41 protein-coding genes and 1 riboswitch (2 of these 42 running past the window's edge) are annotated in these 57,671 nt (G+C 47.5%); of the genes, 22 read left to right on the plus strand and 19 right to left on the minus strand.

Going from position 1 to position 57,671, the window contains the following annotated elements:
• On the plus strand, positions 1-1,786 hold the 3' portion of the coding sequence (locus L6475_RS00650; protein ID WP_237821505.1) for a HAMP domain-containing sensor histidine kinase. 221 nt of this gene lie to the left of the window's left edge; the window shows 1,786 of its 2,007 coding nt (coding positions 222-2,007); its start codon lies off the left edge, out of view; the stop codon is at positions 1,784-1,786.
• Between the two features lie 85 nt (positions 1,787-1,871).
• Here the strand turns inward: L6475_RS00650 and dusB are convergent, their stop codons facing one another.
• Positions 1,872-2,831, minus strand: coding sequence for a tRNA dihydrouridine synthase DusB (dusB, locus tag L6475_RS00655; protein WP_237821507.1), 960 nt, complete (start codon positions 2,829-2,831; stop codon positions 1,872-1,874).
• A gap of 64 nt (positions 2,832-2,895) precedes the next feature.
• Positions 2,896-3,741, minus strand: coding sequence for a bifunctional hydroxymethylpyrimidine kinase/phosphomethylpyrimidine kinase (locus tag L6475_RS00660; RefSeq protein WP_237821509.1), 846 nt, complete (start codon positions 3,739-3,741; stop codon positions 2,896-2,898).
• A 655-nt stretch (positions 3,742-4,396) separates the two neighbouring features.
• On the opposite strand from L6475_RS00660, the gene coaD reads away from it, so the two are divergent.
• Both coaD and ybeY read left to right on the plus strand, forming a co-directional pair.
• A complete protein-coding gene (gene coaD, locus L6475_RS00665; RefSeq protein WP_237821511.1) occupies positions 4,397-4,843 on the plus strand; it encodes a pantetheine-phosphate adenylyltransferase in 447 nt (148 codons plus the stop codon).
• A 40-nt stretch (positions 4,844-4,883) separates the two neighbouring features.
• Positions 4,884-5,300 (plus strand): rRNA maturation RNase YbeY, encoded by a 417-nt coding sequence (gene ybeY, locus L6475_RS00670; RefSeq protein WP_237821513.1) that lies wholly within the window; start codon positions 4,884-4,886, stop codon positions 5,298-5,300.
• A gap of 158 nt (positions 5,301-5,458) precedes the next feature.
• Here the strand turns inward: ybeY and L6475_RS00675 are convergent, their stop codons facing one another.
• Positions 5,459-7,033: a S41 family peptidase gene (locus L6475_RS00675; RefSeq protein ID WP_237821515.1), complete on the minus strand. Its 1,575-nt coding sequence runs from the start codon at positions 7,031-7,033 to the stop codon at positions 5,459-5,461.
• Positions 7,034-7,206: 173 nt separating this feature from the next.
• Between L6475_RS00675 and L6475_RS00680 the strand changes: the two genes are divergently transcribed.
• Positions 7,207-7,854, plus strand: a complete 648-nt coding sequence (locus L6475_RS00680; protein WP_237821517.1) for a hypothetical protein — start codon at positions 7,207-7,209, stop codon at positions 7,852-7,854.
• 106 nt (positions 7,855-7,960) lie between these two features.
• Here L6475_RS00680 and L6475_RS00685 read toward each other — a convergent pair whose 3' ends face one another.
• From L6475_RS00685 to L6475_RS00700, 4 genes are all read right to left on the minus strand, one after another.
• Positions 7,961-10,006: a DNA topoisomerase IV subunit B gene (locus L6475_RS00685; RefSeq protein ID WP_237821519.1), complete on the minus strand. Its 2,046-nt coding sequence runs from the start codon at positions 10,004-10,006 to the stop codon at positions 7,961-7,963.
• A 44-nt stretch (positions 10,007-10,050) separates the two neighbouring features.
• Entirely contained in the window at positions 10,051-11,217 is a 1,167-nt protein-coding gene (locus L6475_RS00690; RefSeq protein WP_237824189.1) for an N-acetyltransferase, read from the minus strand.
• A 105-nt stretch (positions 11,218-11,322) separates the two neighbouring features.
• Complete coding sequence (locus L6475_RS00695) at positions 11,323-12,516, minus strand: SAM-dependent methyltransferase (protein ID WP_237821521.1); 1,194 nt, start codon at positions 12,514-12,516, stop codon at positions 11,323-11,325.
• Between the two features lie 31 nt (positions 12,517-12,547).
• Complete coding sequence (locus L6475_RS00700) at positions 12,548-14,197, minus strand: endonuclease (protein WP_237821523.1); 1,650 nt, start codon at positions 14,195-14,197, stop codon at positions 12,548-12,550.
• Positions 14,198-14,281: 84 nt separating this feature from the next.
• Here L6475_RS00700 and L6475_RS00705 point away from each other — a divergent pair, with 84 nt between their 5' ends.
• On the plus strand, positions 14,282-15,544 hold the full coding sequence (locus L6475_RS00705) for a pitrilysin family protein (protein ID WP_237821525.1): 1,263 nt from the start codon (positions 14,282-14,284) through the stop codon (positions 15,542-15,544).
• 84 nt (positions 15,545-15,628) lie between these two features.
• Here L6475_RS00705 and dprA read toward each other — a convergent pair whose 3' ends face one another.
• The 7 genes from dprA to L6475_RS00740 form a co-directional block, all read right to left on the minus strand.
• The gene (gene dprA, locus L6475_RS00710) at positions 15,629-16,756 is read right to left on the minus strand and encodes a DNA-processing protein DprA (RefSeq protein ID WP_237821527.1); all 1,128 of its coding nucleotides are present in this window, start codon (positions 16,754-16,756) and stop codon (positions 15,629-15,631) included.
• Positions 16,753-17,154 (minus strand): thioesterase family protein, encoded by a 402-nt coding sequence (locus tag L6475_RS00715; protein WP_237821529.1) that lies wholly within the window; start codon positions 17,152-17,154, stop codon positions 16,753-16,755. The genes dprA and L6475_RS00715 overlap by 4 nt, the downstream gene beginning before the upstream one ends.
• Positions 17,151-18,455 carry a DUF2851 family protein gene (locus tag L6475_RS00720; protein ID WP_237821531.1) on the minus strand — a complete coding sequence of 435 codons (1,305 nt, stop codon included), beginning with the start codon at positions 18,453-18,455 and terminating at the stop codon, positions 17,151-17,153. The genes L6475_RS00715 and L6475_RS00720 overlap by 4 nt, the downstream gene beginning before the upstream one ends.
• 33 nt (positions 18,456-18,488) lie before the next feature.
• Complete coding sequence (locus L6475_RS00725) at positions 18,489-19,505, minus strand: iron ABC transporter permease (protein ID WP_237821534.1); 1,017 nt, start codon at positions 19,503-19,505, stop codon at positions 18,489-18,491.
• On the minus strand, positions 19,495-21,606 hold the full coding sequence (locus L6475_RS00730) for a S46 family peptidase (RefSeq protein WP_237821536.1): 2,112 nt from the start codon (positions 21,604-21,606) through the stop codon (positions 19,495-19,497). Before L6475_RS00730 ends, L6475_RS00725 begins: the two co-directional genes overlap by 11 nt.
• A gap of 84 nt (positions 21,607-21,690) precedes the next feature.
• On the minus strand, positions 21,691-23,139 hold the full coding sequence (locus L6475_RS00735; protein ID WP_237821539.1) for a lipopolysaccharide biosynthesis protein: 1,449 nt from the start codon (positions 23,137-23,139) through the stop codon (positions 21,691-21,693).
• A 9-nt stretch (positions 23,140-23,148) separates the two neighbouring features.
• The gene (locus tag L6475_RS00740; protein ID WP_237821541.1) at positions 23,149-24,381 is read right to left on the minus strand and encodes a nucleoside recognition domain-containing protein; all 1,233 of its coding nucleotides are present in this window, start codon (positions 24,379-24,381) and stop codon (positions 23,149-23,151) included.
• A 226-nt stretch (positions 24,382-24,607) separates the two neighbouring features.
• Between L6475_RS00740 and L6475_RS00745 the strand changes: the two genes are divergently transcribed.
• From L6475_RS00745 to dinB, 3 genes are all read left to right on the plus strand, one after another.
• Entirely contained in the window at positions 24,608-25,816 is a 1,209-nt protein-coding gene (locus tag L6475_RS00745; RefSeq protein ID WP_237821544.1) for an LruC domain-containing protein, read from the plus strand.
• Positions 25,817-25,883: 67 nt separating this feature from the next.
• On the plus strand, positions 25,884-26,846 hold the full coding sequence (locus L6475_RS00750; RefSeq protein ID WP_237821546.1) for a family 43 glycosylhydrolase: 963 nt from the start codon (positions 25,884-25,886) through the stop codon (positions 26,844-26,846).
• Between the two features lie 40 nt (positions 26,847-26,886).
• The gene (gene dinB, locus L6475_RS00755) at positions 26,887-28,056 is read left to right on the plus strand and encodes a DNA polymerase IV (RefSeq protein ID WP_237821548.1); all 1,170 of its coding nucleotides are present in this window, start codon (positions 26,887-26,889) and stop codon (positions 28,054-28,056) included.
• Positions 28,057-28,366: 310 nt separating this feature from the next.
• Here the strand turns inward: dinB and L6475_RS00760 are convergent, their stop codons facing one another.
• From L6475_RS00760 to L6475_RS00770, 3 genes are all read right to left on the minus strand, one after another.
• Positions 28,367-30,883: an alpha-L-arabinofuranosidase C-terminal domain-containing protein gene (locus L6475_RS00760; protein ID WP_237821550.1), complete on the minus strand. Its 2,517-nt coding sequence runs from the start codon at positions 30,881-30,883 to the stop codon at positions 28,367-28,369.
• Between the two features lie 88 nt (positions 30,884-30,971).
• Complete coding sequence (gene buk, locus L6475_RS00765; RefSeq protein ID WP_237821552.1) at positions 30,972-32,039, minus strand: butyrate kinase; 1,068 nt, start codon at positions 32,037-32,039, stop codon at positions 30,972-30,974.
• 18 nt (positions 32,040-32,057) lie between these two features.
• On the minus strand, positions 32,058-32,918 hold the full coding sequence (locus tag L6475_RS00770) for a phosphate acyltransferase (RefSeq protein ID WP_237821554.1): 861 nt from the start codon (positions 32,916-32,918) through the stop codon (positions 32,058-32,060).
• Between the two features lie 173 nt (positions 32,919-33,091).
• Positions 33,092-33,277: riboswitch (cobalamin riboswitch) on the plus strand.
• A 187-nt stretch (positions 33,278-33,464) separates the two neighbouring features.
• Here L6475_RS00770 and L6475_RS00775 point away from each other — a divergent pair.
• The 5 genes from L6475_RS00775 (at position 33,465) to L6475_RS00795 (ending at position 40,654) form a co-directional block, all read left to right on the plus strand.
• Complete coding sequence (locus tag L6475_RS00775; RefSeq protein WP_370641669.1) at positions 33,465-35,384, plus strand: TonB-dependent receptor; 1,920 nt, start codon at positions 33,465-33,467, stop codon at positions 35,382-35,384.
• Positions 35,385-35,431: 47 nt separating this feature from the next.
• Positions 35,432-37,405, plus strand: coding sequence for a YncE family protein (locus L6475_RS00780; protein ID WP_237821557.1), 1,974 nt, complete (start codon positions 35,432-35,434; stop codon positions 37,403-37,405).
• An 84-nt stretch (positions 37,406-37,489) separates the two neighbouring features.
• The gene (locus L6475_RS00785) at positions 37,490-38,299 is read left to right on the plus strand and encodes a DUF4465 domain-containing protein (RefSeq protein ID WP_237821559.1); all 810 of its coding nucleotides are present in this window, start codon (positions 37,490-37,492) and stop codon (positions 38,297-38,299) included.
• Positions 38,300-39,421 carry an ABC transporter substrate-binding protein gene (locus tag L6475_RS00790; protein WP_237821561.1) on the plus strand — a complete coding sequence of 374 codons (1,122 nt, stop codon included), beginning with the start codon at positions 38,300-38,302 and terminating at the stop codon, positions 39,419-39,421.
• A gap of 54 nt (positions 39,422-39,475) precedes the next feature.
• Positions 39,476-40,654: an aspartyl protease family protein gene (locus L6475_RS00795; protein ID WP_237821562.1), complete on the plus strand. Its 1,179-nt coding sequence runs from the start codon at positions 39,476-39,478 to the stop codon at positions 40,652-40,654.
• Positions 40,655-40,741: 87 nt separating this feature from the next.
• Here the strand turns inward: L6475_RS00795 and L6475_RS00800 are convergent, their stop codons facing one another.
• Positions 40,742-43,024: a hypothetical protein gene (locus L6475_RS00800; RefSeq protein ID WP_237821564.1), complete on the minus strand. Its 2,283-nt coding sequence runs from the start codon at positions 43,022-43,024 to the stop codon at positions 40,742-40,744.
• 209 nt (positions 43,025-43,233) lie between these two features.
• On the minus strand, positions 43,234-43,419 hold the full coding sequence (locus L6475_RS00805; RefSeq protein ID WP_237821566.1) for a hypothetical protein: 186 nt from the start codon (positions 43,417-43,419) through the stop codon (positions 43,234-43,236).
• A 198-nt stretch (positions 43,420-43,617) separates the two neighbouring features.
• Here L6475_RS00805 and L6475_RS00810 point away from each other — a divergent pair, with 198 nt between their 5' ends.
• From L6475_RS00810 to L6475_RS00850, 9 genes are all read left to right on the plus strand, one after another.
• A complete protein-coding gene (locus tag L6475_RS00810) occupies positions 43,618-44,865 on the plus strand; it encodes an ATP-binding protein (protein WP_237821568.1) in 1,248 nt (415 codons plus the stop codon).
• 705 nt (positions 44,866-45,570) lie between these two features.
• Positions 45,571-47,376: a class I SAM-dependent DNA methyltransferase gene (locus tag L6475_RS00815; protein WP_237821570.1), complete on the plus strand. Its 1,806-nt coding sequence runs from the start codon at positions 45,571-45,573 to the stop codon at positions 47,374-47,376.
• Positions 47,373-48,491 (plus strand): YhcG family protein, encoded by a 1,119-nt coding sequence (locus L6475_RS00820; RefSeq protein ID WP_237821572.1) that lies wholly within the window; start codon positions 47,373-47,375, stop codon positions 48,489-48,491. The genes L6475_RS00815 and L6475_RS00820 overlap by 4 nt, the downstream gene beginning before the upstream one ends.
• Positions 48,488-49,717, plus strand: a complete 1,230-nt coding sequence (locus tag L6475_RS00825; protein WP_237821574.1) for a restriction endonuclease subunit S — start codon at positions 48,488-48,490, stop codon at positions 49,715-49,717. Before L6475_RS00820 ends, L6475_RS00825 begins: the two co-directional genes overlap by 4 nt.
• 2 nt (positions 49,718-49,719) lie before the next feature.
• Positions 49,720-51,828 (plus strand): McrB family protein, encoded by a 2,109-nt coding sequence (locus tag L6475_RS00830; RefSeq protein WP_370641621.1) that lies wholly within the window; start codon positions 49,720-49,722, stop codon positions 51,826-51,828.
• Positions 51,829-51,933: 105 nt separating this feature from the next.
• A complete protein-coding gene (locus L6475_RS00835) occupies positions 51,934-53,088 on the plus strand; it encodes an McrC family protein (protein WP_237821577.1) in 1,155 nt (384 codons plus the stop codon).
• A gap of 4 nt (positions 53,089-53,092) precedes the next feature.
• On the plus strand, positions 53,093-56,242 hold the full coding sequence (locus L6475_RS00840; protein ID WP_237821579.1) for a type I restriction endonuclease subunit R: 3,150 nt from the start codon (positions 53,093-53,095) through the stop codon (positions 56,240-56,242).
• Positions 56,243-56,256: 14 nt separating this feature from the next.
• Positions 56,257-56,499: a helix-turn-helix domain-containing protein gene (locus tag L6475_RS00845; protein ID WP_237821581.1), complete on the plus strand. Its 243-nt coding sequence runs from the start codon at positions 56,257-56,259 to the stop codon at positions 56,497-56,499.
• 161 nt (positions 56,500-56,660) lie between these two features.
• Positions 56,661-57,671 carry the 5' portion of an ATP-binding protein gene (locus L6475_RS00850; RefSeq protein WP_237821583.1) on the plus strand. The gene runs 432 nt beyond the window's last position, so the window shows 1,011 of its 1,443 coding nt (coding positions 1-1,011); the start codon lies at positions 56,661-56,663; its stop codon lies beyond the right edge, outside the window.

Genomic DNA, 57,671 nt, shown 5'->3' on the forward strand with positions numbered 1-57,671 from the left:
GCGTGGCTATTCCTATTCGCGTCAGCACATGATGCGACTGTCTGAGAAATACTGGAAGGAAGCCATCAACACTGAAATCACTAATCATGAGGGATTGGTTTATTATGCTAAATCGGCCAACCGTCTGGCTGGTGTGCTGATGGTCAAAGGTGAATATGAGACAACGATGAAAGTGGCTGTTACTGCCATCGAGAAATTGAACAAAGCCGATTATAGGTATAATAGTGACTATGCCTATCTGCAGGCTGCCATCGGCTGCTGTCAGTTGAAGTTTGGTAATCTGAACGAAGCAAAATCAAGTTTCCGTAAGGCTTACAACCAGTTTCATGCCATTGTAGAAATAGAACCAACCCGTCCTAACTATACTACAGCCATTGCAGCTGTGATTACTATTACAGAAAACTATCTTCAGGAGAATTTATATCAGGAAGCTCATGACTGGACCATGAAATTGCGCGAACTGCTCGACTACTATGAGAGCAAACCTCATGCCGAGGCCGATTTCCTTGACAAGCAGAGAGCCCGGCAGAATCTCTACTATGCCAGTTCTCTTGAAGGCTTAGGCAATTCTGTTGAGGCCCGGCGCGCATATAATGAAGCCTTGAAGTCGAAGTATATCCAGACAAACGAAGGAAAAGTTGAGGCTATCAATTATCTTATATCAGCAAAACGATGGACTGAGGCTGCCGACAACTTTGAAGTTCTTGACAAGCAATTTCAGCAGTATGGAATCACAGAGCCTTCTGTCGATATCATACAACAGTATTTGCTGCCCAAATACCGCGCTAATATAGGAGCCCATCGTGATAAGGAGGCCAATGAAGTGAGCAGGAAAATCTGTAACCTGTTGGATTCGGCTATTAATCTTGCACAGCGTGATGCTGCGATGGAACTGGCTGCCATCTACAACACCCAGCAGAAAGAGAAGGAGATTGCGGCACAGCATACCGATATGGTGCGCCAGCGCTATATGGCTACTGTCGTCACTCTGCTGTTGGTCATTATCTGTTTTGTTCTCATCATCTATTTCCGTCATCAGTCTTCCATCCGTCTGGAAAAGGCCTATAGCAAACTGGAAATAGCCAACGAGCGCATCAAGGAGTCATCGCGCATGAAGACCTCGTTCATTCGCCAGATGTCTCATGAAATACGTACGCCGCTGAACATTCTCTCTGGTTTTACTCAGATTATCACATCGCCCGGCATTGAACTGAATGATGAGACAAAGCGCGACCTGAACAAGAAAATCATCGAGAATACCGACCGCATCACTGAACTGGTGAACAAGATGTTGGAGATGAGTGATGTGAGCAGTCAGACGGTGCTCGATCGTAATGACAAAATCAAGGCGGTGCAGATTGCCTTAAAGGCCGTAGCCGACATTTCAGCGAATCCGAAATGTCATATTCCTGTTGATTTGCAGATGGAAAAGGGTATTGAAGAGTTGGAATTGCTGACCAACGAGAATGCCGCCACTCGTGCGCTCCTCCTGTTGCTTGACAATGCTGAACAATTTACCAAAGAAGGTACCGTAATATTGAAAGTGAACAGAATAAATAATATGGTACAGTTTGTTGTCGAAGATACTGGCGTTGGTATTCCTGCCGATGAGGCTGAACATATATTTGAGGAGTTCGTTCAGCTGGACGAATATGAAGAGGGTACCGGCATAGGACTGACCGTTGCCCGCAGCATCTGCCGTCGTTTAGGTGGTGATCTGGTTTTGGATACCAGCTATACCCATGGCGCACGCTTTGTAATGACCCTCGCGGGCCTAATTGCATAGAAACAAGTTCACCGTTTTCAGTTAGGGGGCAAGGAATATTTTCTTTGTCCCTTTCTTTGTCTTTATAAGGTATCCTCCCTTGGGTCTAAGGTTTTTCCTCTCCGAGTAATGCTCGCGTGCTCTCCAGAATGTCGGTGAGCTCGCTGACGGTGGTGGCGCGTAGCATGGCAATACGTGTCTGACGGAAATTCGGGATTGACTTGAAGATGGGGGTGGCAGCCAAATGTCGGCGTGTATGGAGTATGCCGCGGGGCTCGTCAATCATCTCGACATTGATGCGCAATTGTTCCAGAAGAATATCAAGTTTCTGATTGAAAGTAAGTTGTTCATGACTGAACAGCCAGGGACAACCAAAAGTGGCACGGCCTATCATCACTGCGTCAACACCATAACGGTCGAAAGCCTGGTCGGCCTCGTCGATGGAGTGAATATCGCCATTGCCGATGATGGGGATATGAATGCGAGGGTTGTTCTTTACCTCGCCTATAAGCGTCCAGTCGGCCTCGCCGGTGTACATCTGACTGCGTGTGCGGCCATGAATGGTCAGCGCCTGAATACCGCAGTCCTGCAGTTGTTCGGCCAGAGTAGTGATAATCAGTTGCTCGTGGTTCCATCCAAGTCGAGTCTTTGCTGTGACAGGAAGTTTCACCGCATTGACCACCTTGGCAGTGATATCCAGCATTTTGGGGATGTTCTGCAGCATTCCGGCACCGGCACCTTTTCCGGCAACCTTCTTCACCGGACAACCGAAGTTCAGGTCGATAACGTCTGGTCCGGCCTGTTCCACAATCTTTGCAGCCTCTACCATGGCGTCGGTGTCGCGTCCGTATATCTGTATGCCAACGGGGCGCTCATCGTCGCTTATCTGCAGTTTCTTTATGGTTGATTTCACATCGCGCACCAAGGCCTCTGCCGATACAAACTCTGTATAGACCATCTTGGCTCCAAACCGCTTGCACAAACGACGGAAACCAATATCTGTCACATCCTCCATCGGAGCGAGGAACAGTGGACGCTCACCAAAATCAATTGTACCTATCTTCATCTCAACTCTCAGTTCTTAATTCAGTAGCAAGTCTAATCATACCTCTCATCTCTCACCTCTCACCTCACAACAAGTCCAGGCATTGCTCAATGGGAATACCGCGGCATTTGTCGGGCAGATCACGATTGCGCTCAATAAGTCGGCTCACCACGGTCATGGCCGTCTGTGTGCTCTCCTTGAGCGGTTCGCCTTTCATCAGATGACCAATGAGTACTGCCGAGAAAATATCGCCAGTTCCATGAAACAGTACAGGAATCTCCTCGTAGTCGAGGCGGAAATAGAGACCGTCGCTGAGGTCCTGCTGAAAACCAGACAGTGGCTCATTGCTGCGGCGTCCCACTACACAACTGTGTCCATCGATGCGGGCACTGGTGATGACAACCGACTTGGCGCCCAGTTCTACCAACCGGTCGAGCATCTGGCACGCCTCTTCCCAGGTCATGCCATCGGCGCTGTAGGGGGTGTCTGTCAAGTAACAGGCCTCGGTATAGTTAGGAAAAGTGAGATCGGCCACCGAAACCATGTCGCGCATCAGTTCCACTTGTCGTTCTGTCATACCGTTGTAGAGTCGGCCGGCATCGCCCATGATGGGATCTACAAAGATGGTCGTTCCCTCGGCATGCAGTTGCTTGCAGTAGTCGGCCACCAAACAGGCCTGTTCCTCACTGAACATCAGGCCTGTGCACACGGCATCGAAATGAAAGCCCAGCTGGTGCCAAACGGGAAGGGCGCCTCGCATGTACTCAGTCGTTTCCAATACGTTGAACTTACCATAGTCTAAGGTGTTGGAAACCAGTGCAGTGGGCAGGTTGTAAGTAGGGTGTCCGAGGTAGGTGAGGATGGGCAGCATGGCTACCATTCCCACGTGGCTATAGCCCACTACGTCGTTAATCAGCAGAATTTGTTTCATATATGTCTGATCGCGATATGATAGAATTGGCGTGCAAAGTTAGTAATTATTATTGAAAAGCCTATTATTAACAGTTGTTAAATTTATATCTATTCAAAAAAAATGATACATAGTTTATATTTAGGTTTGTCGCTTTTTTCATAATTTTGCAAAAAATAGGATATTTCAGTTGATGAAAAATCCATTGAGAATTTATTTATCCATATCAAAACAAAAAAGCTAGACAAGAATGCACGTCGGACAAAGAATCAAGGAAGTTATGGAGCAGCGTAAGCGTTCTGTAATTTGGATTTCGCAACAAATTGCATGCGAGCGCACAAATGTGTATAATATTTTTGCCCGCGAGGATATAAATACCAATTTGCTGCGTAAGTTGAGTATCATTTTGGAATATGATTTCTTCAAGGAACTTTCTAAAGATACATTCGGTAAGAAATAGTTTTTCTTATCTTACATTTATCTTAACGCTCGTAACTTTTCAGCCCAATGGCTAAGTTACGAGCGTTAAGTGTTAGAATAAGCAAGTTTTGTTTTGCATTTCGCTCGACTTTTCGTAACTTTGGCTGACGCCGGAGTCACTTCGTCTCGGAAATGAAAAGAAAAGCAAGCATTTCTTTTGCACTTCTCTCGACTTTTCGTAACTTTGCCCACAGATATGAAGAAAGGTGTTTTTGTGGGTAGTTTTAATCCCTTTACTATTGGTCACGATTCGATAGTGCGTCGTGCCTTGCCACTGTTCGACAAACTGGTGATCGGTGTGGTTGGCGATAATGTGCAGAAACCGTCGCTGTCGCCGGCCGAAGACCGCATTGGAACTATCCGCCAATTGTATGCCGCCGAACCTCGCATTGAAGTGAAACCCTATTACGGACTGGCAGTTGACTTTGCCCGCGAACAGCAGGCCCATTATATAATAAAAGGTGTGCGTTCGGTCAAAGATTTTGAATATGAGCGTGAACAGGCTGATATCAACCGTCAGATAACGAATGGAGAGGTGGAAACGTTGCTGCTTTTTGCCGAACCGCATCTGTCGAGCATCTCTTCTTCTATGGTGCGCGAACTGCAGCACTTCGGGCTGGACGTCAGTCAGTTCCTTCCATGATTTTTTTTAGTGAACAGTGATTAGTGAATAGTTTATAGATATGATTAGTTATAGCACTGAGAATGTAAAAATGCCTGCCATCAAAAAGCGCGACACCACAGCATGGATTCGTCGGGTGGCTGCTACCTACAATAAAAAGGTGGGCGAGGTAGGCTATCTGTTTTGTGACGACGAGCATATACTTGAGGTAAATCGCGAATATCTGGGGCATGATTACTACACCGACATCATCACTTTCGATTATTGCGAGGATGATGTGCTGAACGGCGACTTGGTTATCTCGCTCGACACCGTGCGCACCAATGCCGAACTGTTCCACAAAACCTACGATGAGGAGTTGCACCGCGTCATCATCCATGGTATTCTGCATCTTTGCGGTATCAACGACAAAGGTCCAGGTGAGCGCGAAATCATGGAAGCTGCCGAGAACAAAGCTCTTGCTTTGCTCAAGCAGTAGTGCACTGTCCTGCAGTATAACAACTCTTGCGCTGGAGTATAATAGTTATTGCCCGGTTGAACAATAACTATTGCTTGTTAAGAGAAAAACAATTAAAAAAAATTATAGCTATAATTTCCGCAATTATAGCTATAATTTTTTGAATTTTAGCTATAATTCTATTCCGCCAATATTTCAAGAGCCTTCTTTACAATGTCACTTTCCTCGTTAAAGACGCTAAAATACTCGCTCATATCCCACAAATCGCGGGCTATGAGTGCTTTCAGTTGTAGTTTGAGGTAGGGGATGGTTTTCTGCAGTTCGTCGTCATCCTTCGGCAGGATGTTCTGTTTCTTGCCCTCTTCCATGATGGTGTCGATGTACGACTGTGGAATTTCATAATTGGCCTTGAACTGTTGGAAATCGGGATATTGCTTTTTCAGTTGCTTGCGATTCTTGTCCATGAAGCGCAGATTCTGATTGATAATCACGCTCTTGGCAGCCAGTTCGCGGTGGAACTTGGTGTATTGAAGTGTGTCCAGAGGCACGAAATGGTCGGGCATAATACCGCCCCCGCCGTAAACCACTCGTTTATGGTTTAGTGTGTAGAATTTCAGTGAGTCGGCAAAGTGAATAGAGTCCTTATTGGTCAGTTCACCGTGCTTCAGTCGGTTTACCACATCCATGGCATAGTCTTTCTGCTTTCCCTTTTCGTAGGGCTTCTGTATGCAGCGTCCTGATGGGGTGTAGTAGTGGGCAATGGTGAGTCTGATCATCGAACCGTCGGGCAGGTCGATGGGGCGCTGTACCAGTCCCTTGCCAAATGTGCGGCGGCCTACCACCAAGCCACGGTCCTGGTCTTGTATGGCGCCAGTCACAATTTCGGATGCTGAGGCAGTATATTCATCCACCAGAACCACGATGCGGCCTTCGCGGAAGTTTCCGCTGGCCTGAGCAGTATAGTCACGACGGGGCACTCGGCGACCTTCGGTATATACAATCATGTCGCCCTGTTTCAGGAATTCCGATGACACATCGACAGCCGCCTGCAGATATCCGCCTCCGTTGCCCTGAAGGTCGAGTATCAGATCTTTCATGCCCTGCGCTTTCAGTCCTTTCAGGGCGTCCATAAACTCCTGATAGGTGGTGGCTCCGAAACTGCCTATGCGGATGAGGCCTATTCCCGGACGTACGATATAGGCGGCATCGACCGATTTGACGGGAATCTTGTCTCTTACCACTTTGAATAACAGGGTGTCCTTAATGCCCTGGCGCACAATCTTCAGTCGGGCCACGGTGCCTTTCGGACCGCGCAGACGGCGCATGATTTCCTCACGACTCATCTTTACGCCCGCAATAGCCGTGTCGTTCACCCCTACAATGCGGTCGCCGGCTATGATACCCACCTTCTCGGAAGGTCCTTTTGTGGTGGGCTGAATCACTACGAGGGTGTCCTCCATCATGTTGAACTGCACACCAATGCCTTCAAAAGATCCCTGCAAAGGTTCGTTCATCTGTTTCACCTCCTTGGGCGTAGAATAACTGCTGTGAGGATCCAGTTTTTCGAGCATGCCGCGAATGGCATCCTCTACAAGTTTCTGCTCATCGACAGAGTCCACATAGAGGTTGGCCACCGACATTTCGGCTATAGAAAGTTTACGAAGTGCATTTTCGCTGTTTTTGCTTGAGAAAAACTGTGCTTGTGTGGCAAGCGTGATTATGAGCGTAGTAGCTACTGTGAGAAAACGTTTCATCAAGTGTATGAATTGAATATTTATAGAACGCAAAATTACTATTTTTCTTCCGAAAAGAGTGCCTTTTTCTTTATATTTTGAATGGATTGATAAAAATAAGTAGAAAATAGTATTGCAATTCAAAAAAAATGTATAAATTTGCCAACAAATATTCTACTAATTATAAATTTATTATGAAAAAGAACTATTTAAAAACGATTGCTACTTTTGCAATGATGGCTTTTGCCGCAGTGTCTATGGTTTCATGTGGAAGTGATGATGACAACGATTCAGGTAAGGACTCTGGCGGTGGTGATCAGGGAGTCACTATTACAGCCTATGAGTTCGATGTCAGCTTCGAGAACCAGGGAGTAGAGACGAATGATTACGGAATTTCTTTCCCACTGATGTTGGCATATTATGATGCCGAAGGAAAGATGAATACCGAGCGCGTTGAGCCTGGTAAGACAGTGAGGAAGACCATTGTCTATGATAGAAAGAATAATTTTGGCATGTGTCTGGTTCGTCTCGTTAAGCCCGAGAATCCTCAGGCCATACAGAATGTTCCTGATGATGTAGAATTTGTAGTAGGTATGGCTGTTTCAGGAAAGGTTACCACTAAGTATAGCGACAACACGAGTGAGGTTGCTGATGCTAAAACGATTTTCGGCGGAACTCCTATATCGAAAATCTCTGGCGAAAAGCTGAAGAAATCATTTGCCTCAAGAAACTATCTCGGCTACTACTGCTATTATGCTAATGACGAGACTGCCGGTTCTGCTTTCCTTTTCAACGAGGACTTTGTGAAGGCATTGGGCATTGAATATGCTAAGGACAAGTAATCGTCTGAACAGAGGTTGAGAAGTTAGGGACTTCTTACAGATAAGACAAAAAAAGAATCTCACACAAGTTGTGGCTACTCCATCCAACTGTGTGAGATTCTTTTTTCTATTCTTCAATTTCTTCCTCTTCAGGCCGGTCTTCCTCAATCACCAGATTGTCGATGATAAAGTTCTGACGCTCCATGGTGTTCTTGCCCATGTAGTATTCCAGCAGTTTCTGAACCTGGTCGGTCTTGTGCAGGGTGACCTGTTCCAAACGGATGTCAGGACCTATAAAACCGGCAAACTCATCGGGCGAAATTTCTCCAAGTCCTTTAAATCGGGTGATTTCAGGGTCAGGACCAAGGTCGTGGATAGCCTGCATGCGCTCTTCTTCTGAATAGCAGTAGCGTGTGATGAAGTCTGACTTTGCGGGTGCTTTGCTATTGGGCGCCTGCGCTTTTTGGCGTGCCAGCTTTTCATCCTCATCGGCCAGCACCTGCTTGTTCTTGATTTTGGTGCGGCGGTTGCGTACGCGGAACAATGGGGTCTGCAGCACATAGACATGGCCTTTGCGAATCAGTTCGGGGAAGAACTGGAGGAAGAAGGTGATGATCAGCAGGCGGATGTGCATACCGTCCACATCGGCATCGGTGGCCACAATCACTTTGTTATAGCGCAGCGTGTCGAGTCCTTCCTCAATATCGAGTGCAGCCTGCAGCAGGTTGAACTCTTCGTTCTCATACACCACTTTCTTGGTAAGACCGAACGAGTTCAGCGGTTTTCCGCGCAGTGAGAATACAGCCTGTGTGTTCACATCGCGGCTCTTGGTGATACTTCCGCTAGCCGAATCACCCTCGGTGATGAAGATTGACGATTCTTCCTTACGGTCGTTCTTCACGTCGCTATAGTGAATGCGGCAGTCGCGCAGTTTGCGGTTGTGCAAGTTGGCTTTCTTTGCACGCTCACGGGCCAGTTTTGTTACGCCGGCCATGGCCTTTCGCTCTTTCTCGCTCTCCTGAATCTTCTGCATCATCACCTCGGCAGTGTCGGGGTTCTTATGCAGGTAGTTGTCAACCTCAGTCTTGATAAAGTCGCCAACATATTTATTGATAGAGGGGGGCATGGGATGGTCGGCATCTACTGTTGTGGGAACGGGAGCCATGGTGAGCGAACCCAGTTTGATCTTTGTTTGACTCTCAAACATCGGTTCTTCCACGTTCAGGGCAATGGCAGCCACAATACCGTTGCGTATATCGCCATACTCGAAATTCTTCTGGAAGAACTCCTTGATGGTTTTGGCGATATGCTCCTTGAAGGCACTCTGATGGGTACCGCCCTGGGTGGTGTGCTGACCGTTCACGAACGAGTAGTATTCCTCGCCATACTGGTTGGCATGGGTGAAGGCTATCTCGATGTCTTCGCCTTGCAGGTGGATGATGGGATAGAGGGCATCGGCACTCATGCGGTCTTTCAGCAGGTCTTCCAGTCCGCGGCGCGAAAGGATGCGTCGGCCGTTATACATGATGGCCAGTCCGATGTTCAGGTAGGTATAGTTGCGCAGCATGTTTTCCACAATGTCATCGTGGAAACTGTAGTGCTGGAACAGTGTGTCGTCGGGTTCGAAATAGATGTAAGTGCCGTTCTCGTCTTGTGTATCCTCGGTAGTGTCGCTCACCAGTTTGCCTTTCTCAAAAGTGGCGCGTCTCACCTTTCCGTCGCGGAACGAGGCCACTTCAAAATGAGAGCTGAGCGCATTGACGGCCTTCACACCCACACCGTTCAATCCGATAGACTTCTTGAACGCTTTCGAGTCGTACTTACCGCCGGTGTTCAGTACGCTGACGGCCTCAATCATCTTGCCTTGAGGAATACCACGGCCGTAGTCGCGTACGGAGACGCGCAGATTGTCGTCAACATTAATCTCGATTCGGTCGCCGGCTTTCATCTTGAACTCATCGATAGAGTTATCGATCACCTCTTTCAGCAACACGTAGATACCATCTTCGGCCAGTGAGCCATCGCCCAGTCGGCCTATATACATACCCGGACGCAAGCGGATATGCTCCGTTCCGGAAAGAGTGCGGATATTGTCATCGGTGTAAAGACTCGCCTCTGGTCCTTCTGTAGCAGGGAGGGGAGCGTTTATATTTTCAAATTGGTTTTCTTCCATTCCTTTTCTCTGTTTACTGCCTCGCAAATAGGGAGGGGGTGGGACTATTCAAGTACTTTCTTATAGCATCTTCTACGCTTATGCTGCTCGTGCTCGTAGTACATCCACTGGTTCTGAACCTTACCGTTGGTTTCCATCTCAACATGGGTCTCACCCCATTCGAAACCGAACTTCTGGTAACGGGGAATCAGGTCGTAGAACAACAGTGAGTTGGCACCCTTTGAACGGTATTCGGGCAGCACACCGATGAGCAGACAGTCAACGATATTGGTCTTCTTGAACTTCAGTGCACGCAGCAGATACCACCATCCGAAGGGGAAGAGGCGTCCGTTCTTACATTTCTGCAGGGCTTTTGAGAGTGAAGGATAGCTGATGCCTACACCAATGCACTTGTGGTCGGGTGTGTTCCAGTCTTCAATAACAGTCACCAGACTCAGGTCCAGGAAACGGAAATACATGTTCACGTACTGGTCCATCTGTTTCTTTGACAGTTCAGAATAGCCGTAGAGATGGCTGAAGGTGCCGTTGATCACATCAAACACTTTGTGTCCATACTGCTCAGGACCGAAGATGTCCTTCTTGGTCAGTTTTCTGATGTGCAGATTGTAACGTTCCATGGTCAGTTCGGCCACACGGCGGAACTTGGCGGGCACACCGTCTTTGGGCACAAAGACCTTGTATTCCACATAGTCGTTGTCTTTCTCATATCCCTCCATCTGTTCCATGTGACGGGGGTAGTACTCGTAGTTGTAGCCGGTGGCCATGCAGCTCAACTGGTCGAAACCGTAGGTGAGCATGCCTTCTTGGTCCATATCGGTGAATCCCAACGGACCGATAATCTCTTTCATTCCCTCACGGCGACCAAAGTCTTCTACTGCCTTCAGCAGTGCCTGCGACACTTCCTGATCATCAATGAATTCAAGCCAGCCGAAACGCACGCAGGGACGGTTCCACTGCTCGTTGTAACGGCGGTTGATGATAGCGGCTACACGTCCGGCTATCTTGCCATTCTTATAGGCCAGATAGTATTCTACATCACAAAAATCAAAAGCTGCATTGGGATTCTTGCTCCAGGGATTCAGTGTGAACATCTCGTCACTATATAAGTTGGGAGCATCGTATTTATTGCCACGGTACAGGTCATAGCGGAATTGAATAAATTTTTCCAAATCGCGCTTGTTGGCAACTTTCTTTATCTCTACGGACATGATTTAAAATAGTTTTTGGAATTAAAAAACGTACAAAGATACTGTTTTTTTGTCATAAAAGTGTACAAAAACATGTTTTTTTAAGAAAAAACACGAATATTGGGACAGCTAAAATAGCTGCTGACAAACAATCAATACATGATTTCCATCTGCAAGGGTGGTGGCGAAAATGTAGTGTTCTCCTCCATCGCTCAGTTTCAGTCGCTTGCGCAATTCGGCCACCGTCTGGGGAAAGTTGCGTACGGCTATATTTGCTTTGCCGAGAAGCAGTACTTTTTCTTTCAGTTCTTTTTTGTTAAGGCTTGAAATGGCCTTGATATGAAAGCGACGGCCGGGGAAGTCTTCAATAAGGCGGTCGCTGACGAATAGGTGACTGTTGGATGCTATCTGGGAAACCGACAGTCGTGAGGCTAACTCGTCAAAGCAACCTGCTTTCATGATAGAGGCATTGGGCTCGTAGAGGTATTGGGAAGGGAGAGGTGAGAGGTGAGAGGTGAAATGTGAGAGGTGAGAGGTGAGAGTTGAGACCTCAAAAACGTGATCGTCGTTGACGCAGAAGAGATGAGGAGAACTGATAGGTGATAGGTGGGAGGTGAGAACCACCAACAGTTCCTTACATTCATTCTGTACCGACACGATGTGCACCTCCTTTACCCATTGCACGCCCAGGTCGTTGACGGCTTTACGCCAGTCGAGCATGGGCGAGAGTTTCAGTATTACGAAATCGGCTTTCTTCAGCAACTGGTCGCGCAGGCTCAGCACATCGGGGGTGCAGTCGCTGATGTCGTAGGTGCGCCCTCCGTGCTCATTGCGACGGGCCGGATCAAGGAAAATTACAGTACTCTTAGACATTTGCTTCAGGTAGTCGGTGCTATTGGCGCAAACCACCTCGCTGTTGAGTCCCAAAACGTTGAAATTGTGGCGAGCCAGTTGGCAGAGATGTTCCTGCTGTTCAACGTAGGTGGATTTTTGAAAGAGGGGGGCAAGGAACGAGAAATCAACACCGAAACCGCCAGTGAGGTCGGTGAGGGTTTCGGGCTTTTCTGTCAGGGCTTGGCATACAGACTGTTTGTAACGGGCGGTCTGCTCGCTGCTGCACTGCTCCATCGACAGGTGAGGGGGATAAAGAATCTCCTCATGCTCTGCCCAGGAAGGAAGTTTCTTGCCTGCGGTCTGTCGTCCGGCTATCTGCTGGAGTGCCTGTTGCAAGTCAACTTCGGGCGTCTTGCAGCCACGAAGCGCCAGTTGCCGAACGTCGTCGTTGGCATGCTGGCGCACGTATTGAAGGGTTGCCTCGTTCATCAAGTCTTATAGAAGGTGTCCTTATCCGTGATTATCTTATCAGAACTTTCTTGCCGTTACAGATGTAAATGCCTGCTTTCATCGGCCGCTTTTCGATGTGCTGTCCGGAGAGTGTGTAGAAGGCATCCTCGTCCTGCTTGCCGATGGCGGTACTATGAATACCAGTCTCGGATGAGTGAAGAGTCACCTTTACGCCCGACAACTGCATGTTGCCACTACCGTCATTGACATTGAACACCACACTGGTGGCATTGCCAGTCCATGTGAGGTCTGTGACACTGCCTGTTGAGGCCTGCAACTTCTTACTGGTATCTTTGGCCAGTTGGAATTCCAGTTCCACAAGGCTGCCGTCGCTGGTGCTGATGGTCAGCGTATTCTTCTGGTAGAGGCGAATCTGTTCGTTGTTGATAAACTGGTTGGTTCCGTCACCCTTTGCATAGACAACGGTGATGTCGCCTTCTGTTCCTGAGAAGGTACCAAGATTATTCCCTGATATCGAACCGTCGAAATTAGTGTTGAACAAATCGTTTCCGAAAGCTATCATGCCCTCAACAGGCTTCGGATCGCCTCCATCGTTGGTGATGGTATAGGTGGCAGTGGTCTGGAAACTGGAGGTTCCATCTTTCACGGCAATGGCCTTCAGTGTGGTGGTCTCGGTGAGGGTGATAGGTTCGGTATATACCTTGCTTCCCGTAGTGGCATTGGTATTGTTGGTGGTATAGTAGATGACGGCTCCCTCGGTAGCGCAGCTCATGCTGACCACCACCTGGTCTTTGTAGCTTCCACCCTCTGGGGTGAATACAGGCTGAGCCACGTAGTCCACATCAGTTCCGGTGCCTTCATAGTTGTCATAGCTGAAAGCCTGCTCTTTCTTGCTGCCCCACACATATTCCTCCAGTCCGGGGTAGTCAACGAACGGGTTGCGATTGCCCTGCACATCATTGCCGGCCACGGCATTGTTGCGTGCCAGTTCCACCTCGTCAATGGGGTCTTGCTTTGACCAGCGGAAGAGCATGTCCAAATACCACTGTTGCAGTCCTGGGTAGGCATCATTCGTAAACACCTTTTTCGCCTCGCCCTTGGACCAGTTATTCAGTTTGTCCTGATAGCAGGTAGCCATATAGAAATAGATGCGTGCAATATCACCTTTTATCTCGTCGTTAGGTTCAAATACCGTACCGCTGTAGCCTGGCGTCTTGCACGAGCCCAGAATGCTGTAGTTGTTGGCCGATGCCTTTGAGATGTTTCCCACCTCGGCGATGACGTACGCTGAGCGCATATTGTTGATCTTGGCGTCAGTAGGCACCACGTGGATGATGTCGCTTTTCATCGGACTAGCCTCGTTAAACCAGCTCTGTGGCACGGTGTGTTCCTTGTTCCATCCACTGCCTTCACTTTTGTTGCCATGCTGGTTCCAGTCGTAGTTGGTAATGTTAGAGTACCAGTCGCGCACATGACCGTCTGGTCGCATGTCGGTCTTCTTGTAGTAATCCTCCAACGACGAATAGCTGAGCGTCGTGTGGTTCTTGATGATGCTATATAAAGCTGTCTTCAGGGATTCGCCTTTCTTTCCGTCAGCGTTTTGATAATAGTTACCACTATTGTTCGGCCCCTGTGCCAGAGCACTTGCCGCTATGATAATAAGCGTTGTAACAAGGGCAAAAAACTTTCTGTTCATCATAGTTTGTATTATTTTTGATGGCAAAGATACGAAAAATATTAATACATATCGCATGAATCACTAAAAAGTATTACCTTTGGCGCCATGTTTTATCAAACCCATACATGCGCCAATGGTTTGCGCATCATTCATTTACCTTCGTCATCGGCAGTTGTTTACTGCGGATTGGCAGTAAAAGCCGGCACACGACACGAACAGCCAGGTGAGGAAGGACTGGCCCATTTCTGTGAACATCTGATGTTTAAAGGCACCCGTAGGCGCACGGCAGTGCAGATTATCAATGCACTGGAAGGCGTGGGAGGCGAACTGAATGCTTTCACCAACAAAGAGGATACCGTTTACTATGCTGCCACTACGCGCAATCATTTCCGTCAGGCTGTCGATGTGTTGTGCGATATTGTTTTCAATAGTCAGTTTCCTGATTTGGAAGTTGAGAAAGAGCGTGAAGTGGTGTGCGACGAGATTGAGAGCTATGAGGACTCGCCGGCCGAACTGATTTTCGATGAGTTCGAGAACCTGATATTCAAAAATCACCCTCTGGGGCATAATATCTTAGGTACCAGCAGTCAGGTGCGTGGCTATACATCTGAGCATGCACGTCGGTTCACTGAGCGCTACTATCGTCCCAACAACTGCATCTTTTTTGTCAGTGGCGATATTGACTTCAAGCTTTTGGTGAAGACATTGGAGAAGAAGTGTTCTGAGTATTCTGAGTGTTCTGAGTGTTCTGAATATTCTGATTATTCTGATTCTTCTGAAAACTCTGATTCTTCTGAAAGCTCTGATTCTTCTGAATTCTCTGGCACCATTGTTCGCCATCGCGGCACTCATCAGGCTCATGTGATGATAGGTGGCCGGGCTTTTGCAGCCGAAGATCCCCGTAGGTGGGCGCTCTTCCTGTTGAACAATATCCTGGGCGGTCCGGCCATGAACTCACGACTGAGCTTGTCGCTCCGCGAGCGCAATGGACTTGTATATACTGTTGAGAGTACGATGGTGAGCTATAGTGATACAGGAGCATGGTCGGTCTATTTCGGTTGCGACCCGCACGATGTGAAACGCTGTTGCCGACTGGTGCGTCGCGAACTGGATAAGTTTCGCCAGCAACCGCTCAGCGAATCGCAGTTGCGGAAAGCGAAACAGCAGATACGAGGACAGTTGGCCATTGCTGCCGACAATCGTGAACAGTTTGCACTCGATTTTGCCAAAAACTTCCTGCATCAAGGAAAGGAACGCAACCTGGAAGAAATCCTGGCACACGTTGATTCGTTAGAAGCCGTCCATTTGCAGCAAGTAGCTGAAGAATTGTTCGCCGAAGAGCGCACTATGACACTCATCTATGAATAGTACTGAAATAAATTTTGGCCATTATTTTTTGAATTTTGGCCAAAATTTGAAAAATAATGGCCAAAATTCTTTTTAGGATATCAATTAGTAGAGCATGTGATAATTGCCGCCGGCCAGCGGTTTAACAACTCCTTTCATCTCAAGACTAAAGAGTAATGCCGTAAGTTGTCCGATGGGAATATTGCTCTTTACTGAGAGCATGTTCAATTGCAGGTCGCCCGTTTTCGAAAGCACATCGACCACTTGCTGCTCTTCGGCCGTGAGGTCAGGAAACAGCGACCGCTCTATACCCGCCTGTTTAGCCTGTCGCAGTTGCAAGTCGGTCTGCCATCCCATCGCTTCGATCATATCGGCAGCCGAGGTGATGAGCTGTGCCCCGTTGTTGCGTATCAACTGGTTGCATCCCTCGCTATAGGGAGCTCCTACTGCTCCGGGGAAGGCAAACACCGAACGGTTGTAGTCTTGTGCTATTCCGCAAGTGATGAGGCCTCCGCCTTTTGAGGCGCTCTCTACGAGGATGGTGGCATCGGACATGCCGGCCACGATGCGGTTGCGTCGCACGAAGTTGATCTTGTCGGCACGTGTTTCCGACATATACTCAGTGAGTAGTCCACCGTGAGTAACCATCTGTTTGGCGGTGTCGCGGTGACGGGCAGGATAGAGGTCGTCCAGTCCATGTGCCAGCACTCCCACGGTTTCCATTCCCTGTTCAAGGGCTTCGCGATGGGCACAGATATCTACGCCATAGGCCAGTCCGCTGACAACGAGTGGTTGCACTCCCATCTGCTTCAGATCGCTCACCAGATGACGTATCAGGTCTTGTCCGTATGGGGTGATGTGGCGTGTGCCAATGATATTGATGACGCGCTTTTGGTTCAGTTCTGCCGAGCCCAGGTAGTAAAGTATGATGGGTGCGTCTTCACACTCGCAGAGTCGTTGCGGGTAGCGTTCATCGCCCAGCAGCAACGGCCGAATACGGTGTTTGATGATGAACTCCATCTCCTGAGCAGCACGTGCTAAAGGGAGCGACCAGTCTTTCAGGTTCTCTGCCAGACGGTCGGAACAGTCGGGCATCACCTCCTTGATATCGTTGCGATGCTCATAGACAGCCTGTCCGCCCCCCAACTCGCGATAGAGTTGTAGCGCCGTCTGGAAATTGAAGCCTGTGAGTCGGGTTAGGGCAATGGTATAGTAAACCTCTTGTTCGTTCATTGAATGAATTTTTGAAAGGCTTTGTCGTAGTCTTCACTATTGCCCAGTCGGCCATTGATGAGGCATACCAGTTCTATTGTTCCGCGGAAACAAAGTTTCTCGTCGCTGGCGCGGTAGATGTCCTGATGGAACACGTACTTGATGCCTTCCTTGGTGAGGTTCAGTCGCGAGATGAACTCGTCGTCGGGACGCAAGGGAACTTTGTATTGCAGATTCATGCGGGCCACTACGGCATCAACACCCTTTTCGTGCATCTCGGCAAAGCTGAGTCCGCATTCTTTCAGGAACAGATGGCGGGTGTGTTCGCAATAGTGAACATACTGGGCATTATTGACAATACCTTCAATGTCGCATTCATAGTCGCGCACTTCCATGCGCGTTTCAAAGATATAATTCATTTTATGGGAGTTTTAAGATATTCGTATCCAAAGCGGCAGCGCAGACATTCTCGCCGTTCGCAGTATTCACGTTTCAGTTGTATGAGTGCCTGAGAGTCGCCCGCGCTCTTGGCTTCCAGACCACATTCCTGCCACATGCGCACAATGTGGTTCTGTTCGGCTTTCAACTGCTCCAGGAAATCGAATGCCCGGTCGCAGTATTCCTCTTTCTGCCGATGACGGCCCACGGCAAAGAGCATGGGGATGGCCGTGTTGATGGTGAGCAGGTTGAGCGATGAGGTAGAGAGGTGCTTGGCGCTTTTCTCGCTCTCGGCACCAAACAGATAGTGGGTTTCCCAATAGGCGGTGACGTGCGTAGCGAGCAGTTTTTTCACCTCTTCAACGGTGGCACATTCCAGCAGATTGCTCAGTCCGGCCTTTCGCTCGTAGTAGAGATTGGCCAGTTGGGCAATGCGGATATGGGGAAAGTTCTGTGGACGCAGGCGAAGGAATCGCCAGATGCTGGCATCAATGGGCGTGAGACTGAACTTATGGGCCAGATAGCGGTATTCATTGCTCAGTTTAGTGAAATAGCCTTCGTTGAGTGCCTCTCTCTGATAGCGCTCGGGAATGGCATTGAGGTCCAGCAGTCCGGCCTGTCCCATGAAGATGGCTTCTATCTGGAAAAGGTCGTCACGATGCTTGCCTACTGCCTGAAGGGGCACGTTGAAAGCCCACTGTTCGAAGGCTTCGCCATTGATGCCGAAACCGTAGTTGCGAGCCAGCGTTACGAAATAGGCATCTTCCCAAGAGCCGTTGCAGCGTTCAGCCCGCTGACGGATAGCTTCGGTCTTCTGTTCCAGTCGTTCGGTTTGCAGGGCAGCCATCCAGGCGTGCACCGTGAGGGAAGTAAGACTGGGAATGAGCTGGTAGCAAGGGGGATAATGGTCGGAGTGCAGCAGCTGAGCATAATTGTCGTGTACATGGGCCGGCACTTCGAGAATCATCTGTGGCAGGTATTCGCCTCGTGAGTTCTGAACATCGCGGTCGGCCACTCCCACTACATGCAGAATCACATTGTTGTAGGCCGAATCATGGTCGTGTCCGTGAAGATACCAGTCGCTGGCGCGGTCGTGTATCTCCACATTGCCCACCCATAGTGTGCCGTTAATCTTTACTTTGGCATTGAAGAAATCGGGACCAGCGTTACGACGGTTGTACAGTCCTACATCTATCACTTCTATAGAACGGCCATCGGTAGTGCTCAAGGGCGCGAGTGGCCACATTTTGTGCTTCCAAACATAGTGCAGCAGTTGTTCCATTCTTTGTTTATGGTTATTCGGGGGTTAGGTTTTTCAGGAGTGTTTGCTTTTCACTATTACGTAGATGATGACAGGGGCTCCTATCAGCGGAGTGACGGCACCCAGCGGAATCACACCATTCTCGCCCGGAAGGAAGCAAATAAGGTTGCATATCAGGGCAACAAGCGATCCGCACAGTATAGTGGCCGGCATCAGAATGCGATGGTTGTCGGTGCGTAGCATCAGTCGGGCTATGTGAGGCACAGCCAGTCCGATGAATGAGATAGGACCGCAGAAAGCTGTGGTGATGGCTGTCAGCAAACCAGTGATGACGAGCAGTCTGTTTCGCACGCTACGGATACTTACACCTAAGTTCTTTGCATATTGATTGCCCAACATCAGGGCATTGAGCGGTTTGATGAGCAGCAGGGAACAGATGATACCCAATATGGTTGCAAAGGCAAATATAGGGATGTTGCTCATGGATACTCCACCAAACGATCCCATTCCCCATACCATATATGATTTTACGCCTTCATCGGTGGCAAAGAACTGTAGCAGTGAGATGGCTGAAGAGGAAAGGTAGCCAATCATGATGCCGATGATGAGCAGCAACACATCGTTCTTGACGATAGTGGAAAAGAAAAAGATAATGGTCATCACCGTCATGGCACCGATGAAAGCGGCCAAAATGATGGCGATGTAACCACTCAAATCGAATGATGCTGTTCCAAACGATCCTCCTAAAAGGAGCATGACCAGAGCAACGCCCAGTCCGGCACCGCTTGAGATACCAAAAATACTGGGATCGGCCAGCGGATTGCGGAAGGCCGTTTGCAGCATCAGTCCGCTCACCGACAGTGCTCCACCGCAGAGCATAGCGGTAATGGCTTGTGGCAGTCGGCTCTCCAATACAATATAACGCCATGATGGTTTTACATTCTCAGCCCCGCCCATCAGGATGTTGACTACCTGATCGGCGGGGATGTGAATGGAACCTGTCAGTAGCGACAGCACAAACAGTAGGATGATCGCTACTGACAGTAAAACCAGAAGGGCGTTATTGCGCATTGATTTCTTTCAACAAGCGGTCGGCATGGCCCCAGCGGTCCATCATGAACAGCATGTAGCGGATATCAACACCGATGCAACGGGCCAGTTTTGAATCGAAGAAGATGTCGCTGGAGAGTGAGTCCCAGTTGCCGTCGAAAGCCAGACCGATAAGACGGTTCTGTCCGTCGAAGATGGGTGAGCCTGAGTTACCGCCAGTGATATCGTTGGTGGTCAGGAAGCAAAGCTGCATCTGTCCGGTCTTCGCATCGCGATAGGGATTGGCTTTCTGCTTGTTGGAAGCGTCGGCCATCAGCGTCTTCATCTCGGGCTCAACGATGTAGTCTTCTATCTTGTCGCCCTGCATCATCTTCTGATGAAGGCTGGGAGCAGCAGTATAATAGCCAGAGGGATGACCGCCGATGTTATATTCCTTCACCTGTCCATAGCTCAGGCGCAGGGTGAAGTTGGCATCGCTATAGTGGGGAAGTTCTTCTTCCATGCGCAGTTTGGCGGCACAGAGCAGTTGTTCCTGCTGATCGATATTCTCGCTCACCTTTTCCATCTCAGTGCGCAGTGCGCCCATCAGTTCGGTGAGGTCCAGACCAAACTGTACGCCCAGGTCTTTCTTGAACGATTTCTTGTTCAGATAGATGGGCTTGCCCTTCATCAGGATAGAGTTGCTGTACAGGTAGTCGGCATATTTCTGACAGTCGCCGCCAAATTTCTTGTCGATGGTCTGATAGAAAGCAGGAATATACTCCTTGTTGGTCACCTTCTCACGGAAATTCTTCAGCAGGGTGCCAAGAATCTCGCAGTCGGTAGCGGCATCGAAAGTCTCGTTGTTGTCCTTGAAGGTGTAGCGGGCGCGCTTGCCTTTTCCTTCGGGCTGTGCACCATTATGAATAAAACGCGCGCGTGTAGAGAGTTCGTCAGTACGGTAAAAAGTCTCGATGAAATGCATGTAAACCTTCATCAGTTCCTGACGCTTTTCATAGACAGACTGCATACTGTTGAAGTCCAACTGGTCCTTGTACAGACCGCTGTTGTCCATCCATGTGCGCAGCTGTGCTTCAAACTGCTGTTTCTGACCAATCAGACCGATAGAATCGATACATTTGTTCATACCGATAGAGTTCTTCCAGTAGTTGCTGGACTGTGCATACTTTGAGTCGTACTTGATGCGTACGGCCTCGCTGGCATCCATGTGACGCTTCATCACCTCCTGTTTCACACCACGTACCTGAGCGCGGATGGCATTCTGAAGATAACGCTCCTGAATACCATAGCTGGACAGATAGCGACTGGTAGAACCGGGATAGCCCATTGTCATGGCGAATGAACCTTCCTGATAACCGTCCATCGACACGCGAGCCCAGTGCTCGGGGTGATAGGGCACATTATCCTTTGAATATTCTGCTGGACCGTTTGTCTTGGGATCGGCATAGATGCGGAATACCGAGAAGTCGCAGGTCTGGCGGGGCCACATCCAGTTGTCGGTCTCACCACCGAACTTACCCATAGACTTTGGAATGGTGAACACCAGGCGAAGGTCGGTGAAATCGCGATAGGTGGTAGCATAATAACGGTTGCCCTCATAGAAAGGCTTCAGTTCCAGACGCAAGGTGGAATCGGCCGATTTTACATTCTTTGACCACGCATTCTCGATGGAATCGAGGAAAACCTCGCGGTCGGCCTTGCTCATCTCCTTGAATCGTGGAGTGACAATTTCATCGGTCACATCCTTCTGGTCAACCATAAAACTCACAAACATATTCTTGTTGGGGAGTTCTTCTTCATAGCTCTTGGCATAGAAACCGTTCAGCATATAGTCGTGTTCAACGGTTGAATGGCTACGGATGGCCTCGAAACCGCAGTGGTGATTGGTAAATACCAGTCCGTCAGGGCTTACTACCACACCTGAGCAATAGCCAGAGAAGTTTACGACGGCCTTCACAATGGCATCGTCGGCCTTATACAGTTTGTCGTAGGGCAGCTGATAGCCTTCAGTCTGCATGGTTTCATACACGGCCTGTGGCAAATTGTAGAGTGTCCACATGCCTTCGTCAGCGCTGGCGCCCATGGCGAAGAGGCATGAGAGCGATAAGAGAATTTTTTTCATTTTCTTTTTCTCGTTAGTTGTTTTCTTTTCGTTATTGCGTTGAATGTTTATTTCAAATTTAAAATGATGTTGGAATGCCCTTTTCTATTTCTTCCTGAAATATTTTCCTACTACAGGCAGCGAGCCCAACGGGAAATCCTTGCGGATGATGATGGCAAGGAAGAGAAGAACCACCAGCGTGTTGACACTCAGCGACAGCCAGATTGCGAAATGATCATGAACATAGTCCATGGCAAAATAGCTGATGGCTGCCAGCAAGATATAGAAAGAGATATCCTTCAACGGGTAGTTGATAGGGTAGTATTTCTGTCCCACGAAATAGGAAGTGATCATTGCTACACCATATCCGGCAAAACCTCCCCATGCACAGGCCATATAACCATAGCGCGGCACAAAGAGAATGTTCACGGCCAACAGTACGGCACAACCGATGCCCGAGAAGATGGCTCCCCAGATGGTCTTGTCGATCACTTTATACCAGAACGAGAGGTTGAAGTAAATGCCCATCATAATCTCGGCTGCCATCACAATAGGAACCACACGCAGGCCCTCCCAGTAGTCGCTGCCGATGACGAATTTCAGAATGTCGATATAGGCCATCACCAGCAGAAACGCCAGCAGGGTGAAAATGATGAAGTATTTCATGGCCTTGGCATACATCTCATGCTGGTCCTTGTCTTTTACACTGGCAAAAACAATGGGCTCGTAGGCATAGCGGAACGCCTGGGTGATCATGGCCATAATCATGGCTATCTTCACACAGGCACCATAGATGCCCAGTTGCATCTGCATATCGGCATTCTTATAGATATAAGGAAACAACATCTTGTCGGCTGTCTGGTTCAGAATGCCTGCAATACCTAAGATGAGAATCGGCCACGAATAGTTGAGCATACGACTCAATACACCGCGGTCGAGTACCCAACGGAAACCTGTCAGCTCCTTGAACATGCACACCAACAGCATGGCCGAACAGAACAGGTTGATATAGAAGGCGTAGCCTACGTCCTTACCGTCCATCCAGGCAAAGTAAATGATGTTCAGGAAGATGCTTACAAAGATGTTAAACAGTTTCAGACTGGCAAACTTGATGGCTTTCTTCTGTTGGCGCAGATAGGCAAAGGGAATACAGAGAAAAGCATCAATAGCTACTGTGACTGCCATCACCCAAACATACTGAGGATGGTCGGCATAGCCCATCAGTTCGCTGAGGGGACTTATAAATAAAAATATCAATGCCACAAACGCCAGCGACACCATACCCACACTAATCAAAGTGGTGGAATAGACGCGCATGGAGTCTTCGTGGGTTTTGTTCGTAAAACGGAAATAGGTGGTTTCCATACCGAAGGTGAGCAGCACCATGACCAATGCCGTATAGGCATACATATTGGTGATGACACCATAACCTCCGGAAGCCGCCGACAGTTTTGCCGTGTAAAGTGGCACCAGCAGATAGTTGAGGAATCTGCCTATGATGCTCGATAATCCGTAAATGGCCGTGTCTTTAGCTAAAGAAGAAAGTTTTGACATAGTTTTCGATTAAGCGAAGAACATATAACAGATAATGATGGCGGCAATGATACCCGCTAGGTCGGCCAGCAAACCGCAGGCTACGGCATGGCGCGTATAGCGTATGCCTACCGAACCAAAATAGACAGCCAGTATATAGAAAGTGGTGTCGGTACTGCCTTGGAAAATACAACTCAGTCGGCCTACAAACGAATCGGCTCCATAGGTGGTCATCGCATCGACCATCATGCCACGTGCACCGCCGCCGCTCAATGGCTTCATCAGCGCTGTAGGCAGGGCACCCACAAACTGGTTGTCGAGTCCGCAAGCATCTACCAGCGAAGAAATGCCATCAATCAGCATCGTCATCGCTCCCGAAGCACGGAAAACGCCAATTCCAACGAGAATGGCCACCAGATAGGGAATGATTCGTACTGCAGTGGTAAAACCATCTTTTGCTCCTTCAATGAAAGCATCGTAAACATTCACTTTCTTGCGCATGCCGGCCACGATGAATCCTACAATAATCGTCATCAGCAGGATGTTGGCTACCGATGTGCTCACACGGTTCATCATCAGTGAGTCGAGCTGACCGAATCCCCATATAATGCCTGCCACCAAAGCACAGGCACCACCCAGCGTGAGCAGCAGTGTGCGGTTCAGCAGGTTAATGCGCTGATAGAGTGAAGTGACGATGATACCTGTCAGGGTAGAGAAGAAGGTGGCCAGCAGGATGGGAATGAAAATATCAGTAGGTTGGGCGGCTCCCATCTGTGCGCGATACACCATGATTGAAACCGGAATGAGGGTCAGTCCGCTGGTGTTCAATACCAGGAACATAATCATGGGATTGGTGGCCGTGTCTTTCTTCGTGTTCAGTTCTTGCAACTGGTCCATGGCTTTCAGTCCTAAAGGTGTGGCAGCATTGTCCAATCCCAGCATATTGGCAGCAATATTCATGAAGATACTGCCTGTCACGGGATGACCTTTAGGAATGTCGGGAAAGAGTTTTACGAAGATGGGACTGAGCAATTTCGACAAGGCATTGACCAGTCCGCCTTTCTCGCCTATCTTCATGATGCCTAACCATAGTGAGAGTACACCGGTTAGTCCCAATGATATTTCAAAAGCGGTCTTTGACGATGCGAATGTTGAATCCATCATGGCGGGGAAGACATCGAAATCGCCCCAAAAAATCAGTTTCACCAAAGCCACAACAAAAGCAATGATGAAAAATGCAATCCAAATGTAATTTAATACCATAGTATGTGCAAAGATGCGAAGATATGCTTAAGCAAGTGCAAAGATACGATGAAACGTGTAAAAAGCCAAATTTGCTGCACAAAAAAGTATCAATCTGAGGGCAATTGATATTTTTTTCTTAATTTTGCAACCGATAATCACTAAACACTGAAACATGAAATTGCTTCGTCAGAGTTTATGTCTATTCGTGTTCGCAGGCTTGTTATTCTCTGCCTGCAAGCGAGATATGTTTGACCCTGAAGCCTATAATCAGATTATTAATGAGGCTTCGGCCTTTAGTGATATTGATCCTAACCAAAATTGGAATCTCACCTCAAGTCATGTATCTACTATTACGGCCAATGCCGTTGATGCAGATACTGTGAAAAGAGTGATGGTACTGAACGGAAACCCTTATACTGAGAAGAATGTAGAGATTCTCTCAGAGAAGCAGTGTGCCAAGGGTCAGTCCATGCTCTTGCTGTATAATACCCCTACGTATATGAAGGAGGTCTATGCGGCTCTTGAAACTTCCGACGGTCGTTGGTTGTTGAGGAAATTTGCAGTAGGGCAGAAAAATGTTGATTTCTCGACTGATGTGCTGTCGTATAAGGAAACGCCTGATGTGACCTATCAGACCTATACCTACTGCTATGAAGACACCTATCCTGAGCCGGGAGACAACGATTTCAACGATATCGTACTGCGCATTCAGAAACTCCCTGCACAGGCCGATAATGAAATTCGTCTTCGCATCTCTCTTGCGGCTATCGGCACTTTGCGTCAGGTGGCAGCTGCCATACGGTTGACAACTTTCAATTACGATGATATTGAGAGCGTTACCACTGAAGAAGGGCGTGTGTTTGATCCCAACTACAGTCTTCAACGCGTTTTCATTGAAAAGAGCGATTTGCTGCTGGAGGGCCTGAACGGTGAGGCTGTGCTGAATCTTTTCGAGGATGCCCACTATGCCATGTATCCTACTATCAACAAAGAGACGGATGGTAGTTTTGTGACTATTCGCCGTTACTACAACACATCTCAGGTGGTGAATGGCACGTCCTCTATACAGGCTGCTCCGAAATCACTCACTTATGTTATCAAACTCAAGAGCAAGCCTGTGCTCGAGTTCACTCTCGAGGATTTAGACCCCTTCATCATGAAGGACTTCAATTCAGGGCGTTGGGAAGTGCATACCTTCAATTATAAGGCAGCACAGATACTGCATGATCAGGGCTCTTCTGAAACAGCCAACAGCACCCCGATGACTTGGGCTTTGAAAATACCCAACGGCTCGTTCCGCTATCCGCAAGAAGAAATCAACATCGGATATTATAAAGACGGAATCCTTACCGGTGCCTATATGGACTATGGTCATTCCTTCGGTCAGTGGGTAGCCAATCACAACACTTCACTCGATTGGTTCCTCTATCCTTCAACGGGAATGGTCTATTAAAGAGTGGCCTCTTTGTTCCTGACAATACTATTTTTACTAACATAGAATGTATTAATAACTATAAACTATGATCAAGCATTATTTACTATCGCTGCTGGCACTGACAAGCATCAGTGTGGCTGCACAGAAGAATCCCATCCTGCCCGAAATGCATGCCGATCCCGATGTGATTGCTGCCAACGGCCGTTACTACATCTATTCTACCACCGACGGCGCTCCTGGCTGGGGTGGTTATTATTTCACCTGCTATTCGTCAAAGAATCTGAAGAACTGGCGCTATGAAGGTATTATCCTCGATTTGAAGAAAGATACCAAATGGGCGCGCGGCAATGCCTGGGCTCCTGCTATCGAGCAGAAGAACGGTAAGTTCTATTTCTATTATAGTGGCGACCAAGGCGAGCGCAAGGCTATTGGCGTAGCCGTGAGCGACAGCCCTACCGGACCATTTGTCGATTTCGGTCGTCCCATTGTCGATAAACTGCCCGACGGTGTGCGTGGCGGTCAGCAGATTGATGTTGATGTGTTCACCGATGAAGACGGACAAAGCTATCTCTATTGGGGCAATGGCTATATGGCCGGTGCCAAACTGAACGATGATATGACCTCTATCGATGAGTCAACCATCACGGTGATGACTCCAAAAGGCGGCACTCTGAAAGACTATGCCTATCGTGAGGCCCCCTATGTGTTCAAGCGTAAGGGTATCTACTATTTCCTGTGGAGTGTCGATGATACTGGTTCGCCCAACTATCATGTGGCTTATGGTACAGCAAAATCGCCACTCGGTCCTATCGAAGTGGCTAAGGAGCCCGTCATTCTTCAGCAGCGTCCTGATCAGAAAATCTATGGCACAGCCCACAATTCTGTGCTTCAGGTTCCCGGCAAGGACAAGTGGTATGTCGTTTACCACCGTATCAATCCCGCCTATATGGATCGGAAGGATGGCCCTGGTTTCCATCGCGAGGTTTGTATCGACCCTATGGAGTTCGAGAAAGATGGTCGTATCAAGCCTGTAACGCCCACCAACTGATTGACATTGATAAACAATTAGTTTCTTAAAGGGGGATAGGATGCGTCGCATCATTCACGTCGATATGGATCAGTTCTTTGCTGCCGTTGAGCAGCGGGATAACCCCTCCTTGCGCGGACTTCCTGTCGCCGTGGGCCATGACGGACCGCGTGGTGTTGTGTCAACAGCCAGCTATGAAGCCCGACGCTATGGCGTTCATTCTGCTCAGAGCATTCAGATGGCCAAACGCCTTTGTCCGCAACTGGTCATTGTTCATCCTCGTTTCGAAGCTTACAAAGAAGTGTCGATGCAGATTCGTGAAATCATGCACGACTATACCGACCTCATCGAGCCTTTGTCGCTCGATGAGGCTTTTTTGGATGTTACTGAAAACAAGAAAGGCATCACTTTGGCCGTTGATATTGCTCGTGAGATTAAGCAGCGCATCCTCGACACTACCCAGCTCACGGCCTCTGCCGGCGTGAGCTACTGTAAGTTCCTGGCCAAGATAGCCAGCGACTGGCGAAAGCCCAACGGACTGACCGTTGTTCATCCCGACCGTGCGCAGGAGTTTATCGACCATCTGCACGTGAACCGTATCTGGGGAGTGGGGCGCAAAACGGCCGAGCACATGCACCGAATGGGAATTTTTACAGGCTATGACCTTCGCATGACTTCCGAACAGCATCTCGTATCCGAGTTTGGCAAGATGGGCCATGTGTTCTATCAGTTTGCCCGAGGCATCGACGAGCGTCCGGTTGTTTCACAATGGGAACGGAAATCAGTGAGTTGCGAACAGACTTTTGAGGAGGATATCTTCAAGCCCTCTGCTGCTACCATCGAACTCTACCATACAGTACTGGAACTGCTCCGCCGTTTGGAAAAGAGTGGTTTTGAAGGACATACACTGACCCTGAAACTCAAGTTAGGCGATTTCTCGCGTGATGATGCATCCCAGCAAGATACTGCTGCTGAAGTTCGTCGCGATTTCTCCTCTTACCGTCAGATTTCCCGTAGTATCACGGCCGACCGTGTGTTGCGCAGCAAGGAAGATATCCTTCCGCTGGCTAAGCAATTGCTTAGTCAGGTTCCTTTCGACGAACAGCATCCCATTCGCCTCATTGGCCTTGGCGTTAGCCGTTCTGCTGCCGATGAACAGGATGACTCGCCTATAGACTCGCCTAAACAAGAATGGCTCGAACTGGAATTGCAGTTCGAACCATGGGAATAGGATGCCACCTTGGTTTTGTTGTTTTCTTTAATGATTAAACACGCTCTATTGGTGGTGGAAGAACGTGTTTTTGGAGGCCAGGATATATTTGATGAAAATAAATTATAGCTATAATTTTCAAAATTGTAGCTATAATCGTGAAAATTATAGCTATAATTCATTTCAGCCAATTTACTGTTGAAGTCAAAGAGCTATTCTGTTTCTTGGCAATAGAACGGGGATAGTTTCTATAGTATCTATAGTTCCTATAGTGGTTATAGTATCTATAGTTCCTATAGTTCCTATAGTTCCTATAGTATCTATAGTGTTCCTATAGTTCTACTGCCAAGAAAGAGTAGGGGGGCAGGGTTACCTCGTTGCCGATGGTGAGGGGCTGGCACTGCAGGTGCTGGTCTTCGGGCTTTCCACTGAAGGTTTCGCCGTGGGCACCTGTGAGGTTGAGGCCTTTCACGTTGAGGCGCACTTCTACGGGCAGGGCATTCACTAACTTCACGAAGGTCTTGCCCGTCTTTGAGTCCTTCACCACTGAGGCACCGAGACGGTTGGCGATGTTGCAGTCCTTGGGAGCCCCCTGTGCAGCCAACTCTGAACTCTGAACAGTGAACTCTGAACTGATATACCGGTCGCCACTGTAGTTGCCGAACAGTCGTTGCACCTCGTAGGCAGGGGTGGGGCGCACTTCCGTGTTCGAGAAGTAAATCATGTCGGGGTTCCAGTTGTGATGACCGTCCTTGGCCAGCATGGGCGCATACGAACTCATCACCACCACATCGGCATTGCGCTCCAGATCGGTCATATAGAGTGCTTCGGCCAGCGCCGATTCAATGCAGGGGCGCTTCACGTGGGTAGAAGCAGCCCACTCGCCCAAATATACCTTCACGCCGTTGCGGGGATAGTTGTCGTAGTAGTTGCGGTGGTTCAGAAACCATCCTGTCGATTCATAGTAGTGCTCATCGACCATATACTGCAGAGTGGGGTTCTTGCGGGCAAAGTCCCATCCTTCGATATAGTCGGCTGAAGGAGTATGGAAAGGACCCACCGTTCCACATATCTTTATATTAGGATATTTTGCCAGCACCCCACGACAAATCATCTCGTAGCGCTCTTCAAATACCGTTGAGATGATGTCCTCGTTGCCTATACCTAAGTATTTCAGGTTGAACGGTGCCGGATGACCGGCGTCGGCACGCATCTTTGCCCATTTCGAAGTGGCAGGATCGCCGTTGGCCCATTCAATAAGGTTGCAGAGCTCTTCGATATAGGCCGGCATGTCCTCCATCGGAATACCGCCCTGCTGTCCGCCCAGTCCTTGAGCGTTGTTGGCCGAGTTCTGACAGGGCACGCCAGCTGCCAATACAGGCAGAGGTTCGGCACCGATATCCTCACAGAACTGGAAATACTCGTAGAAGCCCAGTCCGCGTGTCTGGTGATAGTTCCAGATATTCATGTCGGGCTTGCGGTCTTGCAGCGGTCCCACCGTCTCGTTCCAGTGGTAGATATTGTCCAGTCCTTGTCCGTGGCTCATGCATCCGCCAGGGAAACGAACAAACTTCGGTTTCAGTCGGGCAATGGTTTCTGCCAGGTCTTTGCGCAGTCCGTTCTTCCGTCCCATGAAAGTTTCTTGTGGGAAGAGCGATACCATGTCGATGGCAGCCTCTTCCTTACCTTGTGGCAGAAGAAGCAGGCGAGCCTTTTCGCATGAGGCTTTTGCCTTCAGCACCACGTTTACCTGTTGCCATTGGTTGCTCTTACTCTTCACTTTAGCCTTTGCCAGTACGGTTCCGTCGTTGGCGGTCAGCATCACGATGAACTGCTTCTGACCACAGACGAACATAGAAAAATCATATTTCTTTCCCTTTTCAACGGCTATTCCGTCCCATCCCTCGTTCCATAGCGAGTCGGAAGTGACGATGGCATAGTGGGGATTATTCTTGCTGAGCGGTTTCTCGGTGGCTATGCGAATAGCGGCCGACGAATGCCAGGCAGTAGTAGCATGCCATTCACGACGGTCGCGACGGTTGTATTCGAAGTCGCGGTTCTGCACCAGTTCGGCATACAGGCCGCCGTCGGCAGCATAGCTGATATCTTCAAAGAAAATGCCCACCAGCTTGTCGCTGATAGTCTTCTGGCGGTTTGGTTCCACGGTGAGGGTGGCCGTCAGCGGCTCTTTCAGCCAGGCGAGCGTCTTGGCATCGTTGTGCATGCGCTCCGAAGAAAGACGGGCATCTTCGCGCAGCATCTGGAAATGGTTGCGGATAGCTGTCAAGAAATCATTGCTTACCGTGAACTGATTGCCTTCCATGAGCTGTCCGCCAATGGTGGCGGTGTCGCGTGTCCAGGCAGCATCGTCTATCATGCTTGACTCATCTTTCGAGAAATGGCGGAAGTCGGCCGAAGCGGAGACAAAGCGCTTGCCTTCCGACGACTTATAATAGATATCGAAAGAGCCGTTCACCGGGTTCTCAAAGATCACCGGTTCTTTGCAGTGGCGTGTGCTCATGACGGGGTAGTCCTGTGGGCGCCAGGTGATGAGGTTGCGGCTGTAGGCGGCAGCAAATACTGGTGAGCGGTCGTTCACCTGAAACACCAGTCGCCAGGTGCCGTCGTTGGCACGGCAAACGGAAGGAGCATGCATTTTCTTCTCTGCGCCCCATGTGCCGTAGTCGCTGGAGCAGAGCTGTCCCAAGTCGGTCCATCCATTGGACGTGTTCTCTGCCACATGCAAACCGGCACTCGGATTAGGGGAATAGATAAATATCTCTTTTTGTTCCTGTGCCCACAAGAAGGTGGGTAACAAGGCAAGTAATAACCAATAGTTTCTTCTCATAGTTATGTAGTTTTTATTTATATTCATAGGTATATCCCCACAGTCGGGTTAGTTCCCCCTCTCTCGGAGGGGGCCAGGGGGAGGCTTTTTAATCATACACCTTCACTTCCCGCTGACCGCGGAGTACGGCGAGTGCGTTCAGTGCCAGTGCCTCCATCTCGTCTTCGCCGGGGAAACAATAAACAGGACCGAGAAAGTCAATACGCTTGCGCAGTCGGCTGATGACATACTCTGAACGGGCCAGTCCTCCTGTGAGCAGGATGGCATCAATCTTTCCGCAGAGCACGGCGCCCAGCGCGGCAATATTCTTTGCCACATGATAGATCATTGCATTCAGAATCAGTTCGGCATGGGTGTCGCCATCGGCTATGCGTCGTTCTACCTCGCGCACATCGGCCGTTCCCAGGTGAGCGTTCAGTCCGGCCTTTCCGGCAATACGTTTCAACAGTTGTTTCTCCGTATATTTACCACTGAAACAGAGACGTATCAAGTCAACGGCAGGCAGACTGCCGGCACGTTCCGGCGAGAAAGGCCCCTCACCGTCGAGGGCGTTGTTGGCATCGACAGCCTTTCCGTGCTCATGGGCAGCCACAGAAATACCTCCGCCCATGTGACAGATAATGAGGTTCAGGTCCTCATAGCGTTTGCCGATACCAGCAGCATAGCGACGGGCTATGGCGCGCTGGTTCAGGGCATGCCAGATACAGATGCGTCCCATGAGTGGCGAACCGCTGATGCGGGCATAGTCGTTCAGTTCGTCCACCACGCCAGGGTCGGCAATGAACGAGCGGCATCCGGGAATCTGTGAGGCAATGTCGTGAGCAATGAGACAACCCAGGTTGCAGGCATGGTTGTGCATGGCAATACCGCTATAGGTGTCCTGCAACATGTCATCATTGATTTCATACACACCGCCGGCAATCGGCTTTACCAGTCCGCCGCGTCCTATCACCGCATCAAAATTCAGTGGCACTCCCACCCGCTGTAGTTCGTCGAGCACCAACTGTTTGCGGAAGTCGTGCTGTTCAATGACATCATCAAACTGTGCCAGTTCCTCCTGCGAATGCGAGATGTTGCGCAGTACAATGGGCTTCTCGTCCTCATACACGGCCATCTTGGTCGATGTAGAGCCGGGATTAATTGCTAATATGAGCATAGACTGAGATTTCTTCCCTTATAGTTCGGTACCTGAGAGTGAGCAGGCCAGTGCCAGTGAGTAGAGTTTGTTCTTCGGACTATCGCCGCGTGAGGGCAATACCACGGGCACCTGAGTGCCAGCCAGTACTGCGGCTGTCTCCACGCCGGGAATAAAGCAGGTGATAGTCTTGTAGAACACGTTGCCAGCCTGAATGTCGGGGAAGATAATGGCATCGGCTCTACCCTCAAGAGGCGAGTTGATACCTTTTTTATGAAGCGCTTCTGGCGAGAAGCAGGTTTTCAGATCGAGCGGACCGTCAACGATGCAGGGGCCGAATACTCCTGTAGCGGCCTTCTCTACCAGTTGGCGATATTCTACGGTGACGGGGAAATGCTTCTCGTTCACCTTTTCCGTACAGTTGATGAGGCCCACACGCGGTTCCTCAACACCCATCGAGCGCATCAGCTGTAACAGGTATTTCAACTGCTCTTCGCGCTGTTCGGCCGTGGGGTAGGGAATCACTGCCACATCGCTACAGAACACCAGCTTGTCGTAACTGGGAATCTGGGCGCAGGTAAGGTGGGTCAGCACACGTCCTTTAGGCAGAATGCCCGTCTCCTTGTTCAGTACGGCACGCAGCAGGTCGTCGGTGTTGAGGGCGCCTTTCATCAGCACGTCAACCTTTCCCTCGCGTGCAGCGGCTACGGCCTGTTGGGCTGCCACCAGCACATCATCGTTGTCGAATACAACGGCCTCGGCAAAACCGGTAGCCGAGGTGGCCTCTTCAACGGCCTTACGGGTTGACTCGTCGCGCGGACAGATGACTCCTATACGTTTCTTGCCACCTTTCGCAATAAGGCGGCCAATCATTTCATCAAGATTCTGAATGGTATCCATTGGTGTTGCGTTAGTATTCTATTACTATATAGTATTTAGTGTTCTGTTCGGCAAAGATACGAAATACTTACAGAATTTTGGCCATTATTTTTAAAATTTTGGCCAAAATTCGATAAATAATGGCCAAAATTTATTTTACTTTTTATTTTGCTATTACATAATTTATGCCTACTTTTGCAGCAATTATTCATGGTTTGACGGATGTTAATTAATAGGGAATGGGGTGAGAATCCCCGACTGTCCGGCAGCTGTGAGTCGTCTTTTTCACGGTGCAAGTAACGAAGTCACTGAGTTTTTTCGGGAAGACATTTGCATTGGGCGACAAAGTCAGAAGACCTGCCATGATACAAGAATCCTTACGCTTCTCCAGGGTTAGAGCGTATGGGAAAGAATTGAAACGAAAAGAAAACCGAAGAAGGAAATCGAAGCATGACCTATAGGCTGCTTTTGCTATTACTGTGTGCTGTTCCCTTTGTTGCGACCCGATCGCAGCAGTCAGATGCCGTACCAGTGAAGCATACGGTCAAACCTACCGTTCGTCGGCACATGGACTCGCTTCAGCATGTTGGCGAGGTGGTGGTGCTGTCGAAACTGACCTTCCGTGAGGTTATACCCTCTCAGCAACTCAAAGGAGAGGAACTGGAACGCCTTTCAGCCCTGTCGGTGGCCGATGCCATGCGCTATTTCTCGGGCGTGCAACTGAAAGACTATGGTGGCGTGGGCGGTGTGAAGACGGTCGATGTGCGCTCCATGGGTACCAACCATCTGGCAGTGAGCTATGACGGTATCGTGTTGGGCAATGCCCAGAATGGTCAGATAGACCTGGGGCAGTTCTCGCTCGATAATATCGAAGAGGTTACCCTCTACAACGGTCAGAAGAGTGCCATCTTTCAGGCTGCCAGCGATTTCGCTTCGGCCTCGTCGGTCTATATGCGCACCCGCATGCCTCGGTTCAAGGTGGGCGAACGCACCCATCTGAAGGTACGCGCAAAATACGGAGCCAGCGACCTGCTGCGTACCTCACTGCTATGGGAAGAGCGACTGTCCGATGACTTGAGCCTGAGCACCAATGCCGAGGTGATGACGGCCAGCGGAAAGTACAGGTTCCGCTATCGCCGGAAGAACCTGGATGGCACTACAGCCTGGGACACTACCGCCACACGACAGAACGGTGATATCCATGCCGAGCGACTGGAACTGAACCTGCACGGCATACTCGAACAGGGACAGTGGCAGGCGAAAGCCTATCTCTATAACTCCGCCCGAGGCATTCCTGGCGCTATCGTGAATAATGTGTGGAGTAGGGGTGAGCGGCAACAGGATCTGAACACTTTCTATCAGGCCTCGTGGCAAAAGTCGTTTGGCGAGAAGTTCAGCACCCGGTGGCTGGCCAAGTATGCCTTCTATCAGACTCACTACCAAAACCGTGACACCACGGTGCTGCCCGTTGACAATACCTATCGTCAGCAGGAACTGTACCTCTCGACGGCCAATGTGGTGGAACTGCTCCCGGGATGGAGCGCCTCAATGAGCTACGACCTGCGCTGGAACAAACTGAATGCAGATGCCTATAACTTTGCCTATCCAACGCGTTGGAACCATATACTGTCAGTGGCCACAGCCTTCGACTATCGTCAACTGAAGGTGCAGGCCTCCGTAGTGGGAAACTATATAATCGACAATACCTACCGAAACACATCGAAGAAGAAGGACAGCCAACTGACGCCCGCTCTGTTTGCCAACCTCTATCCTTTTAAGGGCAAGTGGCTGTCGTTACGGGCATACGTGAAGCAAAGTTTCCGTATGCCCACTTTCAATGACCTTTACTACACCGAGATAGGCAGTGCCAACCTGAAACCTGAACGGGCCACACAGTTTGACTTCGGTTTCTTGTTGAACAAGCACCTGAAGGCAACGGCTCTCTCTCTTCAGGCCGATTTTTATTATAATAAGGTGGAGGATAAGATTATTGCTTATCCTAAAGGACAGCAGTTCCGCTGGACCATGCTCAACCTGGGCGAGGTGGACATACGTGGCCTTGATGTGGTGGGATCGCTGTCGGGTACTGTTTTCCGCAACGTCACCACAACCGTCCGTGCGCAATATACTTACCAGAAGGCTATTGACATAACCAATCCGTCACGACCATTCTACCGTCATCAGATTCCCTACATCCCCCGGCATTCGGGCTCGCTCATCGTTGGGGTGGACTGGCAACGGCTGTCGCTGAACTACAGTTTCCTCTATACCGGCGAACGCTGGAACGCTCAGGTGAACAACGACTATAACTATATGCAACCGTGGTACACCAGCGACTTCTCAGCCTCGTATCGGTTCAAGTTGATGGGCTGTGAGATGAAGGCATTGGCTGAAGTGAACAACCTGCTGGACCAGCAGTATGACGTGATAGCTAACTATCCCATGCCGGGGAGAAACTTCAGTGTTGGGGTGGAGGTGAGGTTTTGAGAGGTGAGAGATGAGAGGTGAGAGATGAGAGGTGAGAATTGAGAGGTATGATTAGTTTTGTGAAATATAATTTTTTTGTGGGGCTTTGTTGCCTGTTTTTGCTTACTGCCTGTCGTACCGATGACGATGTGGTGATGCCCACCGTTATGGATACGGGAGGGGCGGTAGGCTCTGACTATGCCGGACTCTATGTGCTCTGTGAGGGGAATATGGGGTCGAACAAGGCTACACTCGACTTTCTGGACTTCCAAACAGGAAAGTACCATCAGAATATTTTTCCTTCGCGCAATCCACAACAGGTGAAGGAGTTGGGCGATGTGGGCAACGATGCGAAAATCTATGGCACGCGCCTGTGGCTGGTGGTCAACTGTTCGAACAAGGTGGAGGTGTGCGAGGCGGGAACAGCCCGTTCTATAGGTCATGTCGATGTGCCTAACTGCCGCTATCTGGCTTTTCATGAGGGCTATGCCTATGTGTCGAGCTATGTGGGAGCCGTGGGCGGCACTTCTGTAACGGGTAGTGTGTATAAGATAGACACCCTCACGCTGAAAGTGGAAGGCCGCGTAGGCGTAGGCTATCAACCGGAAGAAATGGCGGTAGTGGGCAACAAACTCTATGTGGCCAACAGCGGTGGCTACAACGCCATGCAGGGGTTGGGCTATGATTGCCGTGTGAGTGTGATCGACTTGAATAGCTTTATCGTAGAACGACAGGTAGAGGTGGCTCCCAATCTGTTTCGTCTGCGGGCCGACCGTTACGGACAGGTATGGGTGACAAGTCGTGGCTCAGAAGGAGAAAACAACACCTCGTCGCAACTCTATCTCCTGAATGGAAACACGGTGGGCGCAACGATCGACCTGCCCGTTAGCGACCTCGCTTTCCGTGGCGATTCGCTCTGTTATCTGGCTACTTCCAACGGACACATGGAAACGGGTGTCATCGATATCAAAACACATCAGATTGTAAGCCGCCAACTGTTGAAACCTTCTGCCGACTATTCTATCGAGACTCCTTATGGCATGATGGTTCATCCTGAAACGGGCCATATCTATGTGATGGATGCTACCAACTATGTGAGCAATGGCTGGCTCTATTGCTTTGATGCCGATGGTAACTATCAGTGGCGTGCATCAACCGGCGATATTCCCGGTCACGGTGTGTTTCTGCCCAAAGAGATAGGAGCAGCTCCTGCCGACACAACAGAGCATGAGCCTCCTTTCGACTCTCGCTATATCAAAGCTGTCGATGAGTATGTACCAGCGCCCGGACAGTTTGTGAACGAACTGCCACAGGCCACTGCCGAGGATACGCCCGCATCGATGGCAGCAAAATGTACGGAGAGTCTGGCCAATAGAAAGGGCGGACTCGTCACCTTGGGTAGTTGGGGCGGTTATATCACTTTCCATTTCGACCATCCGTTGCAGAATATAGAAGGTGAAGCTGATTTTGCCATTTGGGGCAATGCCCATACCGGCAATAGTGAACCGGGCATCGTCATGGTAAGTCAGGACACTAACGGCAACGGACTGCCCGATGATGAGTGGTACGAGCTGAGCGGGTCGGCCGATGTGGACAGCCTTGGCAAGGTGGTCTATGACTACGAGCTGACCTATCAGAAACAACCCATGCAGTCGGTACCCTGGACCGATAAGTACGGAAAGACAGGAACGGTGAGTCGCAACACCTATCATCAGCAGGAGTATTTCCCCCTCTGGCTGGGCAATGAGCTGACTTTCAAAGGAACCCTATTGCCACCCAATGCCACCCTTGTCAATTCAGGCAGTTCGGCCATCTGGACCCTCGATGCTTTTCGCTATGGCTATGCCGATAATGTGCCAAACCGGGACAGAAACGGATGTAGTTTCGATATCAGTTGGGCGGTCGATGCAAGTCGCAATGCGGTGCAGCTGACGCATGCCGACTTTATCCGCGTTTACTCGGCACAGTTGCAGCAATGCGGGTGGATAGGCGAAACATCTACCGAAATAACTGGTGCAGAAGACCTGCATTTAGTGCGATAAGTTGATTTTTTTTAATTTTTAATTATAATATAAAAAAGTATTTATATCTTTGCAAACAATTCTTTAAAAAACAAGTATTCTAAAATGAAGAAGAATCTTTTTAAGTGGATGATGGCTATCGCAATTGTAGCTACTCCAATGGCTTTCGTTTCTTGTGGTGATGATGACGACGACAATGGTCCGGAAGACGGCAAAGAAGTTACACCAGAACTGGTGACTATCGGCTTTGAGAATCAGACACTGAATGGACAGGGTTTCTGGTGTGGTACAGCATCAGGAGAAAGCCTGGAACCGATTGAAGACGACTTGGGGGGAATAACCACAACTTATTTGAATACCTACAAAGAGGAAGGTGCTACCTTTAACACTACTTACAATGAGTATTCATCGCCTTATGGTGATTTTGACTACTGGTTTGGCTATGCTATCTCTCAGCGTAAAGAGACAACCTTTAGCCCAAATACACGGACACCCGATCAATATAACAATATCGTCGGAAAGGCCTTTGGGGGAGATAAGTTCTGCGTGGTTCAGACATACGGCGAATCTATTGTTTTTGATCGTGCCGTGACACTCGCTGACATGGCCTATACTAATTCGGCTTATGTGGTGAATTCAATACTGAATGGTGACGACTATGCAAAGAAGTTCGATGAAAAAGACTATCTTAATTGCACAGTTGAAGGATATAGCTCAGATAGTACACTTGTCGGTACAGTGAAGATTGATCTGGCCAGCAACGGAAAATATGTTGATACTTGGAAACAGGCAGACCTTTCAAAACTGAAGGGCGTGAAGTACGTTAAGTTCACTTTCACTGGTTCTGATACTGGTGATAATGGTTTGAATACTCCTGCTTATATCTGTATCGACAATCTCAGATATGAGAAATAAATGAAGAAAATCCTTATACTTTTTTATATTGCGGTGTCGCTCCTCTCGTGTAACGGCTATCGATGGAATGGTCGTGCAGAGACGGGCGACACCGTTTCTTTCAAGTATTCACAGCTCATTGTTGTTGAGCAATATGATGGTTACCGGCTGGTGACCATCAAAAACCCGTGGAAGGAGGGAAAGGTGTTGCATCGGTATCAGCTGATTCCGTATGACGATGTGGCGCCGCATCACACTGAGCATGGGGCTACAATAGTGCGCGTACCCCTGCAGCGCTCTGTGGTGTTCACCAGTATGCATGCCGCTCTTCTGGCAGAACTGGGTGCACAGAATCAGGTGTCTGGAGTGGCCGACCTGAAATATATGAAGGTTCCTTGTATACAAGAAGGTGTAAGGAACGGAAGGATTATAGACTGTGGCGATGGAATGTCTCCAGTGGTAGAGCGGATTATTGATACCGAAGCGGATGCCATTCTGTTATCCCCTTTCGAAAATTCCGGTGGTTACGGCCGTATGGAGGATATAGAGGTTCCGCTGATTGAGTGTGCCGAATATATGGAACAATCGCCATTGGCGCGTGCCGAGTGGATGCGCTTCTATGGTATGCTCTATGGAAAAGAGCGTGTGGCCGACTCGCTGTTTGCCGTTGTAGATAGCAGTTATCACGCACTCAAAGCCATGGCTGCCACCATGCCCGACAGTCTGACGGTGATGATGGATAAGCAGACGGGCTCGGTGTGGTATATGCCCGGTGGCAATTCTACCATTGGCAGAATGCTGCAGGATGCAAAATGCTGCTATCCTTTTGCTAATGATGATCGGAGCGGCTCACTGCCGTTGCCCTTTGAAACGGTGCTGGAGAAATGTGGCGAGGCTGATGTTTGGCTGTTCCGTTACGACAGTGACCAGCCAATGACGAAAGCGCTGTTGGAGAAAGAGCAGAAAGGATACAGTCAGTTGCGTCCTCTTCGTGAGGGAAATGTGTACGGATGTAATGTGCTCACTTCGATGTTCTATGAGGAAACTCCGTTCCGTCCCGATCTACTTTTGCAAGATTTCATCGGAATCCTGCATCCACAGCTAAGGAAAGAACCCCTGCGCTACTATCATAAGATAGAATAGCATGAGCGTTGTTGCGATCGCTATAAATATAATAGCCATAGTCGTTATTGCGATATGAGCCGAAAATTAATACTAACCTGTTCTTTATTATTTTTTATAACCTTTGGCTATGCCAAGACAGATGTAGGGTATAACCTGAATTTCCAGTTGTCGAAAAGAGACTTCGTGGACACCATTACCATTGAGTATCGTCATCATCAGGTGCTGGTGCCCGTAGAGATGAACGGGAAAACGTATCGTTTCCTGCTTGATACCGGCGCCGGACATGCGGTGGTCTATGACGACCAGTTGTTTGAAGGATGCCAGCCGGCAGGGACTATCGTGTCGCGCGATGCTATTGGTAAGAAAGATACTGTGCAGTTGGTCGTCCTGCCTCCGCTGACGCTTGGTACGCTCACACTTACAGGCTGTCAGGCTACGGTTCAGCACCGGGCCGTTCAGCGCAGGGGAATTGATGGCATATTGGGTTTTGATATAGTTTGCAAGGGCCTTCACATGAAGATTGACGTGCAGAACAATCTGCTTATCCTTACCGATAGGAAGAAACTCTTTGCCAAGGAAAACGGGCATGTAGTGAAATATAAACTGGACTATCATGTGCCTTATATCAACGTGAAACCGTTCAAGGGCTATACTGAAAGGGCGTTGTTCGATACGGGCAGCAGGCATCTTTATTCCATGAACAAACGGAGTTTTGACAAAGGCGAGAAAGCCTGCAAGCTTCAAAACCCGCTGCAGATAGAGGGCCGCTCCATTGGACGGCATGCCATCGGACTACAAGGTACCGAACCTCTTGGCGAGGTTGTCTTTCTGCGCTTAGACAGCCTCTGTTTAGGCAGTTATTCGTTTGGAAATCTGCATACCATCACCACTCAGGGCGGTTCGCATCTGGGAGCAAGACTTCTGGAATACGGGGCTGTGACCTTCAATCCCCGTAAGAAGCGGATTACCTTTCAGCCCTTTGAGAATGAAAACCGCATAATGGTGGACAATGAGCAGTTGCAGAAAGCAATAGTCAACGAGAACGGACGCCCCGTTGTTGGCTTGGTTTGGGAACAGAGTGAACCCTACAAAGCCGGACTTCGTGAAGGCGATATTATTCTGAAAGCCGACGAGCGGCCTATCCGCTCCTTTGCCGACTATATTGCTTTCCGTCCGTTGTTAGGCCATGTCTATACGATTATAGTACGCGACCGCCGCGGATTTACCAAGGAAGTGAAGATGAAATGGTAGGACTACAAAACTATCGGCTTAACTTCTTAAAATAATAATGGCCAGATTCTTAAAGGAACCTGGCCATTATTATATGTCGGAATATGTTTAATACTCAATTGTCATGCCCTGGGCGGCATTCTTGTACCAGTCAGCGTTGGTGCTGGCATTTGCACCCCAGGCACCGAAGTTCTGGTAGGCAGCAGTGATGTTGGTGCGCTCGGTAGCCCAGTACCACTTACCCTGTTCGTTACCGTTTACTACGATTACCAATGGAGCACGACCGATGTTCTCCACGCTGCGGACCACCTTTACGGTCTGGTCGTTACTGCCTTTCACCTGAATGCCAAGGGGCAGACTGGTCAAATCGGCATCGGCAGCTACCTGGATAGTACCAAGTACAGCAAACTTGTCGGTATTTACACTGGTGGTGTTCACCATAATCTTTTCTGAATTAACACCCATGGCGGCATGTACCTCAGAACCGATGCGGGTAGGATTCTCACCCTCACCATAGGTAACATAGGTCTCCATAGTACCACCGGCAGCTACAATCTCTACAGAAGAGACACCGTTGACAGGAGCAGAAACACGAACCACTACGTCGTTGAAGTCGAAGTCGTCGGTTGTACCTAAGTCCTCAAATGCATAGTAGTAGTACATTGTAGGCTCTTCGATAACGATACCGCCACCGTTTCCACCTGCATTACCGCCGTTACCACCAGCATTTCCACCGGCATTGCCAGTCAGGCCTGCGTTACAGTCGGTAGGCTCAATGGTTACGCCTACATTGTCCTTGCTCTTGGCCATCTTCACATTGTCGCCCTGATCCCAGTGGGGATAGTTGCCATCGCTCTTATCGCACTGTGCCCAGTGGTCGTCAGTAGCTACGATAAGGTAGTTGCGATAGGTGATAGAACGACGCTGATTGAGGTTAGTGGCAGTAATCTTCTTGGCCTGGATAACAGCATAACCGTTGTCGGCGCTCTCAGGACCGTAGAAACCGCAGTAGGCACCGTCGGCATCAGCCTGACAGGTGAGCGTCTCTGCAACCTTGATGATAGAGTTGCCAGTCATCTTGACATATCCAATTCCGTGGAAGAAGTTCTTACACTCGATGCTGCCGTCCAGTTTGAACTCGCCCTGGCCCTGACCGATACCGAGATAGAACTGCTCGTCGCAAATCAGTTTGCAGTTGTTGATGACATTCCAGCTGCCGCCACCATTGTAGAGGAAGTTCTTACAGTGGAAGGTACCGTTGTTCACCCAAGAGTTGTTATTGCTATTAACAGTGGCGTCTTCGCTCACAGTCACCTTACCGCCATTCAAGAAGTGTCCTGAACCGTTTACATCCAGTCGTACTGTCTCTATTTCACCATCGTTTACAATTTCAGCATTGTTGTTTTCTACGCTCAAGGTATTGTTAATCTTCAGTTTGCCACTGTTGTAAATCTTTCCGGTTACGGCAGCCTCAAGAGAATTGGCAGTCACAGTACCATTGTTGTAAAGCACGGATTGACTGAACTGCAATCGACCATTGCACACAAGTTCGGCACCTTCGGCAACGATCACCTGAACGTTATACTGACCGAAAGAATAGTCTCCGCCAGGCAATACAAGTTTTGAACCTCTGGTGAGGTAGAGCTTAGTGCCGCCAGCAAGATAGAGGTCGCCTGAACAGTTGACAGTACCTTTCACATAGATGGTATAGCTTGTCCTATTGAAGTTCATTCCGCAGTTGGCTATAGCAGCCTGATCCAACCAACAAGTGTAGTTGGGCAGGGGGAAATGATACAGCTGATAGCCTCCCCAAGGATCCTTAAAGTCACCTAAATAGGCCACGCCTGCAGGTACTTCAGAAGCAAAGATGCTGGGATCGGGAGCCGAGATGAAATTATAGCTGTTCTGATAGTAACTACCAGGTGCACGACGAGCTCCTGCAGAAGCATTCTCCTCTGCATCGAAACTAACGTTCAGCTGGTCGCCATTAACGGTAACGGGCTCAACGCGCAGATAGTTCTGAGCATCGTAAACAGCTACATACAGGCGCTTTACATCGTTAGGACATGCCACGTTGAAACTCTTCTTTTCACCTTTGGCAATTGTCGTGGTGTAAAGGGGAGCGGTAAAATTGCCGATAGGATCGACAGTATAAACCTTCAGTGTACCTTCAGCAATTTCTGAAGTGACATTGAGGGTGTGACTCTTTGCTGTACTCCAATTCTGATTGGCGTCAACTTCCTGACCACCAAGAACTAAGTTCTGGAAATTATCGGCGCTCTCACGCTCTTTAGCGCTCTGATCGAAAAAGTCAGTCTCGCGGGAGCATCCAGTTATTGCTACAGCAACTGCTGTAGCCAATAATCCTTTTATTAAATTATCCTTTTTCATAATTTTCAAAGTTTTTACTATAAGCAACACAAAAATCGGACTTACTATTCAAGTAATTTCCAATATAATAGATTTTACGGTGCAAAATTACGAATAAAAGAAGTACAGAACCCTTTTGGTTCGGTTAAAATTGGTTAAACCAATTCGTTTTTGGAAAAATGGAACAATTTTTTTAGTTAAAAGAAGGACTTTTCTTGAAAATAATCAACTCAACATTGCAATTTCTCTACATTCTCGGTAGCGTTTGTGGCCGAATCGATAAAGTAGCCATAATCGTTCAGGGAGAAGAAGATATATACAAATACCAGAATACCAACTACTTCCAAAACGGTATAGGGCCAGATGAGTGTTGGCACACCGCATTGTTTACGCAAATGGTATATTAGTCTTGACACAATAGATAGTACTATATCTTGGCATATGACTTAGACTAGAAAAAGGTTGTCACTTTTCAGTTGAGGTCAAAGTTTGTGATAAAAAAGGTGAAAATATAGCAAAAAAATCAGAGGTTGTTAATTGTATTTTATAGAAAATACCTAACTTTGTAAATCAAACTTAATAAAATTGCATAATTCTTATAAAATATAATTTATATGAGTATCAGTAAGGATGTCATTAAACAGTGCCTGATTAGTAAGCAACGCGAGGTAGATGAGGCGGTGATTGTGAACCGTCCCGTAGAATTCGAAGAGAACGGTAACTATGTGATAGTTGGCGTGAGACATGTGGGCAAGTCGTACCTACTGTATCAGCGTGTGCGTCAGTTGCAGGCTGCTGGAAAGGGATGGGACGAGATTCTGTTTGTGGACTTTGAGGATGAGCGTCTGGCGGAATTCCAGACGGAGGACTTCAACAGTCTGCTAGAGGCCCATCTGGAACTGTATGGTAAGAAGCCGGTGGTGTTTCTGGACGAGGTGCAGAACATTCCTCACTGGGACAAGTTCGTGCGGAGGTTGGCTGATGCGAAATACAGAGTGTATGTGACTGGCAGCAATGCGAAGATGCTGAGCAAGGAGGTGGCAACTACGCTGGGCGGACGGTTCTTTATCTATGATGCATACCCATATTCATTCAAAGAGTATCTAGCAGCGCAGCAGGTGGAGCTGAGGGAGCATTGGGAGTATGACACGATTCAGAGAAGTGAAGTGAAGCGACATCTGAATGAGTACTTCTATTACGGTGGTCTGCCTGAGATCCTGTCGTTCAAAAATAAGCGCGCCATGCTTTCAAGTCTTTACCAGAAAATTTATTTGGGTGATATCTGTGCCCGAAACAACATTAAGAATGACAGGGTGCTGAACATCCTGATCAAAAAGATGGCAGAGAGCGTAAAGCAACCGCTGTCGTATAATAGGCTGAAGAATGTAATCGTGGCAACGGGATCGCCCATCAGTGTGCCTACTACGATAGACTATGCTGGTTATGCCGCTGATAGTTGGCTGATACTACCCATGGAGAACGAGGTGGGTAAGCTGACGGAGAAAGAAACACAGAAGAAATACTACTTCATAGATAACGGACTGCTGAACCTATTCCTGATGAATTCGGAGACGTCGCTGCTGGAGAACATGGTGGCGGTGGAGCTATTCAGACGATACGGCAAGGAGAATGTGTATTATCTGAATGCTGATAAAGAGATAGACTTTATAGTACCTGACAAGAAACTGGCCATCCAGGTGTCGTATAGTATCAAGGATGAGTCAACCTACAACAGAGAGGTGCCGCCATTAGCGAAGTATGCTAAGGCGCACGAGGACTGGAAGTGCCTGCTGATCACTTGCGATGAAGAGGGCACGGAAGAAGGAATAACTGTGGTACCTGTTTGGAAGTGGCTGATGTAGGCTATTGGAACACGAATCTTACTAATTGACACAATTTAGATATGGATACAAAAAAAACTCATTGAAGAAGTACTATTAGACCTTGGCAATAATAAGAGTCTGACGGATGTTTCCAGTAAAATACAAAAATCAGCAACCTTAAAATCTTTGTAAGTTGCTGATTTTTAGTGTGGACCAGCCATGGCTTGAACCTGGAACCTCCAGATTATGAGACCGATATAATGATATTTCGTGATAGTCTATAATTTGTAACTATACTGATATCCAACGAGTTGCATATTTATAATTTTCACTGAAACTCACGAAATACTCCTAACTGAAATAGTTTGTTTACGCATTGTTTACGCAAATGGCATATTAGTCTTGACACAATAGATAGTACTATATCTTGGCATAATCTAATATTTTTATTAAGTTTGCGCCATGTTATAACGTAACTCAATAGCCATTTTGGGGGTTAATTATTCAAATTATACAGAACAAATCTCAAAAAACATAAAGTTTTGTCTTTTATAAAAGATAGAATTATTATTTTTGTAGCAAATAAAAGACATCCTTCGACAACTATTAAAAAGACAATGTAGATGGTGAAACAGATCAAGTAGCAGGTCAAGTAATATCCTCCAAACATAAAGATTTATCAAATGACATTAGACCCAGAAGCCTTTAGGTTGAAGGGAGAACTAGTAAATATATAAAGAAAGAATGATCAATATACGAAAACTCGAGGCCGAGCTATGGGAGTCGGCAGATTTGTTGAGACAAGGTAGTAAACTGACAAGCAGTCAGTATTGTATGCCTGTGCTGGCATTGCTGTTCTTACGCTATGCCTACAGCCGCTACAAGTTGGTGGAGGCTGAGATATTACAGAACCGCCCCAGTCGTGGTGGGCGTGTGATGCCTGTTGAACCCAGCGATTTCGCAGCTAAGAGTGCGTTGTATCTGCCCCGTGAAGCACAGTTCGACTATCTGGTGAATTTGCCTGATAATATCGTGGCAGCAGGCCTAAAAACTAAAGACGGACAAGAAATAAACTCATTAGGCGAAGCCGTCAACAACGCTATGCAGCTGGTAGAAGACCAAAGCGAACAACTGACAGGCGTGCTACCCAAGACCTACACAATGTTCGCTGATGACCTCCTACGCGAGTTGCTTCGTATCTTCAACAATAAGACCATCGACGAGGTTGGTGGCGACATTATCGGACGAATCTATGAATACTTCCTATCCAAGTTTGCAAAAGCGGTAGCTTCTGACGATGGCGTGTTCTTTACGCCTAAGTCGCTGGTGAAAATGCTAGTAAATGTACTGGAGCCCACGCAAGGCATCATGTTGGATCCTGCATGCGGTAGCGGTGGTATGTTTGTTCAGACGGGTGATTTCGTGAATCAGGCTGGACTTAACGCCAATACGAATATGACCTTCTACGGACAGGAGAAGGTGGAATATAATGCCCAGCTCTGTCTGATGAACATGGCGGTGCATGGATTGAATGGACGAATCATTTCTGGTGATGAAGCTAACTCTTTCTATCACGATGCCCACAATCTGGCTGGCAAATGTGACTATGTAATGGCCAATCCGCCATTCAATGTTGATAAGGTGAAAGCAGAGTCCGCCTCTGCTGCAGGTCGTCTTCCTTTCGGACTCCCCGGCGTGAACGCCAAGACCAAGGAGATAGGCAATGCCAACTATCTATGGATTAGCTATTTCTATGCCTACCTGAACGAGCACGGTCGTGCCGGATTCGTGATGGCTAGTTCTGCTACCGATAGCGCGAACAAAGACCGCGATATACGCGAGAAGCTGGTACGTACAGGTGATGTGGATGTGATGGTCAGTGTGGGTAACAACTTCTTCTATACGCTCTCGTTGCCTTGTTCCCTGTGGTTCTTCGACCGCAACAAGAACAGCGAGATTCGTGACAAGGTTCTTTTTATCGATGCCCGTAATTACTACACCGTTGTTGACCGCACCCTGAACGAGTGGACCGAGTGGCAACTGCGTAACTTGCAAGCCATCGTACACCTATATCGTGGTGAGAAAGAAAAATATCAGCAGTTACTGGTCGACTATCAATCTGTCTTAGGCGATACTACTGTTGCATCAGCACAGGAAGCGCTTGACAAGCAAAAGGCTGCAGCCAAAGAAGCAATAGCCGCTGCCCAACGCAAGGATAAGAAGCGCATTGAGGCTGAGCAGAATGCCCTCATTGCCGAACTGGAAGATACGCTCGAAACGGCCCGTCAGCATGAATGGCTGACAGAGAAATTTGGCGAAGGCGAATACAAGGATGTGCTTGGTCTCTGTAAGATTGCCACTATTCAGGAGATAGAGGAAAAGAACTACTCGCTTACCCCTGGTGCTTACGTCGGTGTAGCCGAGCAGGAAGACGATGGTGTGGATTTCCACAAGCGTATGAACGAGATACATGCAGAGTTAGCGCAGTTGAACCAAGAGGCCAACGCCTTAATGGACGAGATACAAAAAGCGTGGGAGGAACTGAAATGAGTAAACTATTAAGTATAAATAAAGAATATGCAGATTGGCTGAAGTCCCTCAGCATGCGTTTTCGCCAGAGCCAGATTAAAGCTGCTGTGAAGGTGAATAGTGAATTGCTGAAGTTTTACTGGTCTTTAGGTCAAGATATTGTTGAGCGAGATTTTGAGAATACCTATGGCTCTGAATTCTTCAAGAATCTTAGTCTTGACTTAAAGGAGGAATTCCCTGAAACTAAAGGCTTTTCTCCTACTAATCTCGGCTATATCAAGAGATTTTATGTACTTTACTCCAATGCAATGAAAATCTCCCCCCAAGTTGAGGGTAAATCTCCACAAATCGGTAATATCTCAAATTACCCCCAAGTTGGGGGCAATTCTGAATTGCCGATATTTTCTGTTCCATGGGGACATCACAAGTTGCTTATTGATAAATTTCTGAAAGCGCCAGAAAAGGTCATGTTCTATGTTCAAAAGACCATTGAAAACAATTGGAGTCGCACAATACTTGACTGGCAGATAGACAGCAACCTCTACGAGCGACAGGGTAAGGCCATTAGTAATTTCAAGCGGACACTACCAACACCGCAGAGCGACCTTGCACAGCAGATAACGAAAGACCCTTATGTCATTGATATCATGGGCGTGCGTCAGGAGATGCAGGAGCGAGAATTGGAGGAACATCTCGACTCTCACATTTCCAAATATCTGTTGGAACTGGGCAAGGGTTTCACCTACTATGGTCACCAAGTACACCTTCGCGTTGGAAATGAAGATTTCTACATTGACCAACTATTCTATCATGTGCGCCTACATTGCTATGTCGTGATAGAACTGAAAGCGACAGCATTCAAGCCTGAGCACATAGGGCAACTGAATTTCTACGTCACTGCTGTCAATAAACTGATGTGTACTGAGCACGATAACCCAACCATCGGTCTCCTTATATGTAAAGACAAAAACGATGTTGTGGCAGAATATACTCTACAGGGGGTTGATTCTCCCATCGGAATCTCTTCGATTAAAATCTTCGATGAATTGACAGAGGACTTCAAAAGTGCTCTGCCATCTATTGAGGATATTGAAAATGAACTCAGAGACAAGAAACAGAAGGAGGATGAGGTATGAGTGAGTGGAAGAAAGTGAAGTTTTTGGATTTATTTTCCGAACCCACTAAAAATGGAATTTATAAATCTAAAGAATTTCATGGAAGAGGGGCAAAGATTATAAATATGGGTGAAGTCTTTGCCTATTCATTTATAGGGAACCAAGAAATGAGCAGAGTGGAAATTAATGATAAAGAGCGTAATTCATTTCTAGTTAAAAATGGCGATTTGCTCTTTGCAAGACGTTCCCTTGTTGAATCAGGTGCTGGAAAATGTGCAATCGCTAATGGCATTACCGAAGAAACAACATTTGAATCTTCAATTATTAGAGTCCGTTTAAATGAGAATAATGCGATACCTCTTTTTTATATGTATTGGATGCGTTCTTTATCGGGTAGAACAGCAATTAACGGTATAGTTAATGGGGTTAATGTTAAAGGCATTAGGGCAACTGATTTACAGAATATTGAGGTGGAACTCCCACCAATGGAAACTCAGCACCGCATCGCCACCATCCTCTCCCGCTACGACTCATTGATAGAGAACTATCAGAAGCAGATAAAGCTATTGGAAGAAGCAGCGCAGCGACTCTATAAGGAATGGTTCGTTAACCTCCACTTCCCCGGCCACGAAAACACCAAGATTGTCGATGGTGTGCCTGATGGGTGGGAGAAGAAGCCTGCTTTGGATTTTTTTGAAATGTCAATAGGCAAAACGCCTCCTCGCGCTCAAAAGCAATGGTTTACAAAAGGTAGTAATGGCATTCCTTGGGTATCTATTTCTGACATGAAAGATACCATGTTCGTCCAAGAAACAGCCGAAGAACTTACACAAGATGCGTGCGAGAACTATAATATTAAAGTAGTACCCAAAGGAACTATCCTGCTGAGTTTCAAACTAACTGTTGGACGAGTGGCTTTTGCCGGAGCAGATGTCTGTACTAACGAAGCAATAGCACATTTTCAAAAAGAAGGCGATGAATGGAAAGCGTATACATTGATGTATTTACGTAATTACAACTATGATTCTTTAGGTAACACTTCTGGAATATCAAAAGCTGTTAACTCTACGATAATAAAGAATATGCCATTTGTGATGCCTTGCACTGCCATTCTACAAGAGTTTTCCCAAAGGGTGCTGCCATTTATAAAGCAAACAGAGAACCTCCAATCCCAAATCCGCCTCCTCACCGAAGCTCGTGACCGCCTGCTTCCCAAGTTGATGAGTGGAGAAATAAAAGTCAGTTAAATATGGATAGATTTGATTTTATAGAAACGAGAGACGATGTGATTCGTAACATCAAAACGCTCTATCATTATTTACGTGATGAGAAAGATGATGATACGTATCAATGGGCAACAAGTATATTCAAAAATGGTAGAATATACGTGATTGAAATAATCGACTCTCACATCTGTTTTTCTCCAAGTCGATTTGTCGGATATAAAGATAACACAAAGGAAAAACATCAAAAAAATCATGGAGATGGGAATCAGACCAATGATATTTTAAAGAGTTTCTACCAAAAAGTGCAGGATGAGAGATTGGATGTTGTTTTTCAAAAAGAACTGTCCCGATATCATTTATCATCAGGTGAAAAGAAATACTGGATTCCTAATGACTTCACAGTCGAAGATATTCTGAAATACGATAATAATACAAAGATGTCTATGAATAGTAAGCATGACAAGTATTGGCACATACAAATGCACCTACCAGAAGGAAAGGGAGGTGTGGAAATTGACTCAAAGGCAATGCTTCTTGAAAAAGAGCCTGTAATTGGTACAGGAGAATGGGAAGACAAGCAATGTGTTGATTTTAAAACAATAGCCAAAGGCAATATTGTCTTAGTTAGGAAAGGCAGTGAAGCTATAGCTTTATGTGAAATTATTGGTGATAATTTTACAGATGAAAAATTGACAGAGAAGTATTATAATGTCAATTTCAGAAAGGTCCGTATCCTTGGGTGGGCTGAACATTATAAACAGCCAAGACCATCACTTTTCTCACAAGGTTCGTTCAAATCTTGTAGCTCGACTACAGAGCAATACAAGTTTATTGACGAATGGCTGAAGTACTTACAGAGTCATTCATTTATTGGCAATTGCGCTAAACTGCTGAAAGAAAAGAAAAATATTATCTTGCAAGGCGCTCCTGGCACAGGTAAGACATATAATACTGCTGCAATAGCCTTAAAGATATTAGGCGTTACAGATATTGATCTCACAGACCATAAAGCTGTGATGAAACGCTATGACTCATTGCTTGGAGATCAGATATTCTTCACAACATTCCATCAGTCACTTGACTATGAGGATTTTGTCGAAGGATTAAAACCACATGTACAAACTGATGCTGACGGTAATTCTATTGGTGTAACCTATGAGCCTGAGGATGGCATCTTCAAACGTGCTTGCAATGCAGTTCAAACGGACCAAAGCAAAGATATTGTAGAGTGTATTGACGATTATCTCCAAAAGATAAAAGGGTATCAGAACAAACGAGAGATACCAACCGTCACAGGAAGATCATCACTTTATGTCTGGTGGAAAGAAGGGAACTCTACTGTCAGCTGTAGAAGTACTAACTCCACAAGTTCACGGGGAGAAGAATACACGCCATCACCTCTAAATATCGAGAAGATAAAACTGCAGGCTCAGGGTAAAGGTGTGGAGAATAATTGGCAACAGTATGCTCAGGCCTTTATTGAAGCTGTCAAGAAAGAATATCATGCAACTACAAATAAGCCAGTTGTACTGATCATTGACGAAATCAACCGAGGAAATGTGTCAAAGATATTTGGCGAACTTATTACCTTGTTAGAGTCAGACAAACGTCTAAATGGGAATCATCCTATTAAAGTGATGCTGCCATATTCAAAGAACGAAGTGTTTGGTGTACCTTCAAACCTGTACATTATCGGTACGATGAATACCACTGATAGAAGTACAGGAACCCTTGACTATGCTTTACGTAGAAGATTTGCTTTCATTACACTCAAATCTCAGGATTCTGTGATTAAGAAATTCTATTCTGATACAGACAATGAGGAACTTGGAACTATTGCTTTAGAATTATTTGAGGACATTAAGAGATTCATTGAGAATCCGAAACATCTATGTGGAGACATGAGCATAGATGATTTGATGGTAGGTCATAGTTACTTCATGGCAGAAAGTGAAGATGAACTTCATGACAAAGTAGAGTATGAAATCCTTCCGCTTATAAACGAATATATCAATGATGGCATCCTCAATGTTAAGAACGACGAAAAGAAAACAGCCTTTAATTCATGGCTTTCACTGAGTCCTGTCCAAGAGATTGAGGATGAAGACCAAGAAGAAGATGAAAACGAATAATAGATAACTGGTATGAAATCCATTCTTATTCAAGAACACGAACGTCTGAGCATTGAACATAACGACAGATATGATAATCTGAACCTTGTTCGATGGGATAAACCTATGGAACACGATCCATGGGGATATTATGCATCGTATGTTATTGGGGCAGAATGGATAGACGATAAAGAAGCATTAGTTGTAACAACAAAGAGAGGGATGGAAGAAATAGATTTCCTCACTATGTTCATGATGTGCTTCTCATCAGATTTGTCAGTGGAGTCTTTCGCCGAGATTTATAACATTGATAGTGAGGCTCCTGTCATACATGCACCATCACTAAAAGGTGTTTTAAGTCCTCTTATTGTTCTGCATTTTCTTGGAGTCGTAAGTAGAATCAAGTCTTTAAAGAAAGGCTATGTACATTACAGCGAGAACTTGAAAAAAGTCAAAGGACACATACAAGTGATGAAGAATGAACGAAAGAACATTGCTTCAAAAAGATTTGATAGAGTCTTTTGTGACTTTGACGAATATACGGTTGACATTCCTGAAAACAGACTTATCAAGAAAGCTTTATTGTTCAGTTCTCAGATACTCAGAATAATAACAGAAAATCATTCCATAGGGAACAAAGCAAAACTGATGCTTTCAAAATCTTTGGCTCTGTTTGAGAATGTAAGTGCTGAAGTACAGATAAAGGAAGTGTCTCTCATTAAGGGACATAAACTTTTTAGTGAATACAATGAGGCTGTACGCTTGGCAAAACTTATTCTTCGAAGATACGATTATAGTATAAGTAAAACAAGTTCATTGGACGAGAATGTCCCTCCATTTACATTGGATATGTCATTGCTCTATGAGCATTATGTTTATGGATTGTTAAATGAAGCGTACGGAAATAAAATATCGTATCAGTTCAATGGAAAGACGGGATCCCCAGACTTCCTTTATTGCGCGACTGGATTTAAGGCAATACTTGACACGAAATACATTCCAAAGTATGAGAGTTCATCGCTTGACAATAATGTCATACGACAACTAAGTGGTTATAGTAGAGACATTCCTATCCTACATCACCTTGGCTATGAGGATATAGATGAAGAATCTCCTATTCCAAACGTTCCTTGCGTTATCATATATCCAAAGGAAGGACGCGATGTGAAGAATCCGTTTGCAAATAAGAGACTTCGAGATTTATGTACAACTCCAGTACGTAAATTGGCAAGATTTTATAAAGTATGTGTTCCACTGCCTGTTATGGGCACCAATAAATAAAATTATGGCAAAAGACTATAGTGAAGATCAATTGATACAGCGGAGTGCTGCCGAGTTACTAGAAAAGGAACTTGGCTGGACGAGTGTGTATGCCTTTGACAAGGAAGTGCTCGGTGTAAATGGCACGCTGGGGCGCACGTCGTATCATGAGGTGCTGCTAACGGATCGTTTCCGCAAAGCGCTGAAGACGCTGAACCCCTGGCTGACGGACAAGCAGCTTCAGGAGTGCGTGGAGCGCATGACGGAACACATGAGCAGTCAGACGCTGATGCAAATCAACGAGCAGAAGTATCAGTACATCAAGGACGGTGTGCCCGTGACCCGCGTAAAGCCGAACGGCGAGACGGAAGAGGTGCGTGCCAAGGTGATAGACTTCGCTTCGCCCGAGAAGAACGACTTCCTGTGTGTCCGTGAGATGTGGGTGTATGGCGCCTTGTATCATCGCCGAGCCGACATCGTGGGCTTCGTAAATGGTCTGCCTTTGCTGTTTATGGAGTTGAAGAACCACGACGTGGAAGTAGTGGATGCCTTCAACAAGAACTATCGCGACTATCTTGATACGATACCGCAGCTGTTCTACCATAATGCCTTCATTATGTTCAGCAACGGACTGGAGGCACGTGTGGGAACTATCGACTCGAAATGGGAGTTCTTCCATGAGTGGAAACGACTAACGGAACAGGAGGCTGGCAACATCGAATTGCCAACGATGCTAAGAGGTATCTGTAAGAAAGAGAACTTTCTGGACCTGTTGGAAAACTTCATACTCTACGACCATAGCGGAGGTCGAACGGCCAAGATTTTAGCTCGCAACCACCAGTATCTGGGGGTGAATCAAGCCATAGAGATGTATCGCAACCGCCAGTACCTAAACGGAAAGTTGGGCGTGTTCTGGCATACACAAGGCTCGGGTAAGAGTTATTCGATGCTATTTCTCTCGCAAAAGATTCGCCGCAAGTTTGAGGGCTCGCCGACTTTCCTTGTGCTGACCGACCGTGACGAACTGAACAAGCAGATAAGTGACACTTTCGAGAACTGTGGTCTATTGGGCAATGTAAAGGCGAAAAAGTTCATCGCCAGCAGTGGCGAGGATTTGAAATTGAAGTTGAAAGGCAATCCGTCGTTCATCTTCTCGCTCATTCAGAAGTTTAACGACCCAAAGGCCGAGCCTATCTATCCCGACCACGATATCATCGTGATGAGCGACGAGGCGCACCGCACGCAAAACGGCGTGTTTGCCGACAACCTAATGCACTTGCTTCCGACAGCCCATCGCATTGGCTTCACGGGAACTCCGTTGCTGTCAAACGACAACATCACGGCACGTACCTTCGGCGGCTATGTGAGTATCTATGACTTCAAACGGGCAGTGGAGGATAAAGCAACGGTGCCACTCTATTATGAGAATCGCGGTGAGAAGTTGCAGGATTTGAAGAATCCAGAAATCAACGATGAGATAGCCTCTGCCCTGGAACAAGCCGGCGAACTGGATGCTTCGCAACTGGCCAAGCTGGAACGCGAGTTCGCCAAGGAGGTGCATCTGCTGACGGCAGCCAAGCGTCTGCGACTGATTGCCAAGGACTTTGTGCATCATTATAGCGATCTATGGACTTCGGGAAAGGCGATGTTCGTGTGCTATAACAAGGTGACGTGCGTCCGCATGTTCAACTATGTGCAGGAATACTGGCAGCGCGAAATCAAAACATTGGAAGAATCTATCGCCAAAAGCACTTCACAACAGGAAGCGCAAGAGATGCAGCGCAAACTGGAATGGATGCGTGAGACTGACATGGCGGTCGTCGTTTCGCAAGAGCAGAACGAGATACAGACGTTCCAAAAATGGGGACTCGACATCAAGCCACACCGCGAGCGGATGGAGAAAGAGGAACTAGATAAACAGTTCAAGGATGCAAACTCCAACTTGCGAGTGGTTTTTGTCTGCGCTATGTGGTTGACAGGTTTCGACGTGAAGACACTCTCTTGTCTTTATATCGACAAGCCCATGAAAGCGCATACGCTGATGCAGACCATTGCCCGTGCCAACCGAGTGGCAGAAGGAAAGGCCAACGGACTGATTATCGACTATATTGGCATTGTGAAAGCCCTTCGTCAGGCATTGGCTGACTATACGGCAAATCCAGAAGGTGGAGCAGGAGGCAGCGACCCAACCATCGACAAGAAGGAACTCATTAAGCATGTGATGGAAACGATAGCTGCTGCTACGGCTTTCCTGAAAGAACATGACTTTGAACTTAATGACCTGATTAAAGCAGAGAGCTTCGAGAAACTGTCGTTGCTGAAGAAAGCTGCTAATGCGATGTGCGAGACAGCGGAAATCAGGAAATCATACTGTACGTTTGCCTCTACGCTGTTAAAACTTTGGAAATATCTCGACCGTGAGGACATAACTCCCGAAATGAAGCAACAGAAGGATGCTATTGAGGCTATATACAAGGAGTTGCAACAGAAGCGCAAACATGCTGACATCACTGATTTGAGTGTGGCTATCAATGAAATAGTGAATGAGCATGTTGAAATAGATCCAGAAGCAACGATGATGGTAGCTGAGTCACGACGTTTCGATATTAGCGGCATCGATTTTGATTTGCTCCGTCGTGAGTTCGCCAAGAGCAAAGAAAAGAATCTTGTATTGAAGGACATACAGGAACTGCTACAAGAACGTATCGCTCAGATGTTGGCTCAGAATCCCTCACGTATCAACTTCTACGAGAAATATCAAGAGATTATTCATGACTATAACCAGGAGCAGAACCGTGCTACAATAGAGAAGACATTCGAAGAACTGATGAAGCTTTCCCACGAACTGACCGAAGAAGAAAAGCGCTATATTCGTGAAGGTTTTGAGAATGACGAACAACTCTCCATGTACGATGTGCTGATGAAAGACAACCTTTCAAAAGAAGACATCAAGAAGTTAAAGGTTGTCGCCAAAGAATTACTGGAGAAGATAAAGGACCAATTGGCCACGATGGATCATCCGTTCGATAAGCAAGAAACCAGAGCTTCTATCATTATCACCATTCGTGACATTCTCTGGAAAGAACTTCCCGAGAGCTATTCCGATGAAAGCATCAACTACTACCGCGATGCTGTTTATAACTACGTCAGCCAGCATTATGGAGGTGTAGCATAAACAAAAGGAATTATATGAAGGATAAAAGAATTTACGGAATGTTAGGCCCGAAGATAAAGACCATGAGACTGGAGCATGGATTGAAGCAACGGCAGTTGGCAGAATTGCTGGAGACGGACATGCCTATGTACAGCAAGATGGAATTAGGAGCAAGGCGTGTAAGACGTGACCAGGTTCCCAAGTTGGCTGAGCTGTATAAGGTTGACGTAAAGGAACTGATGAGGCTGGCTGATTGTTCCGTTAAGGTCAGAAATTGAATAAAAGAACGCTTGCTAGATGTGTTTATTCCGCTAAAAGTTGTAAATAGCATCTGTTTTAGCGAAATAAACGTGATTTTATCCAAGATTTAACATTTGAATGGCTGTAATGTGAGAAATAATCATTAGCTTTGCACCATCATCATAAAATAGCAAGGAATATGTGTCAGATAATTGGTCGAAAACAAGAAATTGCTGAGTTGAATCGAGCTTTCGAAAGTGGCAGATCCGAATTTGTAGCTGTGTATGGTCGTCGTCGCGTAGGTAAAACATTTCTTATCAACGAAGTGTTTCGTGACAATATGACTTTTCGCCATACGGGACTTTCGCCCTATGACCGCACACGCAAGATGACGCTTCGTGACCAGTTACAGAACTTCCATTTCTCTCTAATCCGTCATGGTATGGAGGGAGGGGAGGCTCCGCGTTCATGGATGGAAGCCTTCTTCAGATTGGAACAATTCCTGGAACGACAAGACAATGGGACACGTCAGGTGGTATTCATTGATGAATTGCCATGGATGGACACACCTCGCTCAGGCTTCCTTACTGCTCTTGAAGCATTTTGGAATGGTTGGGCATGTAGCCGTCATAATATATGTTTTGTTGTTTGCGGATCGGCAACATCTTGGATGCTTGACAACCTCATCAATAACAAAGGTGGCTTATATGGCAGATTGACCTGCGAAGTTCATCTGTATCCTTTCAATTTGCGTGAGTGCGAAGAGTTTTTCCTCAGTCGTAACATTAAAATGTCTCGTTACAACATTGCGCAGGCTTATATGATTTTAGGAGGAATTCCTTATTATCTTGACTTCTTTAATCCGTCAATGAGCCTGGCCCAGAACATTGATGCATTGTTCTTTACTCGCAGAGCAAAACTTGGTGATGAGTTTGACCGCCTGTTCAATTCCGTTTTTGACCATGCAGACATATGTATGAGTATAGTCCGCTATTTGGGAAAACGACATGGAGGTTTTACCCGCGATGAGATTGCTAATCAAATCGGTAAGAATGCGAATGGAGATTTTACAAAAGTTCTTAAAGCTCTTATTGGTAGTGGCATTGTTTCCACCTATACGCCCTTTGGCAGCGATCAAAGAGATATTCTGCGCTATAAATTATCGGATTGCTTCTGCTGGTTCTGGATCCATTTCAAAGAACTCCGCCAC

The organism is Prevotella sp. E9-3, from assembly GCF_022024015.1.
Lineage (GTDB): Bacteria > Bacteroidota > Bacteroidia > Bacteroidales > Bacteroidaceae > Prevotella.

What these genes read in the sequence shown, in the direction of transcription:
- L6475_RS00770 (WP_237821554.1), bottom strand. Translation starts at nt 32,918, where the DNA reads ATGGATACCATTCAGAATCTTGATGAAATGATTGGCCGCCTTATTGCG.
- L6475_RS00835 (WP_237821577.1), top strand. Translation starts at nt 51,934, where the DNA reads ATGGAACACGATCCATGGGGATATTATGCATCGTATGTTATTGGGGCA.
- L6475_RS00830 (WP_370641621.1), top strand. Translation starts at nt 49,720, where the DNA reads ATGGATAGATTTGATTTTATAGAAACGAGAGACGATGTGATTCGTAAC.
- L6475_RS00720 (WP_237821531.1), bottom strand. Translation starts at nt 18,455, where the DNA reads ATGGAACAACTGCTGCACTATGTTTGGAAGCACAAAATGTGGCCACTC.
- L6475_RS00715 (WP_237821529.1), bottom strand. Translation starts at nt 17,154, where the DNA reads ATGAATTATATCTTTGAAACGCGCATGGAAGTGCGCGACTATGAATGC.
- dprA (WP_237821527.1), bottom strand. Translation starts at nt 16,756, where the DNA reads ATGAACGAACAAGAGGTTTACTATACCATTGCCCTAACCCGACTCACA.
- dusB (WP_237821507.1), bottom strand. Translation starts at nt 2,831, where the DNA reads ATGAAGATAGGTACAATTGATTTTGGTGAGCGTCCACTGTTCCTCGCT.
- L6475_RS00745 (WP_237821544.1), top strand. Translation starts at nt 24,608, where the DNA reads ATGTTTGACCCTGAAGCCTATAATCAGATTATTAATGAGGCTTCGGCC.
- L6475_RS00660 (WP_237821509.1), bottom strand. Translation starts at nt 3,741, where the DNA reads ATGAAACAAATTCTGCTGATTAACGACGTAGTGGGCTATAGCCACGTG.
- L6475_RS00750 (WP_237821546.1), top strand. Translation starts at nt 25,884, where the DNA reads ATGATCAAGCATTATTTACTATCGCTGCTGGCACTGACAAGCATCAGT.
- coaD (WP_237821511.1), top strand. Translation starts at nt 4,397, where the DNA reads ATGAAGAAAGGTGTTTTTGTGGGTAGTTTTAATCCCTTTACTATTGGT.
- dinB (WP_237821548.1), top strand. Translation starts at nt 26,887, where the DNA reads ATGCGTCGCATCATTCACGTCGATATGGATCAGTTCTTTGCTGCCGTT.
- L6475_RS00825 (WP_237821574.1), top strand. Translation starts at nt 48,488, where the DNA reads ATGAGTGAGTGGAAGAAAGTGAAGTTTTTGGATTTATTTTCCGAACCC.
- L6475_RS00810 (WP_237821568.1), top strand. Translation starts at nt 43,618, where the DNA reads ATGAGTATCAGTAAGGATGTCATTAAACAGTGCCTGATTAGTAAGCAA.
- L6475_RS00760 (WP_237821550.1), bottom strand. Translation starts at nt 30,883, where the DNA reads ATGAGAAGAAACTATTGGTTATTACTTGCCTTGTTACCCACCTTCTTG.
- L6475_RS00735 (WP_237821539.1), bottom strand. Translation starts at nt 23,139, where the DNA reads ATGTCAAAACTTTCTTCTTTAGCTAAAGACACGGCCATTTACGGATTA.
- L6475_RS00840 (WP_237821579.1), top strand. Translation starts at nt 53,093, where the DNA reads ATGGCAAAAGACTATAGTGAAGATCAATTGATACAGCGGAGTGCTGCC.
- L6475_RS00695 (WP_237821521.1), bottom strand. Translation starts at nt 12,516, where the DNA reads ATGAACGAGGCAACCCTTCAATACGTGCGCCAGCATGCCAACGACGAC.
- L6475_RS00780 (WP_237821557.1), top strand. Translation starts at nt 35,432, where the DNA reads ATGATTAGTTTTGTGAAATATAATTTTTTTGTGGGGCTTTGTTGCCTG.
- L6475_RS00845 (WP_237821581.1), top strand. Translation starts at nt 56,257, where the DNA reads ATGAAGGATAAAAGAATTTACGGAATGTTAGGCCCGAAGATAAAGACC.
- L6475_RS00775 (WP_370641669.1), top strand. Translation starts at nt 33,465, where the DNA reads ATGGACTCGCTTCAGCATGTTGGCGAGGTGGTGGTGCTGTCGAAACTG.
- L6475_RS00820 (WP_237821572.1), top strand. Translation starts at nt 47,373, where the DNA reads ATGAGTAAACTATTAAGTATAAATAAAGAATATGCAGATTGGCTGAAG.
- L6475_RS00700 (WP_237821523.1), bottom strand. Translation starts at nt 14,197, where the DNA reads ATGATGAACAGAAAGTTTTTTGCCCTTGTTACAACGCTTATTATCATA.
- L6475_RS00705 (WP_237821525.1), top strand. Translation starts at nt 14,282, where the DNA reads ATGTTTTATCAAACCCATACATGCGCCAATGGTTTGCGCATCATTCAT.
- L6475_RS00675 (WP_237821515.1), bottom strand. Translation starts at nt 7,033, where the DNA reads ATGAAACGTTTTCTCACAGTAGCTACTACGCTCATAATCACGCTTGCC.
- L6475_RS00685 (WP_237821519.1), bottom strand. Translation starts at nt 10,006, where the DNA reads ATGGAAGAAAACCAATTTGAAAATATAAACGCTCCCCTCCCTGCTACA.
- ybeY (WP_237821513.1), top strand. Translation starts at nt 4,884, where the DNA reads ATGATTAGTTATAGCACTGAGAATGTAAAAATGCCTGCCATCAAAAAG.
- L6475_RS00785 (WP_237821559.1), top strand. Translation starts at nt 37,490, where the DNA reads ATGAAGAAGAATCTTTTTAAGTGGATGATGGCTATCGCAATTGTAGCT.
- L6475_RS00790 (WP_237821561.1), top strand. Translation starts at nt 38,300, where the DNA reads ATGAAGAAAATCCTTATACTTTTTTATATTGCGGTGTCGCTCCTCTCG.
- buk (WP_237821552.1), bottom strand. Translation starts at nt 32,039, where the DNA reads ATGCTCATATTAGCAATTAATCCCGGCTCTACATCGACCAAGATGGCC.
- L6475_RS00815 (WP_237821570.1), top strand. Translation starts at nt 45,571, where the DNA reads ATGATCAATATACGAAAACTCGAGGCCGAGCTATGGGAGTCGGCAGAT.
- L6475_RS00730 (WP_237821536.1), bottom strand. Translation starts at nt 21,606, where the DNA reads ATGAAAAAAATTCTCTTATCGCTCTCATGCCTCTTCGCCATGGGCGCC.
- L6475_RS00795 (WP_237821562.1), top strand. Translation starts at nt 39,476, where the DNA reads ATGAGCCGAAAATTAATACTAACCTGTTCTTTATTATTTTTTATAACC.
- L6475_RS00725 (WP_237821534.1), bottom strand. Translation starts at nt 19,505, where the DNA reads ATGCGCAATAACGCCCTTCTGGTTTTACTGTCAGTAGCGATCATCCTA.
- L6475_RS00680 (WP_237821517.1), top strand. Translation starts at nt 7,207, where the DNA reads ATGAAAAAGAACTATTTAAAAACGATTGCTACTTTTGCAATGATGGCT.
- L6475_RS00740 (WP_237821541.1), bottom strand. Translation starts at nt 24,381, where the DNA reads ATGGTATTAAATTACATTTGGATTGCATTTTTCATCATTGCTTTTGTT.
- L6475_RS00800 (WP_237821564.1), bottom strand. Translation starts at nt 43,024, where the DNA reads ATGAAAAAGGATAATTTAATAAAAGGATTATTGGCTACAGCAGTTGCT.